Raw genomic sequence first — 46,038 nt, 5'->3', positions numbered from 1 at the left:
CAGCGTCCGGCCGTCGGCCAGCGCCAGTTCCCAGGTGCCCGCCAGCCACGCGAGGTCCCGGGTGCGCTGCCGGTTGCCGAGGACCACGCCCTCGTGCCGGAAACACCTGATCCACACCGGTGCCGCCGTCTCCCGCACCGACGCCGCGAGGTCCTCGTGGCCGGACCCGTGCGCGGACGGCGCCGGGAGCGCCGTACGCGGGGGAAGCAGCACCGCACGGACGGCGAACCTGCCGTTGTGCCGGGTCCTGCGGGGGTCGTCGTACGCCCGGGGGCGACCGGGCGGGACGACAGCGCTGTCGTAGAGGCCGGTGCCGCCCTGCCCGACCGGTCTTCCGTCGCTCACACGACGCACCCTTCCGTGGCCCCGGGACTCCCGGATGAACCCGCCCTGAAGACCCGGGGTGGCCTCGATGGCAGCCCAGTGGCCGCGGACCGGGTGGCGTGCGGCGGCGGCCGGGGACGGCGGTTAGCGTTCACGTGGTGTCACCCGGGTCCCCTCGGCGGGGGCCGGTGCGCAGGTGGTTCCGACAGGAAGGGCGGAAGCAGCGTGAAGCTGACGATTCTGGGCGGCGGCGGATTCCGGGTGCCGCTGGTGTACGGGGCGCTGCTCGGCGACCGGGCCGAGGGCCGGGTCACCCGGGTCGTGCTGCACGACCTCGACCCGGCACGGCTGACTGCCGTCACCCGGGTGCTGGCCGAGCAGGCCACCGGGATCCCGGACGCGCCCGAGGTGATCGCCACGACCGACCTCGACGAGGCCGTGCGGGGTGCCGACTTCGTGTTCTCCGCGATTCGCGTCGGCGGTCTCCAGGGCCGCGCGGACGACGAGCGGGTGGCGCTCGCGCACGGTGTCCTCGGCCAGGAGACGGTCGGCGCGGGCGGGATCGCGTACGGCCTGCGCACGGTGCCCGTCGCCGTCGACATCGCCCGCCGGGTGGCCCGGCTGGCCCCGGACGCCTGGGTCATCAACTTCACCAACCCCGCGGGCCTGGTCACCGAGGCCATGTCGCGTCTGCTGGGCGACCGGGTCATCGGCATCTGCGACTCCCCGGTCGGTCTCGGCCGCCGTATCGCCCGGGTGCTCGGCGCCGACCCGCGCGAGGCCTGGATCGACTACGTCGGCCTCAACCACCTGGGCTGGGTACGCGGTCTGCGTGTCGCCGGCCGCGACGAACTGCCGCGTCTGCTCGCCGATCCCGGTCTGCTCGGCTCGTTCGAGGAGGGCAGGCTTTTTGGCGCCGACTGGCTCCGCTCCCTGGGCGCGATCCCCAACGAGTACCTGCACTACTACTACTTCAACCGCGAGGCCGTACACGCCTATCAGGAGGCGGAGCAGACCCGCGGTGCCTTCCTGCTCGGCCAGCAGGCCCGCTTCTACGCGCAGGCCGCACGCGCGGACGTGTCGGCGCTGGCGGCCTGGGACCGTACCCGGGCCGAGCGCGAGGCCACGTACATGGCGGAGAACCGGGAGACGGCCGGGGCCGGCGAGCGCGAGGCGGACGATCTGTCCGGCGGGTACGAGCAGGTGGCGCTGGCCCTGATGAGGGCCGTCGCGCGCGACGAGCGCACCACGCTGATCCTCAACGTCCGCAACCAGGGCACCCTGCACGTGCTGGACGCCGACGCCGTCATCGAGGTGCCGTGTCTGGTCGACGCCAACGGCGCCCACCCCGTGGCCGTCGCCCCGCTGCCCGAGCACGCCACCGGTCTGGTCTGCGCGGTGAAGGGGGTCGAACGCGTGGTGCTGGCGGCGGCCGGGTCCGGCTCCCGCGCGGCGGCGGTGAAGGCCTTCGCGCTGCACCCGCTCGTGGACTCGGTGAACGTGGCCCGCAGGCTGGTGGAGGACTATGCCGAAGTGCATCCGGGCCTGGCGTACTTGAGGTAGCGAGGACCGCCCTGCCGGGCCGTCCCCTTCGGGTCGGCCGGTCGCTCCCCGTGACAGCGGCCGACCGACCCGAGCCCCCGTTCCCCCGTGGGACCCCCGTGCTCCCCCGAACCTTCGGGTTTCCCTGTGTTCCCCCGTGTTCCCCCGTGCTCTTCACTATGAAGAGCCTGCTGCCCGTTGCCTGATACACCTTGAGCGGAAAAAAGTTCCCCCCGGTCCGAAGCACCGGGGGGAACCCTCCTGTGGGGGGTGGGCGGCAGGGTCCGCTCAGCCGGTGAAACCGGCCGTGATGGACGTGAACTGCCAGTTGTTCTGGCTGATCCCGGAGCAGTTGCTGACCACGCCGCCACCCGCGCACGGCCGGTCGCGGTTGACCGCCCAGTAGGCGAGACGGGCGATGTGGTGGGAGTTGGCCCAGTCCCGGATCGACGTCCAGATCGCCGGAGTGGTGTTCTCCTGCTGGTCGGACAGGCCGTTCATGCCGGAGATGCCGATGTGGGCGTAGGCGGTGGCGTCGTCCCACCCGAAGGTGGACTTCAGCTTGGCCTTGAGTCCTTCGGTGGCGTTGACGGTGTTGCCGTACATGTCGGAGCCGCCGCCGAAGTCGAAGGGCATGATGGTGAAGACGTCGATGTTGGCGCCGAGCGAGTTCGCCTGCTCGATCAGCCGGTTGCCGTAGTAGGTCGGGCCGGTGGTCGAGGTGCCGAAGGTGACGATCGTCTTCAGACCGGGGTTGTTCGCCTTGACGGTCTTCAGCGCGGTGAGGATCTTCGCCTGGACGGCCTCGTTCTCGAACTCGTCCGTGTTCTCGATGTCCATGTCGATCGCCTTGAGGGAGTAGGCGTCGATCACCTTCTGCAGGGCCCCGGCGAGCGCGCTCGCGGAGGAGCAGTTGGCACCGAGCTTGCTGCCCTGCCAGCCGCCGAAGGAGGGGACGACGTCACCGCCCGCGGAGCGGATCTGGTTGATGACGGTCTGGTCGGTGCCGCCGGTCAGCGGACGGCTGCTGTCCCAGGCGGGGTTGCAGCCGCCGGAGTCCAGCATGAACGCCATCGTGAACCACTTGATCCCGGTCGAGCTCATCACCGAGGTCGCGCTCGGCGGGTCGCCCCAGCCGAGGTAGAGGTACGGGGCGGCCTGCTTGAAGCCGGTGCCGCCGCCGCTGCCCGCACTGGTGGTGACGGTCACCGCGTTGGAGGCCGCCGAGGTGTTCCCGGCCGCGTCCCGGGCCTTGACGGTGAACGTGTAGGCGGTGCTGGCGGCCAGCCCGCCGACCGTGGCGGACGTACCGGAGACGCTCAGCACCTGGTTGGAGCCGCTGTAGACGTCGTACGCCGTGACACCGGTGTTGTCCGTCGAGGCGCCCCAGGACAGCGAGACGCTGGAGGAGGTCTTGCCGGTGGAGGTCAGGCCCGTCGGCGCGGTGGGCGCCTGGGTGTCGCCGCCGCCACCGCCGCCGCCCGGTCCGTCCAGGCTGATGTCGTCCGCGTAGTAGGTGCCCTGCGCGTACCAGCCGTGCACATAGATCTTGGCGCTGGTCTGGGAGGCACCGGTGGTGAAGGACACCGTCAACTGGCTGTACGCCGACGGGGACGTCGTCCAGGTCGAGGCGCCGCCGTCGACGCCGAGGTAGACGTAGCTGCCGCGCACCCAGCCGCTGAGCGTGTAGGCGGTGTTCGGCTGGACGGAGACGGTCTGGGTGCACTGGGCGTTGTCGCTCGAACTCGGCGCCCCCGCGAGGGCCTTGGAGCCGCCGTGGACGGGGGAGGAGACGACGGAGCCGAGGTTGCCGGTGCAGGACCAGGGGGAGAGGCTGCCCGTTTCGAAGCCGGGGTTGGTCAGGACGTTGGCGGCCTGGGCGGTGCCGGGAAGGGCGACGGCCCCGGCTACGGCGAGCGCCGCGGTGCCGAGCAGCGCGAGCAGACGCCGTCTGGAACGTACGAGGAATGAGGTGCGCACACGGTCTCCCTGAAGAAATGGGGGTGTTCGGGAGTGCACATAAGTGCGGGGACGTGCAGTGCGGTGCAGTGCGGTGCGCAACCAAGTTGGTATGGACCAATCATGGTGTCAAGGTGCTGCGCCAAGATTGGTCCAGACCGGTATCAAGTTATGGGCGAAAAAAGCCTGTTGGCGCCTGCCGGCGCCCGTGCGGCCGGCCGGCTAGACCTGCTCGACCGGCTGGGCCAGGACGACCGGCTGGGCCGGGGCGATCGCCTGCGTGGGGACGGCCGGGAGCAGCGGCTCGGTCTCCTCCAGCCGCTGCTGCGGCAGCGTCACCGGCCGCAGCTGGCGCGGGCCCGAGACCACCGTGTAGTCCTGCCCCAGGAACGGCGGCACGACGTCGCCCGGGTCCTCCCCGAGCGCCAGTTGGACGGCCGCCCAGGGCGCGTTGATCCCGCACAGGGAGAGCTGGTGCAGCCCGCCGGCGGGACGGGTGTTGACGTCCATGAGGACCGGCTGGTCGCCGAACATCCGGAACTGGATGTTGGACAGGTGGTGCAGTCCGAAGCCCTCGGCGATCCGCCGGGCCGGCTCCAGCCACTGCTCGTGCAGGGTGAAGCCCCGGCGGCGGCCGTTCTTGGTGCGGCCCACGGCCATCCGGACGCGGTTGTCGGTGCCGGTGAGGCAGTCGACGGAGACCTCCGGCTGCTCCAGACGCGGCATCACCAGCCAGTCGACCGGCTCGTCGGACCGGCGCAGCGCGTCCTCGACCAGGTCCAGCTGCACGTACGGGCCGGGGAACCCGCTCAGGTGCACGAGCGAGAACGGTGCCCGGGTGACGATCCGGAAGCCCACGCCGCCCGCGCCGGACGCCGGCTTGAAGCACGCCTTGTGCCCGGCATCCTCCAACTCCTCCACGGCCGCGACGAGTTCGTCCGCCGTGCGCACCCGCCACCACGGCGGCACCGGCACGCCGATGGCCTGGACGGCCTCGTAGGCGACGACCTTGTCCTCGAAGACGGCGACGGCCTCGGGGGTCGGCGCGAGCAGCGCCGTGCCGGCCGCCTCGAAGTCGGCGCGGTGCGCCACGACGGCCGCCTGGTGCAGCCGGGGCACGAACACGTCGATGCCACGGCGCCGGCACTGGTCCAGGGCGTACTCGACGTACGCCGCCGGGGACAGGCCTTCCGGTTCGAGGTCGGCGGTGTCGGCCGCGGCCAGCACAGGTGAGTCTGCGTCACCGTGCGTGGCATGGATCTCGACCGCCCGATCGCTGGGATTTCGCCGCAGCTGATCCATGAAGAACACGTTCTCCGCGTACGTGCGGTTGAGCCAGACGCGTACGCGAGAGAGCATGCAGGCCGCCTTTCAGGGCATTTCGGGCAGGGCGGAGCGGCCCGTGCCCGGGAAGGGAGATTGGAGGGACACCAAACCGCCCTGTTCGAAGGGGAGGTCGTAGCGGAGGTGTTGGGGCGATCATACGGCTTGGCGAGGGCCTCGCGTGCAACGTGCGTGTTACGGATTTTCCGATCATGTGGATCCGGGCGGCGCGATCCGGTATCCCCTTGCCGCTCCCGGCCTTCCGCCCTTCACCGTTCACCCTTTCCGCGCTTCCCCGTTCACCCTTTCCGGCCTTCCCTGTCCACTCTTTCGGCCCTTCCCCGACCACTCTTTCCGGCCCTCCCCGTCCACCCTTCCGGCCTTCTTCGTCCGCTCTTTTCGGCTGCCGCGGGCCGCTCTTGCGACCCCGGGGCGGATGTGATCTCGTGGAGCGGTCGATTGGGCGCGACCGCAACCGCGGGCGCGGGCGCGGGGCGACAGGGAGGCGAGAGGTGACGTCGACGGTCGGCGGTACCGGACAACTGCTGGCCATCAGCGATCTGCACATCGGATACGCCGAGAACCGTGCCCTGGTCGAGCGCATGCGCCCCGATTCGGAAGCCGACTGGCTCCTCGTGGCCGGTGACGTCTCGGAGTCCGTCTCCGACATCCGCTGGGCCCTGAAGACCCTCGCCGGCCGCTTCGCGAAGGTCGTATGGGCGCCGGGCAACCACGAGTTGTGGACCCACCCCAAGGACTCCGTCACCCTGCGCGGGGTCGCCCGCTACGAACACCTGGTCGAGATGTGCCGCGACCTGGGCGTGGTCACCCCGGAGGACCCCTACCCCGTCTGGAACGGTCCCGGCGGCCCGGTCGTCGTCGCACCCCTGTTCCTGCTGTACGACTACTCCTTCCTGCCCGCCGGCTGCACCACCAAGGAGGAGGGGCTGGCGTACGCGCACGGCACCGGCATCGTCTGCAACGACGAGTTCATGCTGCACCCCGACCCCTATCCGAGCCGGGAGGCGTGGTGCCGGGCCCGGGTCGCCGAGACCGCGCGCCGGCTCGAGGAGATCCCGGCGGACCTGCCCACGGTCCTCGTCAACCACTACCCGCTGGACCGGCACCCCACGGATGTCCTGTGGCACCCCGAGTTCGCCATGTGGTGCGGCACCGCGCTGACCGCCGACTGGCACCGCCGTTTCCGTGTGGAGACGATGGTCTACGGCCACCTGCACATCCCGCGGACCACCCGGCACGAGGGCGTCCGCTTCGAGGAGGTCTCCGTGGGATACCCGCGCGAGTGGCGCAAGCGCCCGCAGCCGCCGGGACGGCTGCGCCGCATCCTGCCGGAGGAGGACGTGACCGCGTGATCGAGGAACTGCTGCCGCGGTCGGTGGTCGTCGTGGAGGCGTACGACGACGGCCGCCCGGACGGGTCCGAGGAGGCCGCGCTGTACCCCGAGGAGGCGGCGGTCGTGGCCCAGGCCGTCGCCAAGCGGCGCCGCGAGTTCGCCGCCGTACGCTCCTGCGCCCGCCGTGCGATGGACAAGCTCGGGGTGCCGCCCCAGGCGGTGCTGCCCGGCGAGCGCGGGGCACCGCAGTGGCCGGCCGGGCTGACCGGCAGCATGACGCACTGCGACGGCTACTGCGCCGCCGCCCTGGTCCGCGCCGAAGACCTGGCCTCCCTCGGGATCGACGCCGAGCCGCACCAGCCGCTGCCGGAGGGCGTCCTGCCCGTGGTGTCGCTGCCCGCGGAGGCCGAGCGCCTGCGCCGACTGGCCGAGGAGCGCCCCGATATCCACTGGGACCGGCTGCTGTTCAGCGCCAAGGAGTCCGTCTACAAGGCGTGGTTCCCCCTCACCGGCCAGTGGCTGGAGTTCACCGAGGCCGACATCGACCTGCGGGTCGAGCCGGGCGAGCGGCCGCACGGCACACTGCGCGCCGAACTCCTCGTCCCCGGGCCCGTCCTGGACGGCCGGCGCGTGCGTTTCTTCGAGGGCCGGTGGGCCGTCGACAAGGGGATCGTGGCCACGGCCGTGGCGGTACCGCACGCCTGAGCTCCGGTCGGCGGTGCGCGGTCATGGCCGTGGGGACCAGGACCAGGTGTGCAGCAGCCGGAAGAACTCCTCCTCGTTGCCCGCGAGTCCGGCCGCGGCCAGGGCCCGCTCGGCCTCCGCGAGCACGCCGGGCGGCACCACGGCGGGCCGCCCGCCCGACGGCCCGGCACCCGTGTCGTCGAAGGCCGCCCGCACGGTGTGCAGCAGCCGCAGATAGGCCTGTACGGCGGTACGCTCGCGGTCGGTCGGTACGGCAGTGCGCATCGGTCGGCTCTCCCCGTGTCGGCTTCGTCTCTCCCGCGCCCCCGAGGCGCGTGCATCCGCCCGAGCAGCGGCGCCCCACCAGCTTGCCGCCCACCACTGACAATCCGGCCGCTGCCGGGCCGTCGCCCCACCTCTTACGGACCGCCGACCCCACTCGCTCGGTCCCCTGTCCGCCCCTTCCGGACCATCGGCCCGAGGCGGGTCTCCCGGCGAGCCGGCGGGGCGTGCCGCGCGGGGTGCCGCCGGGGCCGTAGCGGCGGGGAAACCTCCCCGAAATGCCAGGACGATCGACCGCCCTACGCTGGGATGAGGGGCCTGGGAAGGCTTGGTCGCGGTGGACCGGGGGTTTCCGGCGGAGCGGCCCGCCAGCGGTGGGCCGCCGGGAGAACGAGGAGGTGGGCGGATGGCTGAAGCGTCGCGGCCGCGCCCGGCGGGCACCGCACGACTGCGCTCGGTGGGCGACACGGAGCTGGAGTTGCGGTACCGGGTGGTACATGGTTACCGGCGGGCCTTCCGCATGGCCGGTGAGGGCCCCGTGCTGGTCCTCATCCACGGCATCGGAGACTCCTCCGCCACCTGGGCCGGGCTGATCCCCGACCTCGCCCGTACCCACACCGTGCTCGCTCCCGACCTGCTCGGTCACGGAGCCTCCGACAAGCCGCGCGCCGACTACTCGGTCGCCGCCTACGCCAACGGCGTGCGCGATCTGCTGACCACCCTCGGCATCGAGTCGGCCACTCTGGTCGGCCACTCGTTCGGCGGGGGAGTGGCGATGCAGTTCGCCTACCAGTTCCCCGAGCGCACCGAGCGGCTCATCCTGGTCAGCGCCGGCGGTGTGGGCCGCGAGGTCAACCCCTTGCTGCGACTGGTCTCGCTGCCCGGCGCCGATCTGATGCTCTCCGCGCTGCGGCTGCCCGGGATGCGCCTGAACCTGGGGTTCGCGCTCCAGCTGATGAAGCTGCTGGACACCGATCTGGCCCAGGACGCCCCCGACCTGCTCACCGTGGTGGACAGCCTGCCCGACGACACCGCGCGCAACGCCTTCATCCGCACCCTGCGCGCGGTCGTCGACTGGCGCGGCCAGGTGGTGACCATGCTCGACCGCTGCTATCTGACCGAGGGCATGCCGACGATGCTGCTGTGGGGCGACCGGGACAGCGTGGTGCCGGTCCGGCACGCCCACGGCGCCCACCGGGCGATGCCGGGCAGCCGGCTGGAGGTCTTCGAGGGCGCCGGTCACTTCCCGTTCCACACCGACCCGGCGCGCTTCCTCGCGCTCGTCGAGGACTTCACCCGGACGACCGACCCGGCGCACTGGAGCCGGGACCGCTGGCGGGAACTGCTGGTCGAGGGGCGGCCCGTCCCGCACCCGGACGGACCCGAGGCAGCCCATGCGAGGGCCCGCACCCTGCGCGAGGCGAGCGAGCGCAGCGCGACCTGAGGCAACCCGATCAACCCGGAGCGGAGTCGCACGGCACCGAGTCGAACGGCTGTGCCCCGAGTCGAGCCGCAGTGCCCCGAGTCGAGCCGCAGTGCCCTGAGTCGAGCCGCGCCGCTGTGCACTGAGCCGGCCGCTGCGCACCGAGCCGTGCCGCCCTGACCCGAGTCGTTTCAGCCCTGGGGTCCCAGATACCCGAGCGACGCCTCGATCCGGCCGGCCAGATGGTCCCGCGGCACCGGACCGCGCAGCGCCGAACCGGCCAGCCAGGTACGGCACTTGCTGGCCAGCAGCAGACCGAAGGCCTCGGCGTCCCGCTCCTCGGCCTGGTCGAAGCGGGTGCGCGCGGCGACGCTGCGGACCACCGCCTGGAGGTCGGCGCCGTCGCCGAGCAGCCGCGCCGCGACCACCGCGCCGTCGACGTGATGGCCGTGGTGACCGGCCTGCATGTGCCACAGTTCGTGGCCCAGGATCACCAACTGGTGGTCGGGGGCGGTGCGTTCCTCGACGACCACGAGATCCTGTTCGGCCATGTCCACCCACAGTCCGCTCGCCGTCCCGGCCGGGAAGGCGGCCGTACGGAAGCGCACCGGACGGCCGCGCCGTCTGCTCATCGCCTCGCACAGCGCGGTGTACAGGTCGGCGGGCGCCAACGGCGCGCTGGGCGACAGCTCCGCGATCAGTTCGCCGCACAGCCGGCGCATGTCCCTGGCGATGCCCACAGTTCTCCCCCGGATCACGACTCGGGCCGCTTGACGCTCTCCAGGAGCATGTCCAGCCATTCGGCGACCTTGTCGCGGTGCTGGTCGGAGGGCAGTTGCGCGGCCCGCCAGGCGATGCCGCGGACGCCGTGGTCCTGCAACAGCCGCTCCAGCGGGTCCTCGGCGGCGGCCGCGGCCTTGCGCTCCCGGTCGGCGAGCTGCTGCAGGAGGTCCTGCTCGGTGTGCTGGAGCGCGCCCGAGAGGGCCTCGGGGTCCTCGGCCGTGAGGAAGCCCGCGTGTACGCGGAAGAAGCGCTGGAGGGCGTCGCAGTGCTCCATCGTGGGGCGCCGGTCGCCGTTGATGAGGGCGCCCGCCTGCTGGCGTGACATGCCCGCGCCGTCGGCTATCTCCTGCTGGGTGTATCTGCGGCCGTTGGGCTTGAGGCGGGTGCGGCGCAGCAGGTCCAGGCGTTGCAGGAACCGTGCCTGCACGTCCGGTTCGCCCGCGGGCCGGCCGCTCAGCAGCGCCTTGACCACGGCTTCGGGAACGCCGGAGGCCACCGACAGCCGGCCGGTGTGGAAGACCTCCGCGGGCGCCACGCCGAGGCGGTCGGCGAGCGCGGTGACACGGGCGACGACGGCCGTCAGCACAGACGTCGCCGCGGCGTCCGGAACCTCGAAGCCATCCGCCACCGACAGTTCTCCTACGTCTCTCACAGACCCTTCACAGGCTTCGCGCCCCTCCCGGCCGTCGCCGTGAACTGCCCGGAGATTAGCCGGTCGTTCGAACTCACATCCAGGTCTCGCCACAACTGTGGCCAATTTCAGCCGTCAACGAGCATGAAATGCCACGATAGTTGACACGCATTGCGTCCGGGCAGCAGGATCGGGGCGCCGCGTGAAGGCCGCAGAGGCAAGAGGGGTGACCTCCCGATGGCATATCAGGCAGGAGGGCAGCGGTCGGCACCGCGGCCCGTCCCCGAGAGTCCCGAGGCGCGGGCGTACCTCCAGGACTACGCCGTGCTTCTGGAGTCGACCCCCTTTCCCTCCCTCGTCGTCGACCACGCGTGGGACGTCGTCCTGGCCAACACCGCTTTCGAGTCACTTTTCGCCGAGGTCGGCCCGCATCCGACGGCGATGCCGGGCGACAACTTCCTCCGGTTCGTACTGTTCCACCCGGACGCGGGCACGGTCCTCGGCGACCACGAGTCGAGCTGGTGCCTGCCGATGCTGGCGCACTTCGACGCCGCGGTGCAGCGGCACGGCCATGACCTCGCGCTCCAGGCGATCCGCCGGGAGATCGCCCAGGATCCGATCATGGACGCCGCCTACCGGCAGGGTCTGCCGCACTGGATCCGCGCGGTGGGCGAGGGCGCGCTGGAGCACGACGGCGCGGTGCGCCCGCTGCGGCACCCCGATCCCCGCTGGGGCGCCACCGACTGCCGGATCGTCGGCGAGACCCCCAAGAGCCTCCAGGCCATGGGATACAGCCGCCTGACCATGGTCCTGCGGGAGAGCCGCCGCCCCGCCGCGGCACCCGGGCGGGCCCGCCGCGCCGCGGCCCATCTCACCGTGGTGCCGTCCCCCGAGTCCTGACCGGGCACCGCCGGCGTTCAGGTCGCCGACGGCGCTTCGGTCAGTGAGCTTCCCCGGCGTCCGCCGTCCTTCGCGCGTGACGCCGGGGGCGAGGTCGGAGCTCATGTACGCAAGTGGCTTGCGTGGCTTGCGCTATTCTTGCGCTCATGACGCGACGACTTGCTGAAGTGGCGAAGAAGGTCGGGGTCAGCGAGGCCACGGTCAGCCGGGTGCTCAACGGCAAGCCCGGGGTGTCCGAGCCCACCCGGCAGGCCGTGCTGTCCGCCCTGGACGTGCTCGGCTACGAGCGGCCCACCCAGCTGCGCGGGGAGCGTGCCCGGCTCGTCGGCCTGGTGCTGCCCGAGCTGCAGAACCCGATCTTCCCGGCGTTCGCGGAGGTGATCGGCGGCGCGCTGGCCCAGCTCGGTCTGACGCCCGTGCTGTGCACCCAGACCAAGGGCGGGGTCTCCGAGGCCGACTACGTCACGCTGCTGCTGCAGCAGCAGGTCTCCGGTGTGGTCTTCGCCGGCGGCCTGTACGCCCAGGCCGACGCACCCCACGACCACTACCGGCTGCTCGCCGACCGCAACATCCCGGTGGTGCTGGTCAACGCGGCCATCGAGCACCTGGGCTTCCCGGCCGTCTCCTGCGACGACGCCGTGGCCATGGAGCAGGCCTGGCGGCATCTGGCCTCGCTGGGCCACGAGCGGATCGGGCTGGTGCTCGGGCCGGAGGACCACGTCCCCTCGGCCCGCAAGCTGGCCGCCGCCCGCGCTCTCGGCGACCTGCCCGACGACCGTGTCGCACGCGCCATGTTCTCCCTGGAGGGCGGGCAGGCCGCCGCGGCCCGGCTGATCGAGCGCGGGGTGACCGGCATCGTCTGTGCCAGCGACCCGCTCGCCCTCGGAGCGGTGCGGGCCGCGCGCCGCAAGGGCCTGCACGTGCCCTCGCAGATCTCCGTGGTCGGCTACGACGACTCGGCCTTCATGAACTGCACCGAGCCGCCCCTGACCACCGTCCGCCAGCCCATCGAGGCGATGGGCCGGGCCGCGGTGGAACTGCTGAACACGCAGATCGGCGGCAGCTCCGTACCGGCCGAGGAGCTCCTGTTCGAGCCGGAGCTGGTCGTACGGGGGTCGACCGCGCAAGCGCCCCGGGACTGAGATCAAGCAGAACCGCAACGCTGTCAAATAATTACAGATTCTGCGCGACATCTTGCGGACGGCTGTCGCCGGTGCTTGAGTGTGCGGCGCCAGCACGGCGAGGTGCGCCGCACCTCGCCGTGGGGCTTCCTGCTTCTGCCAAGAGGGGTCCACCGATGACACGCACCGGGTTCCGTCGTACCTTCGTCGCGCTCAGCGTCTGCTCCCTTGCCCTCACCGCCTGCGGGTCGAACGACGACGACTCGGCAAGCGGCAAGACCCGCATCACGGTCAACTGCATGCCGCCCAAGAGCGCCAAGGTCGACCGGTCGTTCTTCGAGGCGGACGTCGCCGCCTTCGAGAAGAAGAACCCCGACATCGACATCGTCGCGCACGACGCGTTCCCCTGCCAGGACCCGAAGACGTTCGACGCCAAGCTCGCCGGCGGCCAGATGGAGGACGTGTTCTACACGTACTTCACCGACGCCAAGCACGTCGTCGACATCAACCAGGCCGCGGACCTCACGCCGTACGTCAAGGAACTGAAGAGCTACGACACCATCCAGCAGCAGCTGCGCGACATCTACACCGTCGACGGGAAGATCTACGGCATCCCGCGCACCGGCTACTCCATGGGGCTCATCTACAACCGCAAGCTCTTCGAGAAGGCCGGCCTCGACCCCGACACGCCCCCGGCGACCTGGGCGGACGTGCGCGCGGACGCCAAGAAGATCGCCGCGCTCGGCGGCGGCACCGTCGGGTACGCCGACTACAGCGCCCAGAACCAGGGCGGCTGGCACTTCACCGCCGAGCTCTACTCCCAGGGTGGCGACGTGGTCGACGCCTCCGGCAAGAAGGCCACCGTGGACACCCCGCAGGGCCACGCAGTCCTGCAGAACCTGCACGACATGCGCTGGAGCGACAACTCGATGGGCAGCAAGCAGCTGCTGGTCATCAACGACGTCCAGCAGCTGATGGGCTCCGGCAAGCTCGGCATGTACCTCTCCGCGCCCGACAACATCCCGATCCTGGTGAAGGAGAAGGGCGGGAACTACAAGGACCTGGCCCTCGCCCCGATGCCCGGCGGCCAGGGCACCCTCATCGGCGGCGACGGCTACATGTTCAGCAAGAAGGACTCGCCCGCCCAGATCCGGGCCGGCCTGAAGTGGCTGGACCACATGTTCCTCACCCCCGGATCCGGCTTCCTCGGCGACTACGCCCGCGCCAAGAAGAACGACGCCCCGGTCGGCCTGCCCGAGCCGCGGCTGTTCACCGGTGCCGCCGACGCCAAGGACCAGGAGGTCAAGAAGGCCAACGCCAATGTGCCGGTGGAGAACTACCAGGCCTTCCTCGACGGCAACCAGAGCCTGAAGATGAAGATCGAGCCGCCGGACGCCCAGCAGATCTACTCCGTCCTCGACGGTGTCGTCTCGGCGGTCCTCACCAAGAAGGACGCGGACATCGACCAGCTCCTCAAGGACGCCTCGGGCAAGATCGACGGCATCCTGGCCCGAGGCTGACCGGACATGACCAAGACCACGGCAGCACGGCGCACCGCCCCCGAGGCGATCGCCGTCCGCCCGGTGCAGACGCCGCCCCCGGTCCGGGACCGGAGGCGGCGCCGCCTCGCCGACCAGGCGCGCGCCTACGCGTTCCTCGTCGGCGGGCTCGTCTGCTTCGCCCTCTTCTCGTGGTACCCGGCGATCCGCGCCGTCGTGATCGCCTTCCAGAAGTACACGCCCGGCTCCCCGCCGGAATGGGTCGGCACCGCCAACTTCACCCGCGTGCTGCACGACCCCGAGTTCACCGCCGCCTGGCGCAACACGCTCACCTTCACCCTGCTCGCCCTGCTGATCGGCTTCGCCGTCCCCTTCGTCCTCGCGCTCGTCCTCAACGAACTGCGGCACGCGAAGGCGTTCTTCCGGGTCGCGGTCTATCTGCCGGTGATGATCCCGCCGGTGGTCAGCGCCCTGCTGTGGAAGTGGTTCTACGACCCCGGCACCGGCCTCGCGAACGAGGCGCTGCGGTTTCTGCACCTGCCGACCTCGAACTGGTCCAACGGCGCCGACACCGCCCTGGTCTCCCTCGTCCTCGTCGCCACCTGGGCCAACATGGGCGGCACCGTCCTGATCTACCTGGCCGCGCTCCAGTCGATCCCGGGCGAGCTGTACGAGGCCGCCGAACTCGACGGCGCCAACCTGCTCCAGCGCGTCCGCCATGTGACGATCCCGCAGACCAGGTTCGTCATCCTGATGCTGATGCTCCTTCAGATCATCGCCACCATGCAGGTGTTCACCGAACCGTTCGTCATCACCGGCGGCGGACCGGAGAACGCCACGGTGACCGTCCTGTACCTGATCTATAAGTACGCATTCCTCTACAACGACTTCGGCGGCGCCTGCGCCCTGAGCGTCATGCTGCTGCTGGTCCTGGGTGCGTTCTCCGCCCTCTATCTGCGGCTCACCCGTTCCGGCGAGGAGGGCGCATGAACGACGTCCGTACCCTGGTCTCCCCGGCGACCCTGGCCCGCCCGCGCGGCCGGGCCGTCTACTGGAGCGTGTTCACCGGCGTCGTCCTGCTGTTCACGCTCGCCTTCCTGTTCCCCGTCTACTGGATGGTGACCGGCGCGGCGAAGTCACCGGACGAGGTGGCGCAGACCCCGCCGACCCTGGTCCCGAAGCACTGGCACCTCAGCGGCTACACCGACGCCTGGGACCTGATGCAGCTCCCGCAGCACCTGTGGAACACCGTGGTCCAGGCGGCCGGCGCCTGGCTGTTCCAGCTGGTGCTGTGCACGGCCGCCGCCTACGCCCTGTCCCGGCTGCGGCCCGCGTTCGGCAAGGTGATCCTCGGCGGCATCCTCGCCACCCTCATGGTCCCGGCCCAGGCGCTGGTCGTGCCGAAGTACCTGACCGTCGCCGACCTGCCGCTGATCCACACCAGCCTGCTCAACGACCCGCTCGGCATCTGGCTGCCGGCCGTCGCCAACGCCTTCAACCTGTATCTGCTCAAGCGCTTCTTCGACCAGCTCCCGCGCGATGTGCTGGAGGCCGCCGAGATCGACGGCGCGGGCCGGCTGCGCACCCTGTGGTCGATCGTGCTGCCGATGTCCCGGCCGGTGCTCGGCGTGGTGTCGATCTTCGCGCTGGTCGCCGTCTGGCAGGACTTCCTGTGGCCGCTGATGGTCTTCTCCGACACCGACAAGCAGCCGATCAGCGTGGCGCTCGTCCAGCTGTCGCAGAACATCCAGCTGACCGTGCTGATCGCCGCGATGGTGATCGCCAGCATCCCGATGGTCGCCCTGTTCCTGGTCTTCCAGCGGCACATCATCGCCGGCATCAGCGCGGGCAGCACCAAGGGCTGACGCCCTCCCCCCGACAGAAAGGCATGCACCGTGGGACAGCCCCTCCCTGCCCGCAACCGGGACACCGACTGGTGGCGCCGTGCCGTCATCTACCAGGTGTACGTCCGCAGCTTCGCCGACGGCGACGGCGACGGCACCGGTGACCTCGCGGGGGTCCGTGCCCGGCTGCCGTACCTCGCCGAACTCGGCGTCGACGCGCTGTGGTTCAACCCCTGGTACCTCTCGCCCATGAAGGACGGCGGCTACGACGTCGCCGACTACCGGGCCGTCGACCCCGCCTTCGGCACGCTCGCCGAGGCCGAGAAACTCATCGCCGAGGCGCGCGAGCTGGGCATCCGCACCATCGTCGACATCGTGCCCAACCACGTCTCCGACCAGCACCCGTGGTTCCGGGCCGCGTTGGCCGCGGGGCCGGGCAGCCCCGAGCGCGAGCTGTTCCACTTCCGCCCCGGACGCGGCCCGGACGGCGCGCTGCCGCCGAACAACTGGCCGTCCCAGTTCGTCGGCTCCACCGAGCCGGTGTGGACCCGGCTGCCCGACGGCGACTGGTACCTGCACCTGTTCACGCCCGAGCAGCCCGACCTCAACTGGGACCATCCGGTGGTCCGCCAGGAGCACGAGGACATCCTGCGCTTCTGGTTCGAGCGGGGTGTCGCGGGCGTGCGCATCGACTCCGCCGCCCTGCTCGCCAAGGATCCCCAACTGCCCGACGTCGACGGGGGCGGCGGCCCGCTGCCCTACGTCGACCGCGACGAACTCCACGACGTCTACCGCTCCTGGCGTACGGTCGCCGACGCCTACGACGGGGTCTTCGTGGGCGAGGTCTGGCTGCCCGACACGGAACGCTTCGCCCGCTATCTGCGCTCCGACGAGCTGCACACCGCCTTCAACTTCTCCTTCCTGTCCTGCCCCTGGGAGGCCGGCCGGCTGCGGACGTCGATCGACACCACCCTGGCCGAGCACGCGCCCGTCGGCGCCCCCGCCACCTGGGTGCTGTGCAACCACGACGTGACCCGCACGGTCACCCGGTACGGCCGCGAGGACACCGGCTTCGACTTCGCCGCCAAGGCCTTCGGCACCCCCACCGTCCTGTCGCTGGGCGTGCGCCGGGCCCGCGCCGCCGCCCTGCTGTCGCTCGCCCTGCCCGGCGCGGTCTACCTCTACCAGGGCGAGGAACTGGGGCTGCCGGAGGCCGACATCCCGGTCGACCGGATCCAGGACCCGATGCACTTCCGCTCCGGCGGGGCCGACCCGGGCCGCGACGGCTGCCGGGTACCGCTGCCCTGGGCGGCCGGCGCGCCGCACGCGGGCTTCGGGTCCGCCGCCGACGCCGAGCCCTGGCTGCCGCAGCCCGCGGGCTGGGCCTCGTACGCGGTCGACCGGCAGCAGGATGACCCGCGCTCCATGCTGACCCTCTACCGGCGGGCCATCGCCCTGCGTCCGGTCCTCGGCGACGGCCCGCTGACCTGGCTGGACGCTCCCGAGAACGTCCTCGCCTTCGCCCGGTCGGACGGCGCGACCTGTGTCGTGAACCTGGGCGCCGACCCGGCCGAACTGCCCGCCCACACCGAACTCCTGCTCACCAGCTCTCCGTTGGACGACCGAGGCAGGCTCCCGCAGGACACGGCGGCCTGGCTGCGCCGCTGAACCGCCGCACCACCCTGCCCGCCGGTACGAGCCTGCGCTGTCCGCGGCTGAGCGGCACCGCCGGCACCGGCTGCCCGGCGGGCCGGTTCAGTGGGCCGGAGGCGCATCCGTCCTGACCTTGTCCGGACCTCCCGGCTGGTGCGGGACCCCGCGCTTCGCCGCCTGGATCTGCGCATAGACGTGGGTGCGCAGCTCGGCGAAGCGCGGGGCCACCCGGGTGTTCAGCTGGTCGCGCTCGATCGGCAGGTCGACCTTCAGCTGCTCCTGGACGACGGTGGGGGAGGCGGACAGCACCACCACCCGCTCGCCCAGGTAGACCGCCTCGTCGATGTCGTGGGTGACGAACAGGACGGTGATCCCGCGCTCCCGCCACAGCCCCCGCACCAGGTCCTCCAGATCGGCGCGGGTCTGGGCGTCCACGGCCGCGAACGGCTCGTCCATCAGCAGCACATCGGGCTCGTAGGCCAGCGCGCGGGCGATCGCGACCCGCTGCTGCATACCCCCCGACAGCTGCCACGGATAGGCCCCGGCGGCGTCCGCGAGACCCACCGAGGCCAGCGCGTCGGCGACCAGCTCCCTGCGCCGCCCCTTGCTCAAGTTTTTCTGCTTCAGCGGGAGTTCCACGTTCTGGGCGACCCGCATCCAGGGGAACAGACTGCGCCCGTACTCCTGGAAGACGAACGCCATCCCGGGCGGCGGCCCGGTCACCCTCTTCCCCGCCAGCAGCACTTCGCCCGCGGTCGGCGTCAGCAGCCCGCCGATGCACTTCAGCAGGGTCGTCTTGCCGCACCCCGACGGGCCCACCAGGCAGACGAGTTCACCGGCCTCCACGGTGAAGGTCAGATCGCGCACCGCCTCGACCCGGCGCCCGGACCCCTCGTAGACCTTCTGCAAGCCGCGTACGTCGAGCATGGACCGACCTTTCACGGAGTTCACGGGGACCGCCGGGTGGCGGCGCGCAGTCCGTGGTACCAAGCGAGCACGCGCCGCTCGACCGCCTGGAAGACCGCGGACAGCACGAAGCCGAGCAGACCGAGCACCAGGATCCCGGTCCACATGTCGGGGATGGCGAACCCCCGTTGGAACTGCACGATGGTGAAGCCGAGCCCGTTGCTGGCCGCGAACATCTCGCTGATGACCATCAGGATGATGCCGATGGACAGCGCCTGCCGCAGGCCCGCGAAGATCTGCGGACTCGCCGAACGCAGCACCAGGTGCCGCAGCCGGGCGGGTCCGGCGATGCCGTAGGAGCGGGCGGTCTCCGCCATCACCGGGTCCACCGCCCGTACGCCCTCGACCGTGTTGAGCAGCACCGGCCACACACAGCCGCTCGCTATCACCAGGATCTTCATGGTGTCGCCGATCCCCGCGAACAGCATGATGACCGGCACGAGCACGGGCGGCGGCACCGCGCGCAGGAACTCCAGGACCGGTTCGCACACCGCGCGCACCCGCCGGTAGGAGCCGACGACCGTGCCCAGCGCGACCCCGGTGACGGCCGCCGTCGCATACCCGGCGGCCAGCCGGGCCACGCTGGGCAGGACGTCCGAGCGCAGCCGGCCGGCCGTCCACACGTCGGGGAACGTCTTCAGGATGGTCCGCAGCGGCGGCCAGTACACGTTCGTACTGCCGTCGGAGGCCACCCACCACAGCGCCACGAGCACGGCCGGCAGGCCGAGCACGAACCCCAGCCTGAGCAGGACGGGCCTCACACCGCCACCTCCCCGCGCACCGACTGGTGCCAGGCCAGTGCCCGGCGCTCCACCGCCCGCGCCCCGACGTTGATCAGCAGCCCCAGCAGCCCCGTGACCACGATCAGCGCGTACATCTCGGGCACCGCCTGCGAGGTCTGCGCCACCGCGATACGCGACCCCAACCCCGGTGCGCCGATGACCAGTTCGGCGGTGATGGCGAGGATCAGCGCGACCGCCGCGGCCAGCCGTACGCCGGTGATGACGTACGGCAGCGCGGTCGGCCACAGCACATGCCGGATCCGCGCCCAGGTGCCCAGGCCGTACGAGCGTGCCGTCTCCTCGGCGACCGGGTCGACGTCCTGGACCCCGTAGAGGACCTGGATCAGCACCTGCCAGAAGGAGGCGTACACCACCAGCAGCAGCACCGAGCGCAGTTCGGTGCCGTAGAGCAGGACGGCGAGCGGGATCAGCGCGACGGACGGGATCGGACGCAGGAACTCGATCGTCGAGGCCGTCGCCTCGCGCAGGTGGGGGACGACCGAGACGAGGACCCCGACCACGATGCCCGCGCCCGCCGCCGTCGCCAGGCCCAGCGCCCAGCCGGTGAGGGTGTCGCCGAGGGCGCTCCAGAAGGCCCCGTCGGCGAGTTCGTCGGCGAACGCGCCCGCGATGCGGCTGGTGGGCGGGAAGTAGGCGGCCTTGACCAGACCGAGCCGCGGCACCGCCTCCCCGAGGGCGAGGAAGGCGGCGAGCCCGGCCGCACCGAGGAGTGCGTTCAGTCCCTTCACGGCAGCAGCTTGTCCAGGTCGGGGGCCGTCTTGAACAGGCCGTCCTGCTGCCCCAGCTTCTCCAGCGCCTCGATGGACGCGCGGTCGGCGGAGGCCGGCCACTTCGGCAGGGTGACCTGGGACAGCACCGAGGCCGGGATCTTGGTGTAGGTGGTCACGACGTCCCGGACCTCGTCCGGGTGGGAGTCGGCGTAGGCGAGGGACTCGGCGGTGGCCTCCTGGAACTTCTTGACCACCTCCGGGTTCTGCTGCGCGTACTGCGTCGAGGTGAAGTACATGGCGACGGTGAGGTTCGGGGCGACGTCGACCAGGGGCGAGGCGATCTCCACGCCGCCCTGGCTCTTGACGGTGGCGAGCGCCGGTTCGACGACCATCGCGGCGTCGATCTGGCCGTTGTCGAGGGCGGCGGGCATCTGGTCGAAGGCGAGCTCGACGAACTTCACCTTGTCCGGGTCGCCGCCCGCCTTGCGCACCGACTCGCGCACCGCCGTCTCGTTGATGTTCTTCAGGGTGTTGATGGCGACCTTCTTGCCCTCCAGGTCCTTCGCGGACTTCAGGGGGCTGCCCTTCTTCACGGTGATGGCCCCGAAGTCCTTGCCCTGCACGCCCGTCGAGGCGATGCCGTTGGCGATGGCCCGCACCGGGACGTTGTTGGACTGGGCGATCATCAGCGAGGTCATGTTGGAGAACCCGAACTGGAACTGGCCGCTGACCACGCCCGGCACGATCGCCGCACCGCCCTGCGCGGTCGTCAGGGACAGTTTCAGGCCGTGTGCGGCGTAGAAGCCCTTCTTCACGCCGAGGTAGACGGGCGCCACGTCGACGATGGGGATGAGGCCCAGCTTGACCGTGGTGGTGCCGCCGGACGAGCCGGCCTTGCCCGACGTGCCGGAGTCCCCGGACGAGCCGCAGGCCGCGGTGGCGAGCAGGAAGGTACCGGCCGCGAGACCGGCGAGCAGACGACGCATGGCTCCTCCTGTGCAGACAACGGTGTTCCGACAGGCTGTGCGCAGGGCGCACAGTAGTGCTCAATGGCTCAAGCGGGAACGTAGGTCCGGCTGTCCGGCCGGGTCAATGCCCTTGGCTGACAAAATTGTTGACAGTTATTGAATCGCGCCCCCAGCGTGTGGGGAATCGTGTCCGTGCGACCACCGGGAGGCGACGATGCCCACGACAGCCCGCGCATCGCATTTCGTACGGTCCTTCGAGCGGGGCCTGGCCGTCATCCGCTCCTTCGACGCCGAGCAGCCCGCGCGCACCCTCAGCGAGGTGGCCCGCGCCTGCGGACTGCCCCGCGCGGCCGTCCGGCGCCTGCTCCTCACCCTCGTCGACCTCGGCTACGTCCACAGCGACGGCCGCCTCTTCCGGCTCACCCCCCGGGTGCTGGAACTCGGCTACGCCTACCTGGCCGGCCTGACGCTGCCGCAGATCGCCCGGCCGCACCTGGAGCAACTCGTCGCGGACGTGAAGGAGTCGTCCTCGCTGTGCCTCCTCGACGGCGACGACATCGTGTACGTCGCCCGGGTCCCGACCCGCCGCATCATGTCGGAGTCGATCACCGTGGGCACCCGGTTCCCGGCGCTCGTGACCTCCGTGGGCCGGGCGATCCTCGCCCACGTCCCGGACGAGGACCTCGACGCCCGGCTCGCCCGGGCCTGCCCGCGCCCGCTGACCACGCGCACGATCGTCGACCCCGACGCCCTGCGCGCCGAACTGCGGCGCGTGCGACGGCAGGGCCACGCCGTCGTCGACCAGGAACTGGAGGAGGGGCTGCGGTCCGTGGCCGTCCCGGTGCGGGGCCGGGACGGCGCCGTCGTCGCGGGCGTGAACATCGCCGTGCACGCCGGCCGCACCACCGTCGCCGCCGTCCGCCGCGACCTGCTGCCACCACTGCTGGCGACCGTGGCACGGATCGAGGCGGACCTGCGGATCACGGACCCGGCACCGGCCGCCGCCGACGGGCCCCGCGGACCGCATCCGTCCGATCCGCCGCCGACGTCCGCCGGGTGAACCGGGAGTGCGGCCGCCGGGCCCGCGCCCGCCCACGGCGTACGGGCCCGCGGGCGCCCGTGAAACCGGCGCGCCGCCCTTACGGCCGGGCCCGGCAAGGGCCGTGCCGCGCCCGCCGGGACGGGCCCGGGGCGAGGTCCCGGCACGGCCGTTCGGCGGTGCGGCCGGCGGCGGTCCTCGCGCTGCTTCGGCCCGGACGCAGCAGGATGGGAGGAGCGTCCGGCCGTCGCGCCTGCGACGGACCGTCCCGCATCCGGTCAGGAGGCCGCCCGTGGTTGAGCCGCAGCGTGTGATCGCCCCGCCCGCCAGGTCCGCCGTGGTGCTCGTGGCCACCGTCACGCCGGGGCGGGAGGACCTGGTCCGTGGACTGCTGGAGGACCTGTCGGGCCTGCGCCGCTCGGTCGCCTACCGCGCGCCCGACGACGGACTCGACTGCGTGGTGGGCATCGGGTCGGCGGCCTGGGACCGGCTCTTCGCCGGACCCCGGCCACAAGGCCTGCACCCGTTCGTGGAGTTGACCGGCGAACGCCACCGCGCCCCGGCCACCCCCGGCGACCTCCTCTTCCACCTGCGCGCCCGCCGTATGGACCTGTGCTTCGAACTGACCCGGCTGATCGGGGAACGGCTGCGCGACGCGGTCACGGTGGTCGACGAGGTACAGGCCTTCAGGTACTTCGACGAGCGGGACCTGCTCGGCTTCGTGGACGGCAGCGAGAACCCCGAAGGGCGGCGCGCGCACGACGCGGTCTTCGTCGGCGACGAGGACCCCGGTTTCGCCGGGAGCAGCTATGTGATCGTGCAGAAGTACCTGCACGACCTGACCGCCTGGAACGCCCTGCCCGCACAGGAGCAGGAGCGGGCCATCGGACGCACGAAGACGGCCAACGTCGAACTCCCCGACGACGTCAAGCCCGCCGACTCCCACGTGGCCCTCACCACCGTCACCGACGAGGACGGCACCGAGCGCAAGATCGTGCGCGAGAACATGCCGTTCGGCACGGTCGGCGAGGGAGAGTTCGGCACGTACTTCATCGGCTACGCGCGGACACCGGAGGTGACCGAGCAGATGCTGCGGAACATGTTCCTCGGCGACGGCCGGGCCACGCACGACCGCATCCTCGACTTCTCGACCGCGGTCACCGGATCCCTGTTCCACGTGCCGACCGTCACGTTCCTCGACGACCTGCCCGCCCGGCCGGACTGAACGCCGACGCGGACCCGGCCCGCCGGGGGCCCGCGCGTACGACGGCAGCCGTGGCGCGGCCGTGACCCGATGCCGTGGGCGGGTCACGCTCCGCCAGAGGCGGCGCCTTCCGCGAGGCGCCCGCCACGTGCTCCGTCAGGCGTCTGCCGCGTGCCGTCGCGATTGCGCGACTACTCTCGTTCCATGGTGCGCGACAAGGGAACGGAAGCGCTGTTCCCGTCCCGCGGAAGCGGTACTCCGCGGGGAGGCGACCATGCGTTCGGCCCGTGTCCAGGGGTGTCCCTGCCCACGGGTGATCGCTCGGGCGCGCACCGGAGGAGGACGGACACATGGGACACCACCACAAGTCCAACCAAGCGGTCGAAGGCACCACCGAGTACAGCCGCAGCAGGGGCATGCCGCTGCGGCCCGACCTCGACGCCCTCGAACTGCGCGCGGACCGCGATCGCCGGGAGATGGCTCTGCCCACCGCGACCCCGCTGAGCCCGCAGGCCGCGTATCTGGAGGTGCAGGCCGAGGTCGACCGCCGGGCGAGCACGGGTGAGCTCCCGACGGGCACGGTCACCCGCAGGACGCGCGCCCCCTTCCCGCCGAGCGGCTACCAGGACTGAGTCCGCAGCGGTCCGCAGATCATTCCCGTCCCTCGGGAGGCGTCCCGAGGGACACCACCACCGCCGTCACCCTGCGCTCGGGCGTGTCGTAGTGCACCGAGTCGCCCGCGCGGCGGCCGAGGAGCGCCTGTCCGAGCGGACTGTCGGCCGTGACCAGGGTCTGGTCCGAGGCCTCGGCCCGCTCGCCGATCTGGAAGGTCTCCGTCGTGCCGTCGGCGAAGCGCACGGTGACCGTGCTGCCCACCCCGACCCGGTCGGTGGAGGGGCGGCCCGCCTCGGCCGCCTGGCCGAGCCGCGTGGTGATCTCCGTGATACGGGCGTCGAGGCGGTCGAGTTCGTTGGCGCGCTGCAACTCGTCGGCCTCGTCCGCGCGGTCGCCGACCGTGTCGGGGTCCCGCAGGGTCGCCGCGACCGTCTCGCGTTCCGCGCGGACGTCGGCGAGCTCCTGTTCGAGGGCGTGCCGGCCGGCGTCGCTGATCGGCGCGGGTTCGCTGGTCATTCCTGCTCCTCGGGGCGAGGCGGGGCGGGGCAAGGCGTTGAGGTGTGGGGGCGAGGCGTTGCGGTGCGGGCGGTCGGGGTGGTGCGGACAGTCAGGGTGGTGCGAAAAGCGGGAAAGATCCCATTTCTGCGCATCCTAACGGAGGTGCCGGGGACGTGTGATCCCTGCGCGTCCGCCCCGCACGGCCGCAGTGCGATAGCGGGCCGCCGGGCTCGCCGCAAGCCCTCCCGTGGCGCCCGTTGAGCCCCCGGAATAGCCTGGGGAGGCAGCGACGACCATCTGACCGGGCGATCAGCGGACCGGGTCTCGATGGGCGAAGGGGATGACTGCCTTGAACGCCTCCCATGAGGACCAGGGGCGACCGCAGCCCCGTGTCGGCCCCGCTCCCGCGGAAGAACCGAGCTTCCACCCGTACCACCACCCGGCCGCGGGCTGGGGCGCGGCCAAGAGCGTGACGCGGGTGCTGACGCGCGAGCGCGCACTCGTGGACGGGCCGCGGGCGATCATGCGGATGAATCACGAGAACACCGGCTTCGACTGCCCCGGGTGCGCCTGGCCCGACGACACCAAGGGCCTGCACCTGGACATCTGCGAGAACGGCATCAAGCACGTCACCTGGGAGATGACCCGCAAACGGGTGGGCCGTGAGTTCTTCGCCGAGCACACGGTCACGGAACTCTCCGGCTGGAGCGACTTCGCCCTGGAGGACCAGGGCCGTCTGACCGAACCCATGGTGTACGACCCCGAGTCGGACCACTACGTCCCGATCACCTGGCGCGACGCGTTCGCGCTGGCCGGCCGGACCCTGCGGGAACTGGACGATCCGAACCAGGCGTCGTTCTACACCTCGGGCCGCCTCGGCAACGAGGCCACGTTCCTCTACCAGCTGTTCGCCCGCGAACTGGGCACGAACAACCTGCCGGACTGCTCCAACATGTGCCACGAGGCCAGCGGCCGCGCCCTTCAGGCGTCCCTGGGCACCGGCAAGGGCACGGTCGACCTCCAGGACTGGGAGACCACCGACGCCCTGTTCATCATGGGCGTCAACGCGGCCTCCAACGCGCCCAGGATGCTCACCGCGCTCGCCGAGGCGTACCACCGGGGCGCCCAGATCGTGCACATCAACCCGCTGGTCGAGGCGGCCGCCACCCGTACCATCGTGCCGCACGACTTCATGGACATGGCCCTGATGAAGACGACCAGGACCAGCACCCTCAACCTCCAGCCCCGCATCGGCGGCGACATGGCGCTGCTGCGCGGCATGGCCAAGGCCGTGCTCGAAGAGGCCAGGCACGATCCGAAGGCGGTGGACCAGGAGTTCATCGACCGCCACACGGCCGGCTTCGACGAGTACCGCGCGGTGTGCGAGGCGACCACCTGGGAGGAGATCGAGCGGCAGTCCGGTCTCGACCGCGCCTCCGTCCTCGAAGCGGCACGCGTCTACGGTGACGCCGACCGCAGCATCATCAGCTGGTGTCTGGGCGTCAGCCAGCACGAACACGGCGTCGACACCGTCCGCGAGATCGTCAACCTCCTTCTGCTGCGCGGCAATCTGGGGCGCGAGGGAGCGGGACCGTCACCGGTGCGCGGGCACAGCAACGTCCAGGGCAACCGCACCTGCGGCATCGACCACCGGCCCACCGAGGAGTTCCTGGACCGCCTGGCGGAGGTCTGCAAGATCGACCCGCCCCGCGAGCACGGGCTCGACACCGTCGCCACCATCCACGCCATGCACCGCGGTGACGTCAAGGTGTTCGTCGGCATGGGCGGCAACTTCGCCCTCGCCGCGCCCGACACCCCGTACACCTACGAAGCCCTGCGCAAGTGCGAACTGACCGTCCAGGTGAGCACCAAGCTCAACCGCAGCCACCTCGTCCACGGCCGCCTGGCGCTCATCCTGCCCTGTCTGGGCCGCACCGAGAAGGACGAGCAGCGCGGCGGCGTCCAGAGCACCTCGGTCGAGGACTCGATGAGCATGGTCCATCTCTCCCTCGGCATGAAGCGTCCCGCCTCGCGGCACCTGCTGTCCGAGCCCGCCATCATCGCCGGCCTGGCCCGCGCCGCCCTCCCCGGCAGCGACACCCCGTGGGAGTGGTACGTCGAGGACTACGACCGCATCCGCGACACGATGGCCCAGGCCCTCGACGGCTTCGAGGACTGCAACCGCAGGGTGCGCCTGCCGCTCGGCTTCCGCATCCGGCAGCCCGCCCGCGAACTGGTCTTCCTGACCCCCTCGGGGCGCGCCGAGTTCTCCGCCGCCCCGCTGCCCGACGTCGTACCGGCCCCGGGCACCCTGGCGCTGGGGACCATGCGTTCCCACGACCAGTGGAACACGACCATCTACTCCGACGACGACCGCTACCGGGGCGTCAAGGGGCTCCGCACACTCGTCTTCATGAACGAGGACGACATGCGCGAGCGCGGTGTCCACGAGTTCGACCCAGTCGACATCACCAGCACCGCCAAGGACGGCAGCCACCGGCACCTCGACGGATACCTCGCCATTCCGTACGACATCCCGCGCGGCTGCGCGGCCGGCTACATGCCGGAGATGAACGTGCTGTGCGCGATCGGCGACTACAGCACCCAGAGCGACCAGCCGCTGATGAAACACGTCAAGGTCACCATCGCCAAGGCCGACTGACCAAAGGTGCCGGGCCGCCGCTCGAAGGCGGGCTCCTCAGGAGCCCGCCTCGGCGGCCGCGTCCTGGATGTCCTGCTGACTGTGTGTCATCAGCTCGCCCATGTCGTCGACCGAGGGGTCGAGTTCCGTGGCGCGCGGCGCGACGCGCCGCAGGAAGTCGGTCGTGGCCAGGGCGATCTCCACGGCCTTGTCCATCTCCTGGTCGGCGAGATGCTCCTCGATCCGGAAGGCGAGCCCGGCGAGCGTCTCGTCGTCCGTCTCCGGCAGCAGACAGCCCTGGAGGCCCGGCGGGACCGGCGTCTGCTCGCGGAACTCGCGGAGCGCGGTCACCACGGCGGGCCTGTCGCTGAACTCGTCGAGCAGACCCATCACGACGTACAGCCTGGCCGTCAGCCGGGGGAGGCCGGGAAAACCGTCCAGCCAGCGCATCAGCTTCTGCTGACTGCCGACATGGTTCATGATCTGCGACATGACCGACGCGTACGTGTTGGTCTGCGACCAGTGGAAGGGCAGCATTCCGGCCACCTCGTGGGCCAGTTGCACCTGCTGCTGCGGCGAGAGGTTGTCGTCCAGGAAGCCGCTCGCCAGCTCTCTGTCGATACCGAAACCGACGGCCGGCGAGCGGTGCTCCGAGGTGCGCGACAAACCGTGGCGCAGGCGCAACAGCTCTTCGCCGATCTTGCTCAGCGGCTTCTCCCGCATGGATCCTCCCGGCCTTGAGGTGCTGGTCGTCCCTGGTGGGCGGTTCTGGCCCGCACCAACACCCTGCCGTCAGCCGCCGGGGAGCGCGCGCCCGATGGCCCATGCGGGCTAGAGCTTGTCCGGCATGATCCGCCGGACAAGCCCTGGCCCGGGACCGCGCCGGACGCGCTCGCCCGGAGCGGGCGGACGGATCGCCGAGACGTCGTGGACGCCGGAACCGAGAGTGTCCGTTAATGTCCAGAACTATGCGTATGTGGCTGCCGCTCTCCGCCATCCCACGGCTGGCCTGCGCCGGGCTCGTCGGGGCCGTGGTGGGTGCCGTCGTCGCCCTGCCGACCGACGTACCGCTGGGCGTCCTGGCCGGCATCGCCGCGACCGAGGCCTTCTTCGTGGTGACGGGATGGATCGTGCTGTGGCCGATGGACGCCACCGCCACGCACCGGCACGCCCGGCGCGAGGATCTGCGGCCCGTCGCCGAGGAACTGGCGGTGATCGGGTCCGCGGTGTGCGGACTGATCGGCATCGTCGTGCTGCTGCTCGGCAACTCCGACCCCGTGCACGCCGTGACGGCGCTCCTCGGCGTGTTCGCCGCCTGGTCGGCCCTGCACCTGATGTACGCGACCCGGTACGCCTACCTCTACTACCCGCAGTCCACGGGCGGGATCGACTTCAACTCCCGCGAGCCACCGGCGTACCGGGACTTCTTCTACTTCAGCTACAACCTGGGCATGACGTACCAGGTCTCGGACACCAGCGTGTCGAGCACCAGGATCCGCGCCATGGCGCTTCGGCACTGCCTGCTGTCGTACGTCTTCGGCACCAGCATTCTCGCCAGCGCCATCAATCTCTTCGTCGGGATCGTCACCGGCTGAGCCCGCCGGACGGGATCACAGCCCCAGCACCAGCCGTCTGCCCCGACAGCGCGAGACACAGATCATCATGGTCGCGCCCGTTGCCCGCTCCTGGTCCGTCAGTACGGAGTCCCGGTGCTCCGGGGTGCCTTCGAGCACGTCCGTCTCGCAGGTGCCGCAGGTTCCCTCGGTGCAGGAGTAGAGCACCTCGACACCGGCGGCGCGCACGGCCTCCAGCACGGAGACACCGGGGGCGACGGTCACCGTACGACCGCTCAGCGCCAGTTCGACCTCGAACGCGAACTCGCCCTCGGACGCGCCCTCCTGGTCCGTTCGCCGCGGTTCCGGCCGGAACCGCTCGACATGCAGGACACCGGACGGACACCGCGCCTCGACGGCGTCGAGCAGCGGGCCCGGTCCACAGCAGTAGACCAGGGTGCCGTCGGCCAGCGCGTCGAGCGCCGGGCCGAGTTCGAGCAGACCGCACTCGTCCTCGGGCACGACGGTGACCCGATCCCCGTACCCGGCCAACTCCCGGGCGAACGCCATGGAGTCGCGGCTGCGTCCGCCGTACAGCAGGGACCACCGCGCGCCCCGGGCCTGGGCGGCCGCCACCATCGGCAGGATCGGGGTGATCCCGATGCCGCCCGCGACGAAGAGGTACCGGGCGGCCGGCCGCAGGGCGAAGTGGTTGCGCGGGCCGCGCACCCGCACCGGCTCGCCCGGCCTCAACCGCTCGTGCACATGGGCGGATCCGCCCCGCCCGTCCGGCTCCCGCAGCACCGCGATCCGCCACGCGCCACGGTCCGCCGGATCGCCGCACAGCGAGTACTGCCGCTCCAGGTCCGGGCCGAGCAGCAGGTCGATGTGGGCGCCGGGCTCCCACTCGGGAAGCGGTTCGCCCCGGGGGTGGCACAGGGTCAGGGCGAGTACGCCGTCGGCCGCGAACTCCCGTCTCTCGACGACGAGTTCGACTTCGTGGGCGGTCATGGCAGAGTCCGCCCACCAGGTTCGCTCACCGGGTCCGCTCACCGGGTCCGTTCCACCGGCTTGTCGCCCTCCTCGACCAGCCGGGCGAGGATGCGGCGGGCGGCCAGACCACCGGCGTCGATGTTGATGCTCAGCTCCTGGTAACCGGTGCGCTCGGTGGCGAGCGTGCGCTGGAGCAGGCGGAGCGCGTCGACGTCCTGCATGACGACGGTGTGGTTGTTGCTCCGCAGGAACTCGGTGACCTCCTCGTCGTCCGTCGCCCAGTCCCGCGAGACCGCCCAGAAGTCGTACACCCTGCCGTCGGACGCCGGCGTGATCGCGTACGTGATCTCGGTGTGGAAGCCGCCCGGATCGCTGCCGTCCGCCTCGGGCAGCACTCCGGCCGGGGCGATCCGGCTGCGCAGCAGATACAGACACGGCGCGTGGTACTCGATGTCCTGCCAGCGGGTGATCCGGCCCTCGATACCGGTCGACCGGGCGTAGAACGGCGGGCACTCGGCGTCGTCCATGTGCCGGCTCACCCGCACCACCCCCGCACCCTCGTCCACCTCGGTGCTGATCGGTGTCTCGGCGACCTCGGGCGTGCCGATGTAGCCGCCGTGCAGATACGTCTCGTGGGAGAGGTCGAGGAGGTTGTCGACCAGCAGCCCGTAGTCGGCGTCGATCGGCTCCATGCCGCGGACCGTGGTCCAGCCGGGGGAGTCGAGATGGCGGGCGCGCGGAATCGTCTGCGGGTCGGCCGACGCCGGGTCGCCGATCCACACCCACACCAGCGAGTCCAGCTCGGCCACCGGGTAGGAGGCGACGCGGGCCGTGCGCGGGATGCGTCGCTGTCCCGGTACGTACACGCAGGTGCCCGTGGTGTCGTACGTGAACCCGTGGTAGCCGCACACGATCCGGTCGCCGTCCAGCCGGCTCTCCGACAGCGGGAAGCGCCGGTGCACACAGCGGTCGTGCAGCGCCACCGGCGTCCCGTCCGCCTCCGTCCGGTACAGGACCAGCGGCTCCCCGAGCACCGTCCGCCCGAGCAGCTCCGCGCGCCCCACCTCGTGACTGTAGGCGGCGACGTACCACTGGTTCCTGGCGAAGGCGGTCATGTGCGGCATGGCTGCGGCTCCCGTCACTGGGTGGTGGAGGCATCGTCGGGAAGGGCGTCACGGGGACGCAATACGGCTTCCGTCCCACGGAAGACCAGTCGGAGAGCGACTGGTGAGAGGCGTGGTGCGGGACGTGGTTGTTGCAGGTCAACGGCGTGAGGGCGCCGACCGCGTGGGACGCTGGGATCGGTGGGCCCGTACTTTGCGGTACTCGATCAGGCAGAAGACCAAGGTCGCCACCACCGCCCAGCCGGCGAGGACCAGGAACGGCAGGCTGTGGAGGTGGCCGGGGAAGTACACCTCCGTGTGGATCGCTTCGATCGCGGCGCCCGACGGCAGCCAGGGGCCGACGATGCGCAGGAACGGGGGCAGCAGGGGCCAGGAGACCGCGCCCCCTGACGCCGGATTGCCGATCAGCACGATGACGGCCCAGGTGGGCAGGATCGCCCAGCGGCCGATCAGGGCCCGGAACATGAGGAACAGGGTGCTCGCGACGTACATCGCCAGCGCGAGCGTCAGCCACACCTGCAGGAAGGGCAACGACAGGGCACCGAGGAGCCAGTCCACGACGGCCGCGATGGTGAACGCACCCAGCAGGGAGTACGCGCAGATGAATCCGATGCGTTCGATGGGGCCCAGCGCGTTCGCGTGCACACTGAGCTGGATCGAGCCCACGAACCCGACGACCACCGCCGCCAGCGTGATGTAGAAGATCGCCAGACCCCTGGGGTCGCCTCTCTGGCTCGGGTTGATGTCGCGCACCACGACATCCACACCGATGGCTTTGCTGACCCCCGGTGCCGTGGCCGTCAGCACCTCGGCCACGGAGGCGCCGGACGCGGATGACACGTCCAGTACGACAGCACGGTCCGGTCGCTCATCGAAGATCGCGAAGACGGTCTGCTCCTCGACCGCGTTTCTCGCCTGCGCGTATGTGGCGTAGCGGTGCGGGACGAGCGACATGTCCAGCGCTTTGTCCATCCCGGCCAGGAACACGCCGTGGTCCGCCTCCGCCGTGCCGACCACCGCGACCGGCACGCTGTGCGGATAGGGATTGGCGAATGCGTAGATGTAGGACCAGGCGAAGACGCCGGCGGCCGCGGAGACGAGGAGTACGAGCACCGAAGCGGGCAGAAAGCGGGATCGTCGCAGGGCGTCCCTGAACTCCTTGCCCCGGGCGGTCCTCCGGGCCGCCTCGTCGTCCGCACAGCCCCGTGTGTTCCGCTCCGCCATGCCATTGACGCTAGGTCGACGGTTCCCGACGTGCACGTGGAGTACCTCCGCTCGGCCGCCGGGCTGCCGTTCCCCTGCAAGTGCCCGGACTGGTGGCGGCGCGGCACATCAGCCTCGTCCGTGGTGACCAACGTTGTGAGGTGACCGCGCAGTTGGCCGACGTTCGCCTGCAGAGCCGATGCACGTATCCCCAGGGGTGACTCACCCGGGGACGCTTGAAGCTCTGCACCGTTCAGGACGGCAGGCCCGCGGACAGCTGAGCCCAGACCGTCTTTCCGTCGGGGCCGTAACGGGTGCCCCAGTTGTCGGCGAGGCTGGCGATGATGAACAATCCGCGTCCGTCCTCGTCGACGGTGCGTGCGTGCTTGAGGTGCGGAGCGCACTGCGCGCCGTCGTAGACCTCGCAGGTCAGGTGCCGGTCCAGGACGAGACGCAACTGGAGCGGTGAGGCGCCGTAGCGGACCGCGTTGCCCACCAGTTCGCTGACGACGAGCTCGGCGGTGAAGGCCTCCTCCTCTTCGACGTTCCAGGTGGCGAGCTGGTGTCGGGTCGCGGACCTCGCGAGCGGGGCGGCCTCGTTCCTGGTGGGCAGTGTGATGATCATGACCCGGTCGGCGGGGAATGCCTTGACGCGGGCCAGCAGCAGGAGCTTCTCCGACTCGTCGCGGTCCCGCAGCGCGTACGCGACGGTGTCGCACAGGTCGTCCAAGGAGTCCTCGGCTCCTTTCGCGAGCAGTGGCACCACCTTGCCGGTCGGCATCAGCAGGTCCTCGTTGCTGAACGCGAGGGTGCTGCCCGCGGGGAGTTCGACGGTGGTGGCGGGGAAGGGTGCGTGGCCGGGGCCGGCGAGGACCGGCCCTTCCGGCACGGGCACCACGGCCGCTCTGCCGTCGGGATGGACCACGTAGGGGTCCGACAGGCCCGCGCGCACGATCGTGCAGTGCCTGTCGACCGCGTCGTACACCGCGATCAGGCATCCCGCGGTGAGCGGCTGTGCCTGGAGGCTGTCCCCGGCCGGGAGCGCCGCGCGTTCGCTCGCCAGGCGGGCGGCGGTGTCGCTGAGCCGGGCCATCAGCTCGTCCGGTTCCAGGTCGAGGGCGGCCAGGGAGTGGATGACGGTCCGCAGCTGTCCCATGGTCGTGGCGGTGGCGATGCCCCGGCCGGCGACGTCTCCCAGGACCAGGGCGGTCCGGGCGCCGGAGAGCTCTATGACGTCGAACCAGGCGCCGCCCGCGCCCGGTCCGGGCAGCCGCAGGTGTGCGAAGTCGACCTCCGGGGTGGCGGCGGGCCGTTGTGGCAGCAGCCGCCGTTTCAGCGTGGCGGCTATCGTGCGTTCACGTGTGTACCGGCGGGCGTTGTCGATGGACAGCGCGGCGTGGGCGCACACATCGGCGGTCAGGTCGAGGTCCCCTTCCTCGAAGGGCTCCTCGCTCCCTCGACGGTAGAAGCTGACGACTCCCATGGCCTGGCCGCGCAGCGCGAGCGGAGCGACGATCAAGGAATTGGCGTCCGACTGCGCGATCGAGGCCGCCCGAGCCGGGTCGGCCGACAGCCAGAGGGCATCGGGCGTCAGGCGGACGAGCCTCGGACGCAGGTCGGTCAGCACCCGTGAGAACGGCGTGGCCTCGGGAAGCCGGCTCACCTCGCCCACGGGATGGGCCGAGATCACTCCGCGGAACGCGGCGCGCAGCAGCTGCACGGCTCCGTGGACCGGTGCCGGCGGCGGATCCTCGCCCCGTACGACCCCGTCGATCACCTCCACCACCGCGACGCCGCAGAATCCCGGCACGACCGCGTCGGTCAGGGCCCTGCAGACGGCGATGACGTCGAGCTGTCCGCCGACACTGTCGCGTACCGCTTCCAGGACGGCCAGGCGTTGCACAGCCCGTACCCGGTCGGTGACGTCGAGAGCGATGACGACGAGTCCCGCCGCGTCGTGGTGCAGGTTCTCCACCCGGATGTACGAAAAGGAGTAGTGCCTGGTCCGAGGATCACCGGGTACGCGCGCCCGCACGACGCGGTCCAGCACCGGCTTGCCGGTCCTGAGAACGCCCCGCGCGGTCTGCTCCTCCGCAGCGGGTGCGGCAAGTCCGTACACCTCGGGGAACGCTCCACCGACCGCAGAGACCGGGCACGCCGGCTTCTGCGCGGAGACTTCGCCGACCGGGACGATCCGCAGCTCGGCATCCAGCACATGGAAGATCATCGGCGAGCATGCCGAGAGTGCCTCCACGATGGCGGAGGTCCACCCGCCCTCGCCGTCGATCGTGCTCGCCACCAGCTCACCGATGTGTTTTCCGACGGCCTCCTGCGCGGACCACCCGAAGATCTCCTCGGCCGAGACGGACCACCCGATCACCCGTCCGTCCTGCGCGACCAGCATGAATGATCCGTCACCGGGCACGGCACACACCTCCAGGGCGGCCGCTGTCCCGAGGCCACACCGAACGGCCATCCAGTCATTTGCCGGTTTTCACCCTATAGCGCACTTCGGGATGCGGTCTCGGTGAGGGTTCGCTCACGCGCTCCCGTTCGCGCGGAGGGATGGGCGTACAGAGGGATGTGGCGGCCCGGTGACTGCTCGGTGTCAGCTCTGGCGCTCAGGCCATGTGGCGTCCTGCTCTGGTGGAGATCCTTGCCTCGCGCGCCTCCCGGACGGAGGGGTCCTCTCCGGCCCTTGACGTGCGTGTGGCGGCCGCCACGGCATGCCGGAACATCGCGCTGGCGTACTGGGTCGACGCCGAAGCCCGCACGCCTCTCGGCACTCTTGTCGACGAAGCCTTCGCCGCGTTCGCGGCACCGCGACCGGTCACGGCGTAGTCCCCTCGCCTGCCGTTCCCGCCGGCATCGCGCGGGACCAGCAGGCGACTGATGGGAAGGTCAAGCAGTTGGGCGGTGATTGACATTGACACTAATGAGAATGTCTAGCCTCCATCGAGTTCGAACCATTGAAGAACCTTTGGAGATATCGCCATGTCCAAGTCCCTGGAAGGAAAGACCGCGCTCGTCACCGGAGGGTCGCGGGGTATCGGTGCCGAGATCGCCCGTGGACTTGCCCGTGAGGGAGCCAGTGTCGTCATCACGTACCGCAAGTCGCGTGAGCAGGCAGAAGAGGTCACGGCCGAGCTGACGGCTCTGGGGGTGAAGGCCTTCGCCCTGCAGGCGGACCAGGCCGATCCGCGGCAGGCCGCCGCCGCCGTCGAGGACGCCGCCGGGTATCTGGGCGGCCGGATCGATGTACTGGTGAACTCCGCCGGAGTCGCCGCCATGGGCATGCTGGGCCAGCTGGACAGCCTCGACGACGTCCAGCAGATGATCGCCACCAATGTGACGGGAACGATCGTCACGACGCACGCTGCGGCTCGCTACCTGTCCGATGGCGGGCGGGTCATTCTGGTGGGAAGCATCGTCGCCGAGCGCATCGCCGCTCCCGGTGTCGCCGAGTACGCGGCGACGAAGGCGGCGATCGACCAGCTCGCCCGCGGATGGGCACGGGATCTCGGCCCGCGGGGCATCACCGTCAATGTCGTCCGTCCCGGTGCCACCGACACGGACATGAACCCGGCGGCCGGTCCGTTCGCGGCTGCCCAGATCGCGGGTACGCCACTCGGACGCTTCGGTACCACCGACGACATCGCCAAGGCGGTCACCTTCCTCGCCGGCGACAACGCCGCGTTCATCTCAGGGGCGTTGCTGAGCGTCGATGGCGGCTTCAGCGTCTGACTCCCCCGGAAGCGATGACCCACCTGTTGCATGTTCCGCGCTGTCGGTGAGTCACCGTCGTACTGACCAGGTCTGCCTGATGGGGGCCGCCACTTCAGCTCCCGGCGAAGTGGCGGCCCGATTTCCCGGCTCGAGGAACTGATGGGAGTGCCTCTGTCCGCCCGGTGAACAGGAGGACGCCGACGCGACAGTCCGTGCGTGATGACCGGCACCACGAGTCGGTCCTGCGAGTCCTCGACGTCGCCTGAGGAAACCGGGGCACCGCCCTGACGGTCGGCTTTGACGAAGACGAAGACGATCAGTGCTGCGAGCATCAGGATGCCGACGGCGGACCAGATCGCCGAGGTGCAGCCGTGCACCATCGCCTGGAGCTCGACCATGTGCGCCCGCGGCCTCGGGGATGCGGATGTGAGGCGTCAGGAGTCCGGGTCGCCGATGTACTGCGCGCCATACCTGGGAGAGTTCCCCCAGGGGCCGGCCAAGCACGAGATCCAGCAGTGGGCCGGGGAGACGCCCGGCGTCCCCGTGGGATCACAGTCCATCAAGGAACTGGCCGATGCGGCCGTTCGCGGCGCCGTGGTCGGCGGCAGGTTCCCAGTACCCCGGCTGAACTCCGTGCCGGTGGAGCGGGCCTCTCCCCATGGAGGCACGGGCCGGCTCGGCGGCGCCCCCGTCGCCTATGCGAAGTCCCGCTCGGCCGACACGCCGCACTCGTGAAGGAGCGCGATCACATAGCGGTCCAGCATTTCTCCGACCTTCGTCACGCCCGCGTTGCCCAGACTCCCGAACTCGTCGCTGGGGCGGTGCATGGCGAATACGGCACGGTCGTTCTCGTCACTCCACACCATCATCCGCAGGGGTGCGTACAGCAGGGCCCGTGGGTCGTGACGGAACATGCTCTCGGCGATGACATGGTTCCCGATCAGGTACTCCATGGACCTGGTGGTACCGCCCGCGAGTTTCAGCACCTGAGTACCGTTGAGGCGCCAGTACCGGATCAGGTGATGGGGGGCGTTCTCCTCCATGGCTGCACGGACATCGTCCCAGGTGCCGCCGGATTCGGCGATCAGCTCGAACGCCCATGTGTCGAGAGGGGGAGCCGCCTTCTCCAGGGCGGTGACGAATTGGGCGTAGGGCATACCCGTACGAACTTCCACGCGCTTCACGGTGTGGCTCTCGCTCGGCAAGGCGAACCCTCTCGTGTGTGCGGGTGGCCGGTAAAAGGACCGTAGGCGCCGTGTTCATGATCGGCAACTCGACCGGAGGCCGAGTTGCCGATCGAGCCGCATCGCGAACCGTTGGTTTGATCCGGTGCCTATGAAATGCACTCGCAGGGTCCGAGCATTAGAGTGATTTCTCGCACATGGGGAACGTCAGGGGAAAGGTTTCTCGTTCCTGGAAAGCAGTCGGACCGCAAAACGGTACGACCGGCGCGTGGCCACTCGGGCGAGGAGGTTCGCCATGACGGAGTTGCGCTACGACGTCATGGTCTTCGACGGGACGCGACGTAATGGGGCCGTACGGTTGCCCGACGGAAGCCCGATCGTCTCCTCGCCGCTGGCGTCCACCTTGATCCTGGGGGAGGCGGACGCAGTCCTCGTCGACCCGCCGTTCACCCGGGATCAGGTTCGCAGGCTCGGGGACTGGATCGCGGAGCGAGGGCGGCGCTTGACCCATGTCTACGCCACCCACGGTCACGGCGACCACTGGTTCGGAACCGATCTGCTGATGCGGCGCTTTCCGGATGCCGTGCCCTACGCGACCGCGGGAACGATTCGGCTGATGCGGCAGCAGGTCGGCGAGCGTCGAGAGCGGACCTGGGACGTGGATTTTCCCGGGCTCATTCCCGACAGCCCTGTGGTCTATCGTGTGATTCCCGACGAGGGGTTCGAGCTCGAGGGTCATCCAATGCTCGCGGTGGAGGTCGGCCATACCGACACCGACGACACCACGGTCCTCCACGTGCCCGCGACGGGCCTTGTCGTGGCAGGGGACGTCGCGTACAACGGGGTTCACCAATACCTGCGTGAAGGTGCCGGGGGTGGCATTGAAAAATGGATCACCGGGCTTGATGTCGTGGCTGCGCTGCGGCCGAGCTCGATTGTCGCGGGACACAAGAACAGAGATCTCCCCGACGACCCGGTGATCCTGGAACACACCCGTGGCTACCTGCTCGACGCGCAGCGCCTGCTGGCGGCCGGACCGAGCCGGCGCGAGTTCTTCGACCGGATGCTACGGCTCTACCCGGATCGACTTAATCCGGGCCCGGTCTGGAACAGTGCACTGGCACTCATTCCGGCAACTCCTTGACCTTCACACTAGTGGCAAGGTTTAGGCTCTCGGTAGCGTTCGCGGCGAGGGCTGGGCCAACGATGCCGTCTGGCTACGGCGCCCACGATGAGGGGAGCACGGTGTGAAGATCGGAGACCTGGCAGCCAGGACAGGTGTCGCGCCCCGGCTCCTCCGTTACTACGAAGAGGTCGGCATCCTGCACCCGTTCCGAAGTGCCAACGGATATCGCACGTATGGCGAGCCGGCCGTCGACCGTGTATTGCAGATCCGTGAACTCATCGAATCGGGACTGACGACGGACATGATTCGCGACCTGATGCCCTGCATAGAAGCCGCGAAGGCCGAGGTGGAAGTCGAATCCTGTCCGGCGCCAAAGGATCTGGACGTGCTCCGTCGGCAACTCGGGAACATCGAGCGACGTATCGATGTGTTGCAGCGCAACCGTAGGGCGATCCATGCATACCTGCGCGCCTGTGACGAAGCGCCGACGACTGCAGGGGTCGTCGACGCGATAGGCCGGCTGCAGCACGATGACGGGAATTCACGCGACATTCTGAAGTAGAAGGTGAACGGTGACAGTCCCTGGGGGCCTGCGCGCTTCGTGGTCCTCCGGCGGACCTGGCCCCTCGACGGGGTTGCCGTTCAGTCGTCCTCGGCGGCCACGCTGAAGGAGCTCGTTGTGCGGGTCGCGGCAACTCCGGCGCTCTGCCGAACGAATGGGCCAGGACAGCGGCGTTTTCGGCGGGGACTTTCCTGATTTTCGTTACGCGAAGCGGAGATGTCGCCCATAAGGGACGGTCGCCAACCCCATTTGATTGGCTGATCGTTCAGCTTTCATGCTTCCATTACTTCGGCACGTATCGGTTGAGGAATGCTCTCGATGCGCGATGCCGTAATTCGTAAAGGGGGCGTCAAAAGGCATGAAAAGACGCGTGTGGGGGACCGCGGCCGTGGTAGTGGCAGCGGTCACCGGCGTCGTTGTGTTCCAGGGAATGCATGGAACCGACGGAGGGCGGGACGGCAAGGACGCCACCCGGGTGAGCGGACCGGTCCGCACCGAGGTGCACACGGCGGCGGTGACGGCCGAGGGCGACCGGGCCGAGATCGCCCAGCAGGACACCGATGCGTTCAGCCTGGTCGGCCTGTCCTGGACCAAGCCGTCGGCCGAGATGCCGGGCACCGTGCAGGTGCGGGCCCGCAGCGCACGTACCGGCGCGTGGGGATCATGGATCACCCTGGACACCGGCGGGCACGGCGCTCCGGCGGAGGAGAGCCGGCGCGGCGCGACGGAGCCGGCCTGGGTCGGGCCGTCCGACGGGGTGCAGGCCCGGGTGGACGGGCAGGGCTCACCGCTCCCGGCCGGCATGCGGCTGGAGATGGTCGACCCGGGTGCGGGTCAGGCCGCGGTCGGCACCGACCCGGTCGCGTACGCGACCGACGCGCCCACCGACATACCCGGCGACCCGAGCAGCGAGCCGACGGACACCGCCACGAGCACCGACGCCCCGGTGGACGAGTCGACCCCGTCGCCCAGCGTGCCGTCCCCCAGCAACCCGGCGCCGACCTCGGCCAGCGCCTCGCCGTCCGCGTCGGTGAGCAGTTCGCCCACCTCCACCCTGCCGCCCGCGCCGGCGTCGAACGCGCCCCAGCCGCCGATCGTCACCCGCGCCCAGTGGGGCGCCGACGAGTCGATGAACAACGAGGCACCCGAGTACGGCACCGAGATCAAGGCGGTCTTCGTCCACCACACCGTGGACGCCAACACCTACACCTGTGCCGACTCCGCCGCGCTGGTCCGCGCCATCCGCACCTACCACATCAAGTCCAACGGATGGAAGGACATCGCGTACAACTTCCTCGTCGACAAGTGCGGCACCATCTTCGAGGGCCGCAAGGGAGGCGTGGACCGGCCGGTGATCGGCGCCCACAACCCGGGCTTCAACACCAACACCGCCGGCATCGCGGTCCTGGGTGAGTACTCCTCCATCGACGCGTCCGCCGCCGCCAAGACCGCCGTGGCGCGCCTGGCCGCGTGGAAGCTCGGCCAGTACGGCCACGACCCCGCCGGCAAGGTCGATCTGACGGCAGGTCTGGACAACGGCAAGTTCAAGCTCGGCCAGACGGTCGGCTTCTACCGGATCTCCGGCCACCGCGACGGCTACGCCACCGAGTGCCCCGGCGACAAGCTCTACGCCTCGCTGCCCGGCATCCGCACCCTCGCCGGCGGCCCCGTCACCGGACTCGCCCTCAAGACCTTCGGCCAGGCCGCGGTTTCCGGCACGACCGCCTACACCAAGGGCCCGCTCACGGTGAACTGGGCCATCACCTCGCCGGCGTCCCTCGTCAAGCGGTACGAGGTGATCGTCGACGGCAAGGTCGCAGCCACCCCCGGCCCCACCGCCACCTCCGCCCCGCTGACCCTGACCGCGGGCACCCACACCGTCGCCGTACGCGCCGTACACATCTCGGGCCGCACCGCGGTGACCCCCAACGCCACCGTCGTCGCCGACACCACCGCACCCGCCTTCACCACCAAGCCCTCGGTGACGCTGACCACCGGCACCGTCAACACCACCGCCGTCCCCGTCACGCTGGGCTGGAAGGCCACCGACGTCGCGGCGTTGAAGGAGGTGCGCCTGACGAGCCCGTCCGCGCACACCTACGGCCCCACCACCTACACCGCCGCACTGACCTCGAACTCCGGCACCGCCACCACCTGGTCGATGACCGGCTACGACCAGGCCGGCAACACCGCCACCGCGACCACCTCGGCCACCCCGGTCATCCTCCAGGAGACCTCGACCACCCGGACCGGCACCTGGACCGCCAAGTCCTCCACCAGCTACCTGGGCGGCAAGTCCTACACCTCCAGCGCCAAGAACGCCTCGATCAGCTGGACGTTCACCGGCCGCTCGGCCGCCTGGGTGGTCTCCCGCGCCGGCACGTCCGGCCAGGCGTACGTCTACGTCGACGGCGTCAAGACCGCCACCGTCGACCTGGCCTCCAGCACCACCAAGTACCGCGACGTGGCGTGGACCAAGACCTGGCCCGCCAGTGCCGCCCACACCATCAAGATCGTCGTCGTCGCCACCACCGGACGCCCGACCATCACCACCGACGCACTGGTCTACCTGAAGTAGCGCTCCAGCCCCCTCGTCCGTCTCCCACGGGCCCGGTCATCCGCGCGATGGCCGGGCTCCCTTCTCGCGGAAGGTTGCCGCCATGCCCAAATGGACAGTCACCGCTTCGATGCTCGACTGATGGGGCGAGTCGCCCACGTCTGGCATTGGCTGGTCATCGGGGTGAAGCTGCTGGATCACCCCAGCCAGATATTCGCTGACGAAGCGTTCCGCCTGTCCGTCTTCGCTCTCTTCACCGTCACCTTGCTGTGGAGGATGGGGAAGACGATCAAATTGTGGATATCCAAGCGGAGTGACAGTAAGTCCTAGTCTCGCTCTTTCGTGACGGTCCGCCGGATTCTCCGGTGGGTCGTTTCGGCGACCTCTCGAACGCCTGGCGGGGTGTGGTGTCGGGTGACCCACCAGGCCTCAGCGCAGGCGGGCTGCCGCGGTGCGGGCCAGGGACAGGGTGCGGGAGCGGGCGGGGGCCGTGGGGCTGGCGGCCTCGCTGAGGATCACCAGGGTCGTACCGACGACCACCAGGACCAGGTTCTCCTGCACGGTGAACGTGTCGGTGGTCACGGTGATCGTGGCATGCCACGACACGTCGCCGATCCCCGCCGGGCCGAGCACCGACACATGTTCCGTGCCGGTCATCCCGTCGCTCCAGCCGATGCTGAACGTGGCGCACCCGGACAGCGCGTTCGCCGCGTGCTCCAGCTCGTCGCGCGCGCCCCGGCCGGGCGAGCGGCGCAGTACTTCCTGGAGGAAGGGACCGCTCTGGCTCTGGGCGAAGGTGACCCTGGCCTCGGCGGTGCCCGCGCGGGTGGTGCGGTAGGACTCCAGGGCGTTGAGCGTGTTGAGACAGCCGACGTGGTCGGAGCGGGTGGGCGGGTCGTTCTGGAGCACTGTCTTCACGTAGCCGGACGGCAGTTGCGCGGTCGTCAGAAGGGCCGTCGACAGGGGAGGGGGCGACGGGGGCTTGGGGGTCGCGGTTCTGGTGGGTGGACGGCCCGACCCGCCGGATCCGCCGGACGTGCTGGAACCGCCCGAGCCGCCGGAGCCACCGGACCCGTTCGTGCCGCCGGATCCGCTGGTTCCGCCGGTGCCTCCCGATCCGTTCCCCGACCCGCCGGGAGTGTGCGATGCCGCAGAAGCGGAGGCGGAGGCGGGGGCCGAGGTTCCGGGCGTCCCGGAGGCTGAACCCGGAGCGGTGGGAGAGGCGCCGGTGTCGGAGGGTGCGGACGCGATGGGTCGGGACGGTACGACCGGGCCCGACCCGTCGGACGTGCCGCCGCACGCGGTCAGAGCGGTGGCCAGCACCGTCACCACGAACGGTACGGCGGCGGCGTACCGGCGTCGGCCGACAGGGAACCTCGAAGCGGGCGTCCGGTTCACACGTGCCTCCTGGGCAGGCCGGGCAGCTGGGGCAGGTGGGTCGAGGCCGGGCGGAGCGGCCGCCCGGGCCGTGGGTCAGCGGTGGTAGCGGTAGTAGAGGTCGCAGCGGAGGTACGAGGCGATCACGGCCTCGTTGTCCACGGGGCCGGTCGGATCGCGCAGCAGGACGGCGGACGCGGCCCGCAGCACGGTGTCGTCGAGGCCGCCCAGCAGCTCTGCCGTTTCGCGTCGGTTCTCCGGGTCGGTCCAGATGCCGGTTCCGCCGGTGTTCAGCACGAAGCACACATTGGCGGGGTTCGAGCGGAACTGCTTCGTCTGCTCCGCCTTGGGCGGGAGAACGGGGAGTTGGTCCAAGGGCACGGTCGGGTCACCGGAGGCGTCCGGTGAGCCGGTGGCCGTGGTGGGCGCCACCGAGGGTCCGGTGCCCGGCGCGGACGCCGAGGGCGTGGCCCCCGATGTGCTCCGCGGCACGGACGACTGCGCTGCCGACGGCTGGGCGAACCGGCCGCCGAACGCCGCCCACCCGGCCCCCGCCAGGACGAGCACGCCCGAGAGCACGAGAGCGAGCACCGGAACGGGACGCGACCGGCGTACGGCGGAGGCTGCCTCGCGGTGCTGCCCGGGGGCCGCGGCTGTCCCGGTGGCCCGCGTCCGGCCGCCCGGGCGCAGGACCGGCCGGACGAGGGGGATCAGCGCGCCGACGACGCTCACCGCGACGCCCGTCACCCACCAGGGAGAGTCGACCACGCTCCAGCGGATGTCCGCCTCGGCACGGGCCGCGGTCAGCCGGGCGAACAGGAACCAACTGCCCAGCGGTACGGCGAGCAGGAGCCCGGACAGCACCAGGACCGCCGTGCACAGGGCGGCCGAGCGCGGCCCGCTCACCGCGGCCTGCGCGGCGCGGGCGAGGCTCGTGGTCCACAGCGCGAACAGCACGCCGCCGATCACCAGGGCCGCCGCGAGCGCCACCACCTGCGCCGCCGGAACGCCGGCCAGGGAGAGCTCGGTGGCCAGTCCGTCGGCGGTCCTGGTGTCGCGCACCCAGTCACCGGCCGCCCGCCCGGACAACTGGCTCCCGGCGAGCAGGCCGAGGCCGAGCGACGCCCCTGCCCGGGCCGCGCGCCGGCCGGTCGCGTCCCGGTGGCCCACCGCGGCGGCCCGCCACCATGCCACGGTCGCCACGGCGGCGATCAACCAGCCGGTCAGCAGTCCCGTCACCGTGTACGCGAGCTGGGTCCGCGTCGGCATCAGGGCGGCGACCAGCAGGGCGAGATCGGTGAAGAGCAGGCCCGCGGCCAAGCCCGTGGCCAGCGACTCGAAGGGCGAGACGCCCCAGGACCGCGCCGGGTCGGCGAGCACGTCGAGGCGGGCCGCGGGGGTGGGATGGCTGCCGAGCCCCACGGCCTGCCGCAGCCGTCTCCGCAGGTCCGGCGGCTGGTCGGAGCCGATGTGGTCGGCGGTCGCGCCCTGCGGCGCACGGGGATCCGCGTCGGCGCCGAGATCGGCGTCGTGCTCCCGCGCGCGCATCACCGCGTACAGGGTGAGCCGTACGGTCAGCAGGACGACCGCCATCCGCACCAGCAGCCCGGTGCCGAGCAGGGCGGGCTTGAGCAGCAGCGCGACGCCGACCGGCAGGACGACGGCCGTGAGCAGGACCCACCAGGCCGCGATGGCCAGCCGTACCCGGCCCACGTCCCGCAGGCGCAGATGGGTCAGCTCGTGCCGGAACATCGACTCGATCTGTTGGTCGGGGAGGCCGAAGACGTGGGAGTCGGCCACGATCCACGGCCTGCGCCGGGTGCCCGACGCGCGGGCCTGGATCCCGATGCGCCGCCCGCGCACCCACAGTGCCGGCCGGGGCCCGTCCGGGTCGGGCAGGGCCGCGGTGAGCCGGTCGTGGAGCGAGGAGTTTACGTCGGCGGGCCTCGCCTTCCGCCACCACAGCTCCAGCCGGACCTGGGCGGCCCGGTGGAGCAGGGCGAGGACCAGCAGGGCGAGCGGCCCGCACAGGACCACCGCGGCCTGGGCCAGCCGGACGTCGTCGACGCAGCCGGTGAACCGGGCGAGCACTGCGTCGGGGGACGCCCCGGCGGCGGGCAGACAGGCCAGCTGGGCGGCCGGCCAGTTGTCCTGCCCCAGCACCAGCCACCACCAGGTGCCGAACGAGGCTCCGGCGCCCGCGACGAGGACCAGCAGCGCGAGCCGGGTGGTGGTCGGCAGGGGCAGCGGGCTGGACACGAGCGCGCGGGCGACGGCGCGCGGGTCGGCGCCGGGAGAGGAGGCGGGTGAAGGGGCGGTGGGGGGAGGGTCGGCATCCGGCGTGGTGGTCATGACTCGGGTGGGCTCGTGGGTGTCTGGGCGTCATCGGGTCCGTCGGGGGACTGTGCGGCCGGGGCCTCGGCCGGTGGGACCACGGCTACGACGATGACATGGGCGCACGTCTCGGCCTGGGCGTGCGACAGACCGGCGGATCGGCCCTGGGCCAGCGCCCAGTCCGTGAGCTCCTGCCGTGTCACGCCGACGAGTTCGGGCACGGAGTTGTGCAGCGCCTCGCGTCGCTCCTCGGCCGCGGCGTGGCTTGAGCGGCGCCATGGCCAGAGTCGGGCCAGTCGGCTGCCGTGGGCCCGGATACTCCCCGAGGCGAGGTCGGCTAGGACCTGCGCCACGACCGAGACGAGGATCGGCAGCAGGACGGTCGTCTCGATACCGGCGCCCAGTGGATCGGTGGCGGGCCGGTGCATCGGCTGCGGAGGGTAGGGCCGGGCGGCGTAGGCCCGGCAGGTCTCGTCCAGTTTCGTCAGTTCGGCCGGGGCCAGGCGACGTGTCACGTCGCGCAGGACGTCCTGCCCGGTGCGGTGGCGCATGAGTTTCTCCCGTAGGGACGGACCTTCAGGGCGCTTGGGCGCCCTGTCATGCGGAGTGCGCGACGGGCCGTGTCCCATGGCCCATGACCCGTCGCCGGAGTGACCGGCCGGCGCCCAGGCGTCGGACGGCCCCGGGCCGCGCAGGTCAGCCCCGTCAGCCTCGTCGGTCGCGGCGCAGGCGCAGGGTCAGCGCGAGGGCGGTGCCGGCCGCGCACACGAGCGCGGCCATGCCGGTCACGGCGGTCAGGCCGGGCGTGCCGGTGTCGGCGAGCTGGTCGCCCTGCGTACCTCCGGACAACGGCGAGGGGGCGGGCGCGTCGGAGAACGTGGGTACCGCGGACGCGGACGTGGTGGCGGAGGAAGAGGCGGACGGGGTGGCGGAGGCGGATGCGCTGCCGCTCGGTGTCGCCGACCCGCTCGGTGTGGTGCTCGCCGAGTTGCTGGGCGTCGTCTTCGCGACGACGGAATAGGACGCCTTGCCGTCCATCAGGAGCACCGGATCGATCTCCGGGAGGGGCTGGATGAGTCCCTGGGCGACGAATTGAAGGGTGGTCCCGGCCGGTACCGCGGCGACCAGCGAGACACGCAGGGCGATCCGGGCGGTGCCGCCCGCCGGGAGCGAGCCCACCGAAGGCAGGCCGGCGTCCGTGCTGAGGTACCCGGTGAGCGCGGTCTCGCTCGGCGTCAGCTCCACCACGCGCCACACGGACGCGGCCGAGTCGTACCACTCCACGGTGACCTGATCGGACGTCAGCGCTGTTGCGGGCGGCGCCAGTCGGAGCCCGACGGCGACGATGAAACTGTCCGTGATGTCGGTGTCCAGTGTGTTGTGGAACAGCGCGTCCACGGCCAGCGGGGTGCCCCCGGGCACCACTTGGCCGGAAGCGGGTGACAACTCGACGTACGGTGCCGCCGGGTCGGGGGGGGGGGGGGGGGGGGGGGGGGGGGGGGGGGGGAAAAGAGAAATGGGGGCGCGCCGCCG

Annotated in this window: 40 protein-coding genes and 1 pseudogene; 20 read left to right on the top strand and 21 right to left on the bottom strand. The window is 71.0% G+C overall.

Features of this window, described 5'->3' with window-relative positions; genetic code table 11:
- A pseudogene (locus ABT085_RS08800) lies at window positions 1–345 on the bottom strand (glycoside hydrolase family 2 TIM barrel-domain containing protein); the annotation flags it as partial.
- A gap of 204 nt (window positions 346–549) precedes the next feature.
- On the opposite strand from ABT085_RS08800, the gene ABT085_RS08795 reads away from it, so the two are divergent.
- A complete protein-coding gene (locus ABT085_RS08795; protein WP_351603699.1) occupies window positions 550–1,887 on the top strand; it encodes a 6-phospho-beta-glucosidase in 1,338 nt (445 codons plus the stop codon).
- A gap of 267 nt (window positions 1,888–2,154) precedes the next feature.
- Here the strand turns inward: ABT085_RS08795 and ABT085_RS08790 are convergent, their stop codons facing one another.
- Window positions 2,155–3,846: a carbohydrate binding domain-containing protein gene (locus ABT085_RS08790; protein WP_351603697.1), complete on the bottom strand. Its 1,692-nt coding sequence runs from the start codon at window positions 3,844–3,846 to the stop codon at window positions 2,155–2,157.
- Between the two features lie 201 nt (window positions 3,847–4,047).
- Entirely contained in the window at window positions 4,048–5,184 is a 1,137-nt protein-coding gene (locus ABT085_RS08785; protein WP_351603695.1) for an ATP-grasp domain-containing protein, read from the bottom strand.
- 476 nt (window positions 5,185–5,660) lie between these two features.
- Between ABT085_RS08785 and ABT085_RS08780 the strand changes: the two genes are divergently transcribed.
- Window positions 5,661–6,521, top strand: a complete 861-nt coding sequence (locus tag ABT085_RS08780; RefSeq protein WP_351603693.1) for a metallophosphoesterase family protein — start codon at window positions 5,661–5,663, stop codon at window positions 6,519–6,521.
- Window positions 6,518–7,207, top strand: a complete 690-nt coding sequence (locus tag ABT085_RS08775; RefSeq protein WP_351603691.1) for a 4'-phosphopantetheinyl transferase family protein — start codon at window positions 6,518–6,520, stop codon at window positions 7,205–7,207. The genes ABT085_RS08780 and ABT085_RS08775 overlap by 4 nt, the downstream gene beginning before the upstream one ends.
- Before the next feature lie 21 nt (window positions 7,208–7,228).
- Here ABT085_RS08775 and ABT085_RS08770 read toward each other — a convergent pair whose 3' ends face one another.
- Window positions 7,229–7,471, bottom strand: coding sequence for a hypothetical protein (locus ABT085_RS08770; protein ID WP_351603689.1), 243 nt, complete (start codon window positions 7,469–7,471; stop codon window positions 7,229–7,231).
- A 403-nt stretch (window positions 7,472–7,874) separates the two neighbouring features.
- Here ABT085_RS08770 and ABT085_RS08765 point away from each other — a divergent pair, with 403 nt between their 5' ends.
- A complete protein-coding gene (locus ABT085_RS08765; RefSeq protein WP_351603687.1) occupies window positions 7,875–8,912 on the top strand; it encodes an alpha/beta fold hydrolase in 1,038 nt (345 codons plus the stop codon).
- Window positions 8,913–9,082: 170 nt separating this feature from the next.
- On the opposite strand, the gene ABT085_RS08760 is transcribed toward ABT085_RS08765, so the two are convergent.
- Window positions 9,083–9,613 (bottom strand): toxin-antitoxin system, toxin component, encoded by a 531-nt coding sequence (locus ABT085_RS08760; protein WP_351603701.1) that lies wholly within the window; start codon window positions 9,611–9,613, stop codon window positions 9,083–9,085.
- A 32-nt stretch (window positions 9,614–9,645) separates the two neighbouring features.
- Window positions 9,646–10,302 carry a helix-turn-helix domain-containing protein gene (locus tag ABT085_RS08755; RefSeq protein WP_351603685.1) on the bottom strand — a complete coding sequence of 219 codons (657 nt, stop codon included), beginning with the start codon at window positions 10,300–10,302 and terminating at the stop codon, window positions 9,646–9,648.
- A gap of 240 nt (window positions 10,303–10,542) precedes the next feature.
- On the opposite strand from ABT085_RS08755, the gene ABT085_RS08750 reads away from it, so the two are divergent.
- The 6 genes from ABT085_RS08750 (at window position 10,543) to ABT085_RS08725 (ending at window position 17,337) form a co-directional block, all read left to right on the top strand.
- Window positions 10,543–11,205, top strand: coding sequence for an MmyB family transcriptional regulator (locus tag ABT085_RS08750; protein ID WP_351603683.1), 663 nt, complete (start codon window positions 10,543–10,545; stop codon window positions 11,203–11,205).
- Between the two features lie 146 nt (window positions 11,206–11,351).
- A complete protein-coding gene (locus ABT085_RS08745; protein ID WP_351603681.1) occupies window positions 11,352–12,347 on the top strand; it encodes a LacI family DNA-binding transcriptional regulator in 996 nt (331 codons plus the stop codon).
- Between the two features lie 155 nt (window positions 12,348–12,502).
- Complete coding sequence (locus ABT085_RS08740; RefSeq protein WP_351603679.1) at window positions 12,503–13,846, top strand: ABC transporter substrate-binding protein; 1,344 nt, start codon at window positions 12,503–12,505, stop codon at window positions 13,844–13,846.
- 6 nt (window positions 13,847–13,852) lie between these two features.
- On the top strand, window positions 13,853–14,815 hold the full coding sequence (locus ABT085_RS08735) for a carbohydrate ABC transporter permease (protein ID WP_351603677.1): 963 nt from the start codon (window positions 13,853–13,855) through the stop codon (window positions 14,813–14,815).
- Window positions 14,812–15,690 carry a carbohydrate ABC transporter permease gene (locus ABT085_RS08730; RefSeq protein ID WP_351603675.1) on the top strand — a complete coding sequence of 293 codons (879 nt, stop codon included), beginning with the start codon at window positions 14,812–14,814 and terminating at the stop codon, window positions 15,688–15,690. The genes ABT085_RS08735 and ABT085_RS08730 overlap by 4 nt, the downstream gene beginning before the upstream one ends.
- Window positions 15,691–15,720: 30 nt before the next feature.
- Window positions 15,721–17,337: a glycoside hydrolase family 13 protein gene (locus tag ABT085_RS08725; protein ID WP_351603673.1), complete on the top strand. Its 1,617-nt coding sequence runs from the start codon at window positions 15,721–15,723 to the stop codon at window positions 17,335–17,337.
- Between the two features lie 87 nt (window positions 17,338–17,424).
- Here ABT085_RS08725 and ABT085_RS08720 read toward each other — a convergent pair whose 3' ends face one another.
- Genes ABT085_RS08720 through ABT085_RS08705 form a run of 4 tightly spaced genes read right to left on the bottom strand, consistent with a single transcriptional unit; the run spans window position 17,425 to window position 20,787 of the window.
- Window positions 17,425–18,249, bottom strand: coding sequence for an ABC transporter ATP-binding protein (locus ABT085_RS08720; RefSeq protein ID WP_351603671.1), 825 nt, complete (start codon window positions 18,247–18,249; stop codon window positions 17,425–17,427).
- 20 nt (window positions 18,250–18,269) lie between these two features.
- Window positions 18,270–19,049, bottom strand: coding sequence for an ABC transporter permease (locus ABT085_RS08715; protein WP_351603669.1), 780 nt, complete (start codon window positions 19,047–19,049; stop codon window positions 18,270–18,272).
- The gene (locus ABT085_RS08710; RefSeq protein ID WP_351603667.1) at window positions 19,046–19,819 is read right to left on the bottom strand and encodes an ABC transporter permease; all 774 of its coding nucleotides are present in this window, start codon (window positions 19,817–19,819) and stop codon (window positions 19,046–19,048) included. The genes ABT085_RS08715 and ABT085_RS08710 overlap by 4 nt, the downstream gene beginning before the upstream one ends.
- Window positions 19,816–20,787, bottom strand: coding sequence for an ABC transporter substrate-binding protein (locus ABT085_RS08705; RefSeq protein WP_351603665.1), 972 nt, complete (start codon window positions 20,785–20,787; stop codon window positions 19,816–19,818). The genes ABT085_RS08710 and ABT085_RS08705 overlap by 4 nt, the downstream gene beginning before the upstream one ends.
- Before the next feature lie 196 nt (window positions 20,788–20,983).
- On the opposite strand from ABT085_RS08705, the gene ABT085_RS08700 reads away from it, so the two are divergent.
- From ABT085_RS08700 to ABT085_RS08690, 3 genes are all read left to right on the top strand, one after another.
- Complete coding sequence (locus tag ABT085_RS08700) at window positions 20,984–21,829, top strand: IclR family transcriptional regulator domain-containing protein (RefSeq protein WP_351603663.1); 846 nt, start codon at window positions 20,984–20,986, stop codon at window positions 21,827–21,829.
- Between the two features lie 271 nt (window positions 21,830–22,100).
- On the top strand, window positions 22,101–23,033 hold the full coding sequence (locus tag ABT085_RS08695; protein ID WP_351603661.1) for a Dyp-type peroxidase: 933 nt from the start codon (window positions 22,101–22,103) through the stop codon (window positions 23,031–23,033).
- Between the two features lie 329 nt (window positions 23,034–23,362).
- Window positions 23,363–23,644 carry a hypothetical protein gene (locus ABT085_RS08690; protein WP_351603659.1) on the top strand — a complete coding sequence of 94 codons (282 nt, stop codon included), beginning with the start codon at window positions 23,363–23,365 and terminating at the stop codon, window positions 23,642–23,644.
- 19 nt (window positions 23,645–23,663) lie between these two features.
- Here the strand turns inward: ABT085_RS08690 and ABT085_RS08685 are convergent, their stop codons facing one another.
- Window positions 23,664–24,143, bottom strand: coding sequence for a GreA/GreB family elongation factor (locus ABT085_RS08685; RefSeq protein WP_351603657.1), 480 nt, complete (start codon window positions 24,141–24,143; stop codon window positions 23,664–23,666).
- 331 nt (window positions 24,144–24,474) lie between these two features.
- Here ABT085_RS08685 and ABT085_RS08680 point away from each other — a divergent pair, with 331 nt between their 5' ends.
- Window positions 24,475–26,787, top strand: a complete 2,313-nt coding sequence (locus tag ABT085_RS08680) for an FdhF/YdeP family oxidoreductase (protein ID WP_351603655.1) — start codon at window positions 24,475–24,477, stop codon at window positions 26,785–26,787.
- Between the two features lie 36 nt (window positions 26,788–26,823).
- Here the strand turns inward: ABT085_RS08680 and ABT085_RS08675 are convergent, their stop codons facing one another.
- A complete protein-coding gene (locus ABT085_RS08675) occupies window positions 26,824–27,489 on the bottom strand; it encodes a hypothetical protein (protein WP_351603653.1) in 666 nt (221 codons plus the stop codon).
- 233 nt (window positions 27,490–27,722) lie between these two features.
- Here ABT085_RS08675 and ABT085_RS08670 point away from each other — a divergent pair, with 233 nt between their 5' ends.
- On the top strand, window positions 27,723–28,361 hold the full coding sequence (locus tag ABT085_RS08670) for a DUF1345 domain-containing protein (protein ID WP_351603651.1): 639 nt from the start codon (window positions 27,723–27,725) through the stop codon (window positions 28,359–28,361).
- Between the two features lie 15 nt (window positions 28,362–28,376).
- On the opposite strand, the gene ABT085_RS08665 is transcribed toward ABT085_RS08670, so the two are convergent.
- The 4 genes from ABT085_RS08665 to ABT085_RS08650 form a co-directional block, all read right to left on the bottom strand.
- A complete protein-coding gene (locus tag ABT085_RS08665; protein WP_351603649.1) occupies window positions 28,377–29,330 on the bottom strand; it encodes a PDR/VanB family oxidoreductase in 954 nt (317 codons plus the stop codon).
- A gap of 38 nt (window positions 29,331–29,368) precedes the next feature.
- The gene (locus ABT085_RS08660; RefSeq protein ID WP_351603647.1) at window positions 29,369–30,436 is read right to left on the bottom strand and encodes an aromatic ring-hydroxylating dioxygenase subunit alpha; all 1,068 of its coding nucleotides are present in this window, start codon (window positions 30,434–30,436) and stop codon (window positions 29,369–29,371) included.
- Window positions 30,437–30,574: 138 nt separating this feature from the next.
- On the bottom strand, window positions 30,575–31,660 hold the full coding sequence (locus ABT085_RS08655) for an ABC transporter permease (RefSeq protein WP_351603645.1): 1,086 nt from the start codon (window positions 31,658–31,660) through the stop codon (window positions 30,575–30,577).
- 232 nt (window positions 31,661–31,892) lie between these two features.
- Window positions 31,893–34,043 (bottom strand): SpoIIE family protein phosphatase, encoded by a 2,151-nt coding sequence (locus ABT085_RS08650; RefSeq protein WP_351603643.1) that lies wholly within the window; start codon window positions 34,041–34,043, stop codon window positions 31,893–31,895.
- A 590-nt stretch (window positions 34,044–34,633) separates the two neighbouring features.
- On the opposite strand from ABT085_RS08650, the gene ABT085_RS08645 reads away from it, so the two are divergent.
- Together ABT085_RS08645 and ABT085_RS08640 are read left to right on the top strand one after the other, a co-directional pair.
- Entirely contained in the window at window positions 34,634–35,383 is a 750-nt protein-coding gene (locus ABT085_RS08645; protein WP_351603641.1) for an SDR family NAD(P)-dependent oxidoreductase, read from the top strand.
- A 279-nt stretch (window positions 35,384–35,662) separates the two neighbouring features.
- On the top strand, window positions 35,663–36,100 hold the full coding sequence (locus tag ABT085_RS08640; RefSeq protein ID WP_351603639.1) for a hypothetical protein: 438 nt from the start codon (window positions 35,663–35,665) through the stop codon (window positions 36,098–36,100).
- Here the strand turns inward: ABT085_RS08640 and ABT085_RS08635 are convergent.
- Window positions 36,061–36,540 (bottom strand): DUF302 domain-containing protein, encoded by a 480-nt coding sequence (locus ABT085_RS08635; protein ID WP_351603637.1) that lies wholly within the window; start codon window positions 36,538–36,540, stop codon window positions 36,061–36,063. The two genes, ABT085_RS08640 and ABT085_RS08635, sit on opposite strands and share 40 nt — an antisense overlap.
- Before the next feature lie 304 nt (window positions 36,541–36,844).
- Here ABT085_RS08635 and ABT085_RS08630 point away from each other — a divergent pair, with 304 nt between their 5' ends.
- The 3 genes from ABT085_RS08630 (at window position 36,845) to ABT085_RS08620 (ending at window position 40,815) form a co-directional block, all read left to right on the top strand.
- Entirely contained in the window at window positions 36,845–37,693 is an 849-nt protein-coding gene (locus ABT085_RS08630) for an MBL fold metallo-hydrolase (RefSeq protein ID WP_351603635.1), read from the top strand.
- 103 nt (window positions 37,694–37,796) lie between these two features.
- Window positions 37,797–38,237 (top strand): MerR family transcriptional regulator, encoded by a 441-nt coding sequence (locus tag ABT085_RS08625; RefSeq protein ID WP_351603633.1) that lies wholly within the window; start codon window positions 37,797–37,799, stop codon window positions 38,235–38,237.
- A gap of 430 nt (window positions 38,238–38,667) precedes the next feature.
- Window positions 38,668–40,815 carry a peptidoglycan recognition protein family protein gene (locus ABT085_RS08620; protein ID WP_502982697.1) on the top strand — a complete coding sequence of 716 codons (2,148 nt, stop codon included), beginning with the start codon at window positions 38,668–38,670 and terminating at the stop codon, window positions 40,813–40,815.
- A 408-nt stretch (window positions 40,816–41,223) separates the two neighbouring features.
- Here the strand turns inward: ABT085_RS08620 and ABT085_RS08615 are convergent, their stop codons facing one another.
- From ABT085_RS08615 to ABT085_RS08600, 4 genes are all read right to left on the bottom strand, one after another.
- Window positions 41,224–41,712 (bottom strand): hypothetical protein, encoded by a 489-nt coding sequence (locus ABT085_RS08615; RefSeq protein ID WP_351603629.1) that lies wholly within the window; start codon window positions 41,710–41,712, stop codon window positions 41,224–41,226.
- 555 nt (window positions 41,713–42,267) lie between these two features.
- Window positions 42,268–44,523 carry a hypothetical protein gene (locus ABT085_RS08610; RefSeq protein WP_351603625.1) on the bottom strand — a complete coding sequence of 752 codons (2,256 nt, stop codon included), beginning with the start codon at window positions 44,521–44,523 and terminating at the stop codon, window positions 42,268–42,270.
- Entirely contained in the window at window positions 44,520–45,056 is a 537-nt protein-coding gene (locus tag ABT085_RS08605; protein ID WP_351603623.1) for a hypothetical protein, read from the bottom strand. Before ABT085_RS08605 ends, ABT085_RS08610 begins: the two co-directional genes overlap by 4 nt.
- A 154-nt stretch (window positions 45,057–45,210) precedes the next feature.
- A complete protein-coding gene (locus ABT085_RS08600; protein WP_351603621.1) occupies window positions 45,211–45,951 on the bottom strand; it encodes a hypothetical protein in 741 nt (246 codons plus the stop codon).
- Window positions 45,952–46,038: the final 87 nt, after the last annotated feature.

This window comes from Streptomyces sp. NPDC002265 (genome assembly GCF_040296125.1).
In the GTDB taxonomy this organism is placed as follows: Bacteria; Actinomycetota; Actinomycetes; order Streptomycetales; family Streptomycetaceae; genus Streptomyces.
The sequence above is the reverse complement of the archived record's forward strand: the minus strand, read 5'-3'. Positions and strand labels throughout refer to the sequence as shown.

Bases quoted from the DNA above. Each gene is read 5' to 3' on its own strand.
- ABT085_RS08785 (WP_351603695.1), bottom strand. From the start codon at position 5,184: ATGCTCTCTCGCGTACGCGTCTGGCTCAACCGCACGTACGCGGAGAAC.
- ABT085_RS08655 (WP_351603645.1), bottom strand. From the start codon at position 31,660: ATGGCGGAGCGGAACACACGGGGCTGTGCGGACGACGAGGCGGCCCGG.
- ABT085_RS08620 (WP_502982697.1), top strand. From the start codon at position 38,668: ATGCATGGAACCGACGGAGGGCGGGACGGCAAGGACGCCACCCGGGTG.
- ABT085_RS08650 (WP_351603643.1), bottom strand. From the start codon at position 34,043: ATGCTGGTCGCGCAGGACGGACGGGTGATCGGGTGGTCCGTCTCGGCC.
- ABT085_RS08700 (WP_351603663.1), top strand. From the start codon at position 20,984: ATGCCCACGACAGCCCGCGCATCGCATTTCGTACGGTCCTTCGAGCGG.
- ABT085_RS08745 (WP_351603681.1), top strand. From the start codon at position 11,352: ATGACGCGACGACTTGCTGAAGTGGCGAAGAAGGTCGGGGTCAGCGAG.
- ABT085_RS08660 (WP_351603647.1), bottom strand. From the start codon at position 30,436: ATGCCGCACATGACCGCCTTCGCCAGGAACCAGTGGTACGTCGCCGCC.
- ABT085_RS08690 (WP_351603659.1), top strand. From the start codon at position 23,363: ATGGGACACCACCACAAGTCCAACCAAGCGGTCGAAGGCACCACCGAG.
- ABT085_RS08605 (WP_351603623.1), bottom strand. From the start codon at position 45,056: ATGCGCCACCGCACCGGGCAGGACGTCCTGCGCGACGTGACACGTCGC.
- ABT085_RS08610 (WP_351603625.1), bottom strand. From the start codon at position 44,523: ATGACCACCACGCCGGATGCCGACCCTCCCCCCACCGCCCCTTCACCC.
- ABT085_RS08675 (WP_351603653.1), bottom strand. From the start codon at position 27,489: ATGCGGGAGAAGCCGCTGAGCAAGATCGGCGAAGAGCTGTTGCGCCTG.
- ABT085_RS08730 (WP_351603675.1), top strand. From the start codon at position 14,812: ATGAACGACGTCCGTACCCTGGTCTCCCCGGCGACCCTGGCCCGCCCG.
- ABT085_RS08665 (WP_351603649.1), bottom strand. From the start codon at position 29,330: ATGACCGCCCACGAAGTCGAACTCGTCGTCGAGAGACGGGAGTTCGCG.
- ABT085_RS08705 (WP_351603665.1), bottom strand. From the start codon at position 20,787: ATGCGTCGTCTGCTCGCCGGTCTCGCGGCCGGTACCTTCCTGCTCGCC.
- ABT085_RS08765 (WP_351603687.1), top strand. From the start codon at position 7,875: ATGGCTGAAGCGTCGCGGCCGCGCCCGGCGGGCACCGCACGACTGCGC.
- ABT085_RS08740 (WP_351603679.1), top strand. From the start codon at position 12,503: ATGACACGCACCGGGTTCCGTCGTACCTTCGTCGCGCTCAGCGTCTGC.
- ABT085_RS08670 (WP_351603651.1), top strand. From the start codon at position 27,723: ATGTCCAGAACTATGCGTATGTGGCTGCCGCTCTCCGCCATCCCACGG.
- ABT085_RS08750 (WP_351603683.1), top strand. From the start codon at position 10,543: ATGGCATATCAGGCAGGAGGGCAGCGGTCGGCACCGCGGCCCGTCCCC.
- ABT085_RS08645 (WP_351603641.1), top strand. From the start codon at position 34,634: ATGTCCAAGTCCCTGGAAGGAAAGACCGCGCTCGTCACCGGAGGGTCG.
- ABT085_RS08630 (WP_351603635.1), top strand. From the start codon at position 36,845: ATGACGGAGTTGCGCTACGACGTCATGGTCTTCGACGGGACGCGACGT.
- ABT085_RS08770 (WP_351603689.1), bottom strand. From the start codon at position 7,471: ATGCGCACTGCCGTACCGACCGACCGCGAGCGTACCGCCGTACAGGCC.
- ABT085_RS08685 (WP_351603657.1), bottom strand. From the start codon at position 24,143: ATGACCAGCGAACCCGCGCCGATCAGCGACGCCGGCCGGCACGCCCTC.
- ABT085_RS08720 (WP_351603671.1), bottom strand. From the start codon at position 18,249: ATGCTCGACGTACGCGGCTTGCAGAAGGTCTACGAGGGGTCCGGGCGC.
- ABT085_RS08760 (WP_351603701.1), bottom strand. From the start codon at position 9,613: ATGCGCCGGCTGTGCGGCGAACTGATCGCGGAGCTGTCGCCCAGCGCG.
- ABT085_RS08735 (WP_351603677.1), top strand. From the start codon at position 13,853: ATGACCAAGACCACGGCAGCACGGCGCACCGCCCCCGAGGCGATCGCC.